Below are 46242 nucleotides of genomic sequence, written 5' to 3'. Positions count from 1 at the left end.
TTTACGGCGAGTGTCTCTGGCACGATCCTGCTTTGCCAACCGTGCCTTGAGAGTCTTGGCACGAGCTTCAAGCTGGGCAATCTGCTGTTCAATGGGTTTGCGAGCCATGGGTTTCCTCGGTTCTGTCGTGATCGGCGGCAGTGGCGTTCTGGCGTGCCTTGTCCTGCATCTCCCGTAGGCAATTCGGGCATAGGCAATGCGCTACGTCATCCGTTGGCAGCGGCGTAACGGTCGGCAGTTTGGTGCACCAGCAACTGTCATCATTCTGGCAGATCGTCTGCGCCTGGCAACGTGGACAAATCGATTGCATCGATCGGAATATCGCCGGTTCTTGCTGAAACTTCCATTATGGGTCTGAACGGGCCATCCATATCGAGCATAAAAGTGTAGAAGCCATCAAAGTGTTTGGCATAAAATATCCCGCCAATATGATGCTAGGCATCACGAAAAGCGAAACGAAGTGAAGCTTTAACTCCGCACTTACGAGTTGCTGCGCAACTCAGTGCGGGGTAGGGTTGGTGCAGAATGGCGATCTACCATATGAGCATGAAGCCTGTAGCTCGCGGCTCTGGTCGTAGTGCAGTGGCGGCTTCTGCGTACCGCGCGGCCGATCGTCTTGAGAATGTGCGCGATGGGATGGTGCATGACTTTAGCCGGCGCCATGGTGTTGAGCACGCAGAGATTATTCTCCCCAATGACACCGTAGCAGCGAATGGTGCCGTTGTGCATGACGCCGGTCCTGAATGGGCGCGTGACCGATCAGCGTTGTGGAATGCTGCGGAATTGGCGGAGAGACGCAAGGATGCGCGGGTCGCTCGCGAAATCGAGGTTGCGCTCCCGCACGAGCTGTCGGCGGAGCAGCGGCTGTCACTGACGCGGGATTTTGCTCAGGCTCTGGCCCGGCAGTACGGGGTTGCGGTGGATTTTGCGATCCATGTGCCCCACGGTCATACCGATGTCCGCAACCACCATGCCCATATCCTGCTGACCACGCGACGGGTGATGACCGGGCGTGACGAGGCGGGGCGCTGGATCGGGGCCATGCCGGCCGGTTCCCTGGGCGAGAAATCCGAACTCGAGCTTGAGAACAAGAAGTTGCAGGCGCTTGGCCTGCCGACCTCGCATGAGCAGCTTCGGGATCTCCGGATTGGCTGGGAGCAGCGGACGAACGAGCATCTGGCGCGTGCGGGGCTGGATGTGCGGATCGATCACCGTTCGCATCAGGAGCGGGGGCTGGAGATCGAACCGACGCAGCATATGGGCGTGCATGCCACGCAAATGGAGCGGCGTGGCAAGGCCGTATCGCGGGTTCGGATCGATGAGGAGGCCGCGAAGCGCAACGCCGCGCTGATCCGGGAGCGGCCGGATCAGGTGCTGACGCTCATCACGGGCGAGAAGAGCGTATTCGATCGTCACGATGTGGCGCGCGCGCTGCACCGCTATATCGGCGATGCCGATGCGTTCCAGGCGCGTTTGCAACAGTGATGGCGTCGCCTGCTCTGGTGGAATTGCGGGCTGAGCAACGTGATAAGCGCGGGCGGGGTGATCGAGCAGGCGCGCTACTCGACGCGGGAGATGGTCGGTATCGAGCGCGATATGGCGGTCAGTGCCGATCGCATGGCGGAGGGTCGGGGCGGTCTGCCGGTGCGCGGTTTTGGCGTTGCCGCCCGGCGTGTGGATGCGGCAGTCAGTGCGCGGCCGTTCCTGGCCGAAGAACAGCGGGCCGCCATCGAGCATGTATGCCGGCCGGAGCGCATCTCTGCGGTGGTGGGGTTGGCCGGGGCGGGGAAGAGCACGATGCTGGCGGCGGCTCGGGAGGCGTGGGTTGCGCAAGGCTACCACGTTCATGGGGCGGCGCTGGCGGGGAAGGCGGCCGAAGGGCTGGAGGAGTCGGCTGGCATTGCCTCGCGCACGCTGGCCTCATGGGAGCGGGGCTGGGAACGAGGGTTCGACCGGCTCGGGCCGCGCGATGTGCTGGTGATCGATGAGGCCGGCATGGTCGGCTCGAAGCAGCTTTCACGGTTCATCACCGAGGCCGACCGGGCAGGAGCCAAGATCGTGCTGGTGGGGGATCCCGAGCAGCTGCAGCCGATCGGGCCGGGGGCGGCGTTCCGTGCGGTGGCTGAACGGATCGGTTTTTTGACCTGGCGGAAATCCGCCGCCAGCGCGAGGGCTGGCAGCGGGCGGCTTCGGTGGCGTTCGGGCGGCACCAGACAGAGGAGGGTTTGCGCGCCTATGCCGAGCGCGATGCTGTCCGGTTCGAGGCAACCGCGGCGGATGCGCGGACGGCGATCGTGCGGGATGTGCTGGCCGATATGGATGTGCGGCCGGATGGCTCTCGCCTGGTTCTGGCGCACCGCAACGCGGACGTGCGGGAGCTCAACGAGGCGATCCGGGTGGTTCGGCGAGAGCGGGGCGAGCTGGCGGACGAGCGTGTTTATCGCACGACCGAGGGGGAGCGGGCATTTGCGCCGGGGGATCGGCTGCTGCTTCCGCGAGAACAACCGTGAGTTGGGCGTGAAGAACGGGATGCTGGGCACGGTGGAGCTGGCCGAGGACGACCGCCTTCTGGTGCGGCTGGATTCTCCCTCCGGGCCTGGGCGAGGTCGGGCCGTGTCGGTCTCGATGGCGGATTATGCTGCCGTGGATCACGGGTATGCCACCACCATTCACAAGGCGCAGGGGGCGACGGTGGACCGGGCCTATGTGCTGGCCTCGGGCACGATGGACCGACATCTGACCTACGTGGCGATGACGCGGCACGGGACGGGGTGACGCTCTACGCCGATCGGGAGGAATTCAGCACTGTGGCCGCCCTGTCGTCGTGGCTGTCCCGATCCCAGGCCAAGGAAACCACGCTGGATTACGACCAGGCTGCCTATGCCCAGCGGCGTGGAGTCGAGGTGCGGCCGCGGGAGGTGGTGGCGGCGCGCGAGATCGAGGCGGGGCGTGCCGGGTTCCGGGCACGGTTCGAGGCACATCGGCAACACCAGGCAGCCGAGGCGGCGCGCAACAAGGAAGCACACGGCCTGGTGCGGGAGTGGACGCGGCTATCGGAGACCTACAACAAGGCGCTGCCGGGGCTGGAAACTGATCCCACTCTGGCCGGGCAGGCGCGGGTGGCGTTGCTGGGTTTGCCCGGACACTGGATCGTCATTCCGAAGCAGCGCAGCGGCTGCGGGCACGTGGCCATGACTTCGGGTTGAAGGAGGGATCGGCGCTGGCGCAGGTGCTGGCGTCGCCAGACGCCGGGCAGGCCATTGAGCGGCTGATGGCGGGTGCGGAGGAGCGGATGCGCGGTCATCTGGCGCGTGAAGCCGAGCGGGCGGCCGTCCGGAAACAGCAGGAAAGATCCGTGTCGCGGGGTCGTGGGATGTCGATGTGAGTGGTGCGGAAGAACGGCTCTACGGCTGATGGAGATCGTCGAGCAGCAGCAGGCGGCGGTGCAGCGGGCGCTGAACGGCCTTGCCGAGGAGCGGGCGGCGCTGGCGCAGGAGCGGCAGAAGCTGGCGGAGGAAGCCTCGAGCCTTGAAGAGCGGGTGCGTGAGGCGGTCAGTGCCGGCGGTGACGACGGCGCTCGAGCAGGTGGGCAAGGAAGGTGTGGCGACGGTCCGGGAGGCGGCCAAGCCATTGCTGGAGGATGTCGCCGGGCTGGCGGGCGGCATGGCGGTTGCCGAGGAGGCGTTGCGCCGGATCGTGGCCTGGGCGAGCTGGCGGTTACTGGGGTGGATCGTGGCCCTGACCGTCGGGTTGATGCTGTTCGGCTGGCTGAGCAGTACGGCCGTTGTCTGGTGGGATCGCACCACGGTCAGTCAGCTGCGGGGCGAAATCACCGTGTTGCAGGCCAATCACAAAGCCTGGGTAAAAGGCGGGGAATGCTCGACAAGATCACCTATTGCGAACCGGGCAATCGCCCCTGTGTCGCTATCAACCAAAGCGCCGGGACATACGGGAATAGCCGCGATTACCGGCGTCCTCAAGGGGTATTAGGGGCGTTTGCAGGGAGGGGTAGGGCCATGCACCGCCCCGGGTGTGCTGGAGGCTCCAACCTCAAAATCAATATAGTAAAATAAAAATTATTGTATTCAAAAATATCAAGATAATATTATTTGAAATATAAAATAATAATTTATTAAAAAATATGGATAAAATAAAATATATAAATAAAAAAAATTATAAATAAATAATGTTTTGAATATAAATAAATCATGCACTTGATGGTGCTTTCATGATATTGCAAACTATAAAAATTAATTTAGAATAGAATTGGAAAAGCAAGTTTTAATATTTTAATTATCTTCAAAAAGGCAGACGAAATTGGCATTTCTTCTCAAGAAAGTTGTTTTAGGGCTTGTCCCCTTGTCGGGTCTTGCTCTGGTAAGTTGTGCCTCACAATCAGGGTTGCCCAAAATTCAGCCTCATGTGAAACAGCTGAGGCCAATTTCTTCAGTGGTTCAAAGCAAAATTTCGATGCCACTGGATAAATCAAATCCAGTATCAATCAATTCTTCTAATGTATCGGCAGCCAGCGCGCTTGGAGACGCATATTATAATGGCTCTGGCGTGCCTCAAGACTATTCAACGGCAGCCATATGGTACAGCCTGGCTGCATCACGTGGCGATATAGTTTCACAATATCATTTAGCTGTTATGTATTCTGCTGGATTAGGTGTACAAAAAAATAATTCAAAAGCTTTTTATTGGTTTCTTAAGAGCCCGAATCTGAATGGTAGTGCGGCTATCGGTTGCGTGCGATTTTCCGTGTGAGCAGGCGGATATGGGCAAGGAAGAGCCATGCGGTGGCGCTGGTAACGGTGGCCTCGAAATCCTTTGCAAGACGTCGGCATCTGCCGAGCCAGGCGAAGGTTCTCTCCACGACCCATCGTCGCGGCAGGAGTTCGAACCCGCTGGTGGCGTCGGAGCGCTTGACGATCTGTATGGTCCATTTGCCGATTTTGGCGAGGCGTCCATTGAGTTTGGGACCGGCATAGCCGCCGTCGGCGAACACGTGCCGCAACCAGGGATACAGGGATTTGACCGATTTGAGCACGTCGGGCGCCCCATCCCGATCCTGAATGCCGGCATGATGAACGACGGCGCCGACGAGGTGGCCAACTGTATCGGTGACGATGTGGCGCTTGCGGCCCTTGATCTTCTTTCCGGCATCGAACCCGCGCGGCCCGCCGGCTTCGGTGGTCTTGACCGACTGGCTGTCGATCACGCCGGCTGTGGGCGACGCCTCGCGTCCGGCTATCTCCCGCGCCTGCATGACCAGGACGTGATTGATACGATCGAACGTGCCGTCGCGACAGAAGCGGTAGAAATAGCCCTGAACAGTGGTGAACGGCGCGAATTCCTTCGGGATCTGCCGCCACTGGCAACCGGTCGACAGCATGTAGAAGATGGCCTCCACAATCCTTCGCAGCACCACCGTCCGGGGCCGGCCTCGATGCGGCGGCAAGGGCATGAATGGTTCGATCAAGGCCCATTCGGCGTCGGTGAGGTCGCTTGCGTAGCGCAATCCAGCCCGGCAATATCGTTGCCGAGCGGTTTCAGTCCAAGCCATTGCGAATCCGTCTGTTGTTGCAAACCGACAGAATCACAACCTACTGAAATCGCTCAACTATCTTTTGCGGTCAGGCTCTAAGGCCGCAAATAATGGAAATGTTGCAGCAGAATTGGCGATAGCGGAAGCTTATGCCAATGGGGAAGGGGTCACCCAAGACCAGCAAAAGGCAAGTTATTGGTATCAGAAAGCGGCAGATGCAGGAAACATAACTGCTCAAACAAATATTGCATTGCGTTATAATGAAGGTCTTGGTGTTAAGAAAAATTATTCCCGTTCAGAACAATATTTCTTCGAAGCGGCATCTAAAGGTGATCCCGTCGCTGAGCTGAATATGGGAAATTTTTATCAAAAAGGCATTGCTGTACCTGAGGATGCGGTAAAATCCGTTTTCTGGTGGATGCAATCAGCTAAGCAGGGCAACTCAGACGCTCAAAATGCTCTTGCTAATGCCTATAGCCGTGGGGCTGGAGTTCCGCGCAACGTCTTCATGGCTGTGAATTGGTGGGAAAAGGCGGCCATTCAAGGTAACCAGGCAGCGCAGATTAGTCTTGGTCATGCCTATTTGATGGGTGAAGGCGTTAAGCGGAACCTGCAAAAATCCGCTTACTGGATGATGCTTGGTACAAACCCGGAGAAGCAGCCGCAAAAATCGATTTCGCCACTGCCTTATGGCCTGTTGCATTCAAATAGAGTTTTGACTTCCCTCGCAGTGAAGGCTCCAGCTCACAGCCATAAAATTGAATCACACAAAATAGTTTATAAGCATAAAAAAACAAAAAAACCATATAATTTAAATAAAATTTTATACCATAAAAATCACAAGCTTGAGAACCATAGGATTTATAAGAAATCAAAATTGACCCATGTTAAAAAATTGAGGCAAATAAAAAATAAATTATTTAATTTTGAAGCAAAAATTACCACATATTGTCAGTTTTTATTGATCACAAGATTTATTGGATCTAATAGTACTAGGTTATAGCGCCACAGGGAAAGTTTGCGATTGCCTTGTGCCGCGCTGCCGCGCTGCCGCGCTGCCGCGCTGCCGCGCTGCCGCGGTGCCTTCTCGTTGAGGAACTCATCGAGAAGGCTGTCGCTGAAGTTCACGCTCTAGACGTTCTGCCGCAGCAGAACGCCGGGTTCGTTATAGTGCCACCCGACGCCGTTCTCATTGGTCCATTTCGTGATGGACATGATGGTGATCCTGCCATCCTTCTTGTTGTCCGATGCAATTGGGTTATCCAGGAATTCCGATGGGGGCGTCTCCCGAGGAAGCCGTGTACCGAATGCTGGTCTGGGCGACCAATGGGTGAATTCTCCGGAATCCGCATCGTCCACCGCCTGAATGTAAAACTTGTGGTAGGTCGCTGAAGGTATCCGGCAATAAGTACAGAGGCTAGCACAACTTTGGCGGAAGTTTGTTGTTATGTCCGATGAGGCTACATCCGCAATGAGGTCGATGCCGCGGCGGTGAGCGAGAAAGACGGTCAAGGATGGCTTGGCGCACTGCTGGCAGGGTGGGTTGGGGAGGCGGACCAGGGACTCTTTTTTTCCGTCCCGCCTGAGCGAGCCTTCGGGATTGCAAGAAGGCGTAGGCCATCATCGTCATCAGGGCATGGCGGTGGAGGCCAGTCCAGGATCGGCCCTCGAAGTGGTCCAAGCCGAGTTCCTCTTTGAGTTGCTGATGGGCCTGCTCGCAGATCCAGCGCGCCTTGATGGCGCCAGCCAGAGCTCTGATCGGGGTGTCGGCAGGCAGGTTCGAGAGATAGTATTTTCGTTCGCCATTCGAGCGATACTCACCCACCAGCCAGGCTTCCTCTCCCGGCATGTGCTGGGCACCGGCAGAACCGATTCGCTGGGGCGCGCCATCAGCAATGCGTACCCTCATGGCGGCAAAGCGGGTTGTCAGACACCCCTTTGTTCCCTTGCGCCAACCGAGCTGCCGCCACTTCGTGCCTTCGAGCATCGCTTGTGCCGCCATGGATTTGACGTCGGGCACATGACGCACCCGTGGGCGACCGCGGCCTGCGACCGGGAAGATCAGCTGCACATCCGCCGGATAGACATTCTGGTGCCGGTGGATGCCGACAGCCCAGCAAAGGCCGCGTGCACTCAGCCGGCTTCTGTCCTCTATCTATCTGTTTCTGTTGGAACAATCCGTTTTATTGGAATGCCCAACAAAAATACAATCGCATAGCAGGAATGCAAAATTATCATATATATCTGAAGAGTCATAAATATCAAAATTTAGACGATTTATCAGATAGTTTGGCTGATGTTCATGTATCGATCAATATAAAAAGATATTTTGAATTTATAGACATAAATAACAAATTTCATGACATTAATTTTATTGTTTCAATAACAATTTGAATTTTGGAAAAAAAAGAAAAGTAAACTATTAGATTATAGGTAATTAGTTTCAAATCCAAACAAAGCTTATGGATGATTCAATGGTATATGACGCACAGTCGATTAATGACGTAAAAAAGTATAACCGTAAGATAAAAAAAACTGTTACAGTATTTATGTCAGAAGATAATCATATAGATAATGTATTGAATGAAATTCATGATTTTGATATCGACATCATCTTCGAAGGCGATACTCAAAAAATGAATAAAATATCAAAAAATAATGCTTCAGACATATTTCTATTTTGCATGAAAAATTATAGTATAAGTCTAACCAAAAAAATTATTGAAATTAGAAACAAAACAAACTCGCCAATTGTTGTTCTGTCTGAAAATTATGATGAGGTTCTTGCTCTGACCGTATTCAAATTTGGTGCAGATGAATATTGGTATTCGATCAATGATAGTCAGAAGATAAAAAACAATATATTTATGACTTTTCTAAAACAAAGCATAGATATGTATGTTAGGAATGATGTTGGTCAAAATTTAAATGATAAGCAAGGTTTGGAAAATAATAAACAAATAAAGTATGTCGACGTATTTAATAATAGTACAAAATTTTTTGTCGCATTTACGCCTTATGAATATAAAACGTTATCAATTTTAGTTGAAAATGCTGGAATTGTGATTCCGCGAGGAAGTTTAGCCCTTATGGTTCGTGGTCGCGTTAGTAAAAACGTCGACCGCAGCGTTGATAACATAATATCTCGGATCAGAAGAAAATTAAAAATGTTTAAAATTTTAAATTATCCGATCAGAAGTTTTAATTCTATAGGATATATATTTGTTGGAGACAGAGATGAGTTTGTTAAAGATTTAGGTAATGCAATTGATGAACATATCTACAATAAAAAACTAGATCCCAATGAAATAGGAGAGTGAACGCGGTCTTCCAAAGACTGAAGAGGAAAGTCGGCGGCTACTTTCTTGTTGCCCGCCTAGAGCACTTTCCGATCATTTCGGATCGGATGTAGTGCTCTATCATATTGATAATTAGAGCATCTTTATCCGATCAGATGATTCCATCTGATCGGATGATGCTCTAGGCTATGTACCTATTGCCATGACTACGGGACGTCTGACTCAAGTCTGTTCGGAGGACTTGGAACATGGCGGAACTTTTCTGGCTGAACGACACTCAATGGGCTGCGATCGAACCATTGCTGCCGAAGCTTGGCGGCAAGCCTCGGGTTGATGACCGCCGGGTGCTGAGCGGCATCCTGCATCGCTTTCGCGAGGGCTTGCGATGGCGAGCGCTTCCTGAGGCCTATGGGCCACGAACCACTGTGTTCAACCGGTTCAACCGCTGGAGCCAGCGTGGCCTCTGGCAGGAGATCTTCGCGGCGCTTGTCGCCTGCGCGGATCCGCCGCGCATCGCCATGGTGGACAGCACCTCGGTTCGGGCACATCGCGCGGCCGCGGGCGGTAAAGGGGGGCGCAAAGCCAGGCCATCGGCCGGTCGAGGGGTGGACGGACGACCAAGATCCACGCCGTCGCAGATGAGCAGGGACGCATCGCCGCACTCCTCCTGACGCCGGGACAAGCCTCCGATATCAGCGGCGCGAGGGCGCTTCTGCCCACAATACCGCCACCAGAAGAGCTGATCGCCGACAAAGCCTACGACGCCGATGACCTGCGCATCTTCCTCACCCGCCAAGGCACCAGGCCCGTGATCTCGCCCATGCCCAACCGCCGCGCCATTCCGCCCTTCGACCCCGTCGCCTACAGAAAGCGCAATCTCATCGAACGCGCCTTCTGCAGGCTCAAGGACTGGCGCGCCATCGCCACACGCTACGACAAAACCGCACGAAATTTCCTCGCAGGGATATGCCTCGTCCTCGCCGTCACATCTTGGATCAGTTGAGTCCAGAGCCTAGCGGGTTTCTGAGCAGGGGGGGCTGATGGTAGCTGGATGGATAGAACTCACTTTTATCTAAATGTAATATAAATCGCGCCAAATTTTTATATTGATAAAATATATAAAATTGTCGCTTAATTTAACGAGAAATTTTTCTGACATAGAATAACGCAAAATATAGAATAATAAATCATGCAATCTGTCCGTGATTCGTCTATGGAATTTGGAGGATATTAGGGCATCAGTGATGTTGAAAAAAAAGCGGCGTCAACTCGCTGTAATGTTTGCTGTCATCGTGGGACTTACCGGTTCTGCGTATGCGAATGGGTTTGGTACCGATTCGCCATATCAACTCCCAACGCCTGCCGATCTCGCCAATCTGGGCGCGGTGGAAAGCATAATTTTGCAAAAACAGGCAGGAATGTATCATTCCCCTCTCTATAATTCCTACAGTACAACAAACATAGCAAAGCAAACCAACTGTAACGTTGCCCCAACCACTTATGGAAACTCGGGTACGACCGCCGCGACCGCCGGCTCCCCGAGTACTGTCGGGGCCACACCGAGTGCGATAGGCAATTCAAGTTCCACTCAGTCATCGCTGTCGGCATCAACCGCCGGAACGCCGCTCACCACGACGGGTCAAACGAATAGCGGTGCTGTGGGGACGGTCCTGAACGGCTCGACGAGCACGTCGATCAGCGGCACGTATTCTCAAGCACTCAACAATACCCAAACCAATGGGGGGACGCAGAGTGCGTCAGTCAGTAATAGTAATGCATGTTCTGTTGGAACTGGGTCGCTGAATTAGCCATGTCCCAGATAATTCCTCATCGTCTTGTCCCTCTGCAGCGTCGGGTCATGGATCTGATGCCTCAACCTCGCCCAGCCATCCGGCGTTCACCGCGCAGCTACATGCTGCGCAGCACGGCGTTGCTGGTGCTCGCCAGTCAGGTGCTGGCCGGTTGCGCGTCAATTGGCATGCAGCGCGTTGAGCCTGGTGAAGCACCGATCGTGCTGGGGCCAAAGGTCAGATACAATCTGACCCCGGTCGATCCTGCTTTCGCCTGTCTTGCTGACGAAATCGTCCGTGACAACAAACCGCGCCTGACCTTCGCTGTTGGTGACGTCAAAGATTATACAGGTCGATACAACATCAACGAAGGCAATGCCATCACGCAGGGTGGCTCGCTCATGGTTGAAACGGCCTTGGGTCATCTCGGCAACGCTATCATGCAGGTCGAACGGGTTGATCCGCACATCACCCAGATGGAGCTTGGCTATACCAACCAGCGCCAGCTGGGGGATGGCCGCCTGCACATATTGCAGCCGGGCCCGCACGCTGTGCCATGGATGCCGTACTATGGTGGAACGATCCTCCGGTCCCAGTATTATATCATCGGTGGCATTACCGAGCTGAATTACAACATCCAAAGCGGCGGGGTGCAGGTTATGCAGAACCTGTCCGGTCCTTCGGCCACCACCTTTACCGAGAATGTCGCGATCGATCTTGATCTGGTTGATACCCAGACAACGCAGATCGTCAAAACCATCAGCCTGGAGAAGCAGATTGTCGGCTATCAGGTGAGCGCCGGGATATTCAGGTTCTTCGGCAGCGATCTGTGGGATGTCAATATTGGCGCAAAAAATCAAGAGCCTTTGGAGCTGGGTGTTCGAACCACCTTGGAACAAGGTACGCTTGATCTGGTGGCGGCGGCCGAACATCTGAGCCCGCTTCCCTGTCTGAAGAAAGTCCGTGATGCAATCTCGGAGAAGACTGCCAGCCAGCTTCGCAAGACGCCCAATCATGTGAAGCTCATCCAGCCACCTGTCCCACCGGGCGTACAGCAACCGATTGCCAAGCCACTTCCAGGTAGTGCCGGTGCGCCCATGAAGCTGAGCTTCGATTTCGGTTCGGCGGCGATCCCCGCCGGGGATGGTGGCTTGCTGACCCGGATCGCCCAGATGGCGGCAAAAGCCCCTGTTACTGTCGAGCTGACTGCGCCGGCAAATGAGAATTGGTCGCCCTCTATGCGTTCTGATCTGATCAAAGCGAGGATTGCCTCGCTGCAGGACGGGCTTTCGACCCACGGTATGACTGCCCCGGTGATCACTGTCCAATGGGCGCCATCCGATACTGATAGTGCCATTTATCAGGATGGATCGGGTTCGCAAAAGGTCGCATTAGTTACTATTAAATAATACAAAATAAAGCTAATTAAAACTCTAAGTTTATTATAAATTCTATTAAGAATCAGTAAGTATTATGTTTCCTAAAACAGGCTTATTTTGGAACGGGAGCGAGCTTTGAAAAATGCAAGGCTGAGAAGAAGTCTTCTCGGATCGACTGCGGCGAGTGTTATATTGCTCGGTGTGGTGTATGGTGGTCCGGTCATGGCGCAGACTGCTACGACCACCGTTGCCCCTACAGTGACGACGAGTGGTGTCGTCGCAGGTCAGGGGTCGGCAACTGGCTATGTTGCTAACTATTTCCAGGCGCAAAATACGCCGTCTTCAGCCGCAACGTCGAACCTGGCAATTACGGCAAACGCAACCAACCTGACCGCAGGGCAGACCTTTACGGGGACAGGTGGCACCGGTACTGTTTCTAATTCCTCAACCACCACCGCCAACACGATTAGTGCCGTTGCCACCGGCAACACGCTGACCAATACAGTTGATTTGGCAGCGATCGGCGGCACGACTGCGGGGACGACGGGGAATGGGTTGTCGGTCCTGGTCCAGGAGGCCAATAACGCGACCACGCAAGCTCCTCCGGGGACGGGGACCAATTATGTCGCCGTAAATGCAACGGCCTCCAGCAATACGCTGCAAAACGTTTCTACCGATGTCGTAAGCGGCTCCAGCCTCACGCAGAGCGCAAACGCGATCTCCTCGTCGGCCACAGGAAACGCCAGCAATACCACGGTAAGCGGCGCCGTTCCCGTGACATATGTTGGACAGGGTGCGGCGGGTAGCTCTACTCTAAATCTCGGCACCCCGGCGACCAATGCCCTCGATGCATCTGCGAATATTGTACTGAGCAATGCGCAGGCCAATAATTCGATTGCCACGACAAGCGCGGCCTCGACGACCGGCAACACTGTCAACCTCGCAGTAAACTCATCTGCAGGAACAACTGCGCAGACTCCGTCCCTTACCGTGGCGCAGACCAATAATACGGTGTCGGCCGCGTATGTGGGCAATACAGCCACGAGCACCCTGTCCGTTGCGTCGGGCTCCGCCCCGAGCCTAGACGGCAGCGCATTGGTCAGCAATCTGCAGACCAACAGCCAGACCGCGGCGCCGGCAACAGTCACTCCCTTGAGTGATGCGTCGAGCAATACTATCAGTGCGACGGTTGCGTCTGGCGCTACAACCAACAATCCGATCACGCTGTCCAATGGGAGCCTGACTCAGTCCGGCAATGCCATTACGGGAAGCGCAACCGGAAACACCGCGACAAACGTTGCTGAACTCGCCGGTACCATGAACCTGGCTGGGGCAACGACCACGCAGGTCAACGCCTCCGTTGCGGCAACTGGACCGACAAACACGCTGCAGGCGGATTTCGGTATCGCTAACCTGCAGTCCCAGGTGAACTCGGTTGCCGGCCAGACTTCGGTGACGAGCAATACCATTGAGACGGTTGCCCAGAACGTCAGCGGATCGACGGTCAGCGGAACCTCCAACAGCATCAACGCGACGGCAACGAACAACAGCGTTTCCAATACCGTTACGGTTCCGAGCTCTGGTGCCAATGCCGCCACGATCGACGGCCTTCTGGGTATCAACAGCCTGCAGACCGCGACCGGATCGGCTGTGAATTCGAAAAATTCCGGCAACACGATCTCGCTGACCGCTGGCACCAACGGCACATCGGCGGCATCCTCGACGGCAACGGTGAGCAATTCGACGCTGGCGCTCACGGGCAACGGAACGAGCGCAACGGCAATTGGCAATAACGCCACGGGCGCGACCGGCGGTGCAGGCAATGCTCTGACAGTCAGTGGCACCAACGTGAATGCTTACCCCAATGGCGGCACTGCCGCGCTGGCCGGCCTCACGTATAATGGGACCACGCTGACTTCGGCGGCCGGTCTGTCTGTTGGCAACAACCAATATTCCAGCAGCTCTGCAGTTACGGCGACCAATCAGAGCAACGCGGTTACCCTGACGGCCAATGGCACGACGCTGAGCGGCGATACGCTATCCTTGTCGGGCGCTGCTGGAACCTACACGGCCCAGGCGATCGCACAGAGCAATAATGCGGCGAACGCACTGACCGTGAATGCAGACCAGCTGGCTGGATCCGCGGGCCTTGCGAGCGTTCAGACCGACATGAGCGGCGCAACGTCGACGCTGTCAAACCCGACGGTCGAAATTGCCGCCAACACCACGGCGAATACTGCAATCCAGAACTCCTCGATCACCCTTGGCGGGACGAACGGGAATGTTCTGCGGTCTCTGGCATATGGCAACGCCAACTCCAACACGCTGAATGCCACCTCGACCGGTCTCAACGTCTATACGGCGACCGCCCCCGCGACGGCCGTCTCTTTGGCGTCTGGCACCAATAGCGCTGATGCCGCGCTGGCATTGTTCAATAGCCAGGCCGAAACGGCGAATGTCTCGGCCGGCGCATCGACGACGACCCCGCTGAGCATCAGCCTTGGTTCGGGCAATGTCAGCAATTCGACCGTCAGCAACACGAATAATCAGTTCGTGGCAGCGGGCTATGGCAACCAGACCAGCAACGTTGCAAACGTGTCGGTGACCGATCTGGCGCAGCCGACCGCTGGCGCAACACCGGCGGCAACCTTCCTGCCCGTGGCGACGGTCGCCAATACCTCGTCGCTGAGCGGTACGGTCACCAGCACCGTCACCGGTGCCTCCGCGACCAATGGTCTGTTTGATCTCACGACCGCCTTAGGAGCGGGCACGGTCAGCGGATCGACCCTGAGCGTGAATGGTAACGCCTCGCTTGCCCAGGCCACAGGCAACATCGCCTCGGCCAATAATCTGACGGTCACCGGCACAAACCTGGTCGATGCAAGTCAGACCGCCGCGGCGCCGACCACTGCACCTGTTTCGTATAACGGAACCACGGCGTCGGTGAACACAGGCTTCAGCGTGGTCAACACGCAGACGGCCTCTGCAACCGTCTCGGCAACCCAGTCGCAGACTGGCGCGGACCTCAGCCTCGGTGGCTCGGGTGCGGTTTCGAACGCGACCCTGCAGGCGCAGGGCAACAACTTCAATGCCGCGGCGACAACCAACAGCGCGTCGAACAATCTGGTGGTCGGCACCGCCGCTACACCGGTTGCGGTTCTCACCAGCTCTGTTGGTGGGCTGAATGTCCAGAATATCACCAGTGGCGGTGGTACGTCGGCGACCATCGGCAATGCCGGTTCGCCTGCTGTTACGTCTACTACGGGTCTCACTGGATCATACACGGGAAGCACGATTTCAACTACAAGTAACACGCTTTCTGTTCCTGCTGGTCAGACTATCTCATTCAGCACTACAGGCACTGGCCTTACGCCGGCACAATTGGCTTCTGTAATTTCGGCGTCTGGTACCGGTACTGTCACCTATTCGGGCAGCACCGTGACGCTGACTTCAGGAACGTCTGCGTCCACGTTCTCATTCCCGACGGGAACAACGTTTACTATTTCTTCGGGGGCGAAGACTGTAGCGACGGCGGGAACCATTACTGTTCCGGCCCTGAACACGACGCCATTTGCGAATATTCAGACAGGTGGCAATCTGACCAACAGCACCCTGTCGGTGACAGGCAACAACTACGGTGCGGTCGCACAGGGTAACGTCGGCAACACCACGGTCGCGGTGACGGCGGATACCGTGAATGGTGGCGCCCTTGCGGGAACCCAGAGCAGCGCAACCGTTACTTCGACCTCTCAAACCGCAACGGCCGACCTGTCGGCGGTGAACGCGCAGACCAATGCTTCGGCCACAACGGCCAGCGCATACGGTGGAGCACAGATTACCAGCTCCGCGACCTTGCCGACGATTTCCGGGTCGACTCTCAGCGTGTCCAACAATGCGCTGAACGCTACGGCACAGGCGAATACCGCGACGACCGCGCTGACGGTGAATGGCACGATCTCGCAGAATTCACAGGGTACTTATGCGGCTTCGGGCGCATTGATCTCCAGCCAGAATGCAACCGGTGACGTGACTGCAACCGCGGGTACGGTGGCCACCAGCAGCACGACATCGTCGTCGGTTGGTCAGACCATCAGTGCGCCGGGTGCCATTGGCAGCAACTCCAGCCTGGCACTGAACGGCAACACGACCACTGCTACGGCAAATGCCAACAGCGCCAACAACACGCTGACGGCAAACGCGACGACTCTCGACAATGCCACCACTGCTGCGGCATCGATCACGACCAATCTCCAGACTGTGAATGCGGCGTATGCCTTGAATAATACGCAGACATCGTCCGGTGCGACCAATGGTGTGACCGCCCAGGCCAATAGCAATGTCTACAACAACGACACAGCCGGTAGCTCCGGTCTGCAGAGCAGCACTGCCGTCCTGAATGGCAACACGACGACGGCTAGCGCTATCGCCAATACCGCATCGAACACGCTCAATCTGGGCGGCTCGACGGTGAACGCACCTGCAGCCATCCTCAACAACCAGACGAACAGCGACTCGGTTGCTGCGGCAGGCACCTCGAACGTCCAGTTCAGCCTGACCGGCAGCTCTGCAACTACCGCTGCTGCGTCCGGATCGTCGATTGCGGTGACCAACAATGCACTGAATGTGCAGGCCGCAGGCAACTCCGCCGTGAATGCTCTGAACGCTCTGCCGACGGCCAACTTTGGTACACAGGCAGCCGGCGCTTCGGCTGGGGGCACAACTCCTGTGACGGCGCAATACGTGGCGCTGAACTCGCAGACCAATAGCGGGTCCGTCAGTGCAACCAGTGCTGCATTCGGTGCCACTGCGCCTACCAGCCAGTTCAGCGTGGCTCTGAACGGGTTTGCTGGCGGTACGACGCAAGTCCAGAACACCAGCGTGACCGTGACGGGTAATGCCGTCAACGTGAACGCCTTCGGTAACTCTGCACAAAACACGCTGACCCTTTCCGGGCTGAACAGCGGCAATGCCACCAATGCATTGCAGAATGCACAGACCAATACGGGTAACGTGACCGCGACCGCCTCCTACAACGCATTTGGCGCAACCACCGGCGCGCCTGGTGCGACCGGCAGCACCGTGAATGTTGGCAACAACAGCATCATTGCCCGCGCAACAGGCAATAGTGCGATCAACACGGTTGTTGCTCACTAATTGTCCCAGAGCTCTCTCGGAGGGGAAGCATTTGCTTCCCCTCTTTTTTACTCGTAAGGTCTTGGAGTTAATCGATGGATTGGCGTTCTTCTCGTCTCGTTAAGGCCACTACGATCGCGCTTGCCTGCGGCTGGCTGGCTTCGCACGCTGCCCAGGCAGCGGACGCCAAGGGCAATTTCGCGGTGAATGGTATCGGAGCGACGTCATGCGCAGAGACCGTTGGGGCCATTCAGCATGGCCACGCCGCTGTGCGCGCGGAATTATCGAGTTGGCTGATGGGATACATCACGGCTCTTAACCGCGTCGATCACAATACCTTTGACATTATGGCGATACAGTCACCCGTTGCAGTTACCAACCTTGTCTTGAATGTTTGTTCAAAAAACAGCAAAGACAATGTTGAAGGCGTGACAAACTCAATCTTAAAATTGTTTTCGTCGATCAAGCTGACCAAATCATCGTCTCTCATGACAGTCTCTTTTGATGGTAAATCGGTAAATATCAGAAAAAATACAATGAAAAAACTTCAGGAATTTCTGAAGAAACATAAATTTCTTAATGGTCCGGCTGATGGAAACTACGGAACAGAAACGCAGGCGGCCATTAAATCTTTCCAGGCCCATGAAAAGCTTTTGGTGAATTCGTTGCCGGATGCAGAAACAGTCATTCAGGCGCTGATTATTCCTGGAATAAAAAAATAAACCAAGATAAATAAGGTCATGCGGCGTGGTGTGATTCAAGGCTTCTGGTCTTCGAAGGTTCATCATGACCCGCCCTGTCCCTCTTCGTGCTGATTTTGACGCTGCCATCCTTCGCCGCCTGGCACGGCACAGCAAGGAGGCAGCTCAGGTCCGGCGCCTGCTGGCTCTTGCCGCCATCTAGTCGTCTGTGAACTATGTGATTTGGCGGTGGGCGAAGCCGAGGCTTGGTGAGCGGTTTGGGGCATAGAGCCATGCGACGAGGGCACAAAGAAGCCTGATCAGCCATCTGCGGAGGAGGCGGAGGTTGTGGCCGGCGCCGGCGAGGACGGCGTTGATGGCATCACCGTCGACGCCGAGCAGGAAGTTTCGCCCCAGATGGCCATCGGTCTTCATGTGGCCGATGACGGGTTCGATGGCTGTGCGTCGGCGCAACTCGCGGCGGATGGTGGGGGTGATGCCGCGTTTCTGGCGGGAGATGAAGATCTTTCTGCCCTCGGCTTCGACGCCGTGGCCGCGATAGCCGCGGTCGACATAGGCGCGGGCGACGGCAACCCCGGTGATCCGCTCGACCTGCTCGATCTGGCCGGCCAGAGTGTGGCCGTCATAGGGATTTCCCGGCCGGCTCTGCATGCCGAGAACGAACTGACCGCCGGGTGCAGCGGCGTTGGTGGTGGCGATGGAGACCTTCACGCCGAATTCGAAGCGCGTCCTGGCCTTGCCCTTGCCGATGCACTCCACCTCAGGCGCGTGCAGGGAATAGAGCTTGTCGGCACCGCGGTCGGAGCGCTTCTGGCGAAGCAGGCGATTGATCAGGCCCAGCGTTTCGGCGAACGTGGCCTTCGCTTCAGCGTTGCCTGCGATCTTGCGGGTGATGTCACGAGCCAGCCGGCCCAGCCAGGTTCGCAGCTTGCGCACGCGAGCCTCGGCCTCGCGGCGTTTGCCACCATGATGCAGGCGCGCCGCCTCCTGCCTGGCGTAGCGCGCGACCCGGCGATACGACTGGCGCAGCGTGATACCGTGCTTGCGCGCCATGCGGGCGAGCGTCTCGATGCCGCTGTGCAGCAGCTTGCTGTCGGTCGGATGCGTCACGGCCTTTGGCTGGACCGTGGTATCGATGGTGACCCGCTCGTAGTGCTTCTCCGCCACGGCACCACCCCGCTCGGCGGCCGCCAGCGTCTCGGCGAGCAGGGCCTCCATCCGCTCGGACCCGATCCGCTTGCGCCAGCGCGTCATCGAGGATCGATCAAGCGGCAGCGTGTGCTGGAAATGCGTCTCGCCGCAGAATGCCTGGACATACGGACTGTCGAGATAGCGCGCGCAGATCGCTTCGTCGGACAGACCATCCATGTGCTTGAGAAGATGCAGCGCCACCATCAGGCGGGTCGGCAGCGCCGGACGTCCCGCCGCCTCGGCGTAGAGCGTGCCGAAGCGTTCCTCGAAGACCCGCCAATCGATCAGCCGGGCCAGCCGCACCAGGGGATGCCGCTGGTCGATGATGTTCTCCAGCCGCGAGCGGAACAGTTCGAGATCATCCTGCGGTGCATTCAGCTTCGGCGGCATTCTTTCCTCCACGCCAAACACATGATGTTCGGCATCAAAGGGAGAGAATCACGATCGCGACCACCGCGCAACGCTCCAACGGTTTTTGCAAGGTTTTTCCACTCAGGTCTCCCACACCTTGCAAATCCCAATATTGCCCGCCGCTAAAAAGTCATGACTAGATCAGCAAAGTTCGATTTTTCACAGGTGACCATCTACGATGGTGGCACACGCTGCGGAGGCAGCGCGGTTGGGCCATGTTACGCCGCAGATCGTGAGGGCGTGGGTCCTCCGGTTCAATGCCGCAGGGCCGGACGGGCTGCGCAACGCAGAGCATCCGGCCCGACGCCGTAGTCAACCAGTATCGTTCTCCCGGTCGCTGACCATGCAGATGGATTGATCGACCCGGCCGAAAAGATCTGCTGGCATCACTTCGGATGCGGCTGGTGAGCTGCGTATCGATCAATGCGGTGAGCGTATTCTGGCTTTCCCAGCCTCACCTGGCCACAAAATCACCAGTGAAGCTTCAACCCCTGGATTCGAACTTGCGGCATCTGCAAAGACCGATCTCGTGTTCATCAGCCAGTATGGCATGACCGCACCAGATGACAGTGACCGTCGCACGGCGGGCGGACAGCTAGAGCGGTAGCTGAACCATCTGAATCGCTGGGGTACCGGAAGCGGTTGAAATCTGATTCAAGCTGGACACTTGCATTAGAGCGTCTACCGATCCGTCCGGATCGGATTCGTTCTCTATCTTTTTGATAAAACCAGCATCTTTATCCGATCAGATGACTCCATCTGATCGGAACGTGCTCTAACCCTGTGAAAGTTGTTGAATTCGTGATTCACTGAGACGGTCGTGAATTGGAGGCGTGGTCGCTATTCGGGCTTTCGGAGCCTCTTGAGCGTCTGAGCAAGACGGGAGACCCGCTGGAGGTTCTGGAAGCGACGGTCGCTTTCGAGCATTTCCGTGGCTGGCTGGTTGAAGGGCTGGGCTACGGGGACGGAGCCTGGGGTGTGAACCGCGCCGGGAATCCCGGCGCGGTTCACACCCCAGCAGCCAGTCGGCAAGGTCCGCCGCCACGCGCGGCCCCCATGGCCGCAAGCCAAGGCGATCCTGCAAAGCCGCCGAATGCCGGCGTCGGTTTTGATCCACCCTCGGATAAGCACCAAGGGAATCCGGCAAGACGTCGATCTGTGCAGCGACGAACGAGACCAGAGCAGGATCGGGTATCTCGCCGGCATGCAGCGGCCGGCCGGGATACCGCAGGCAACAGCGCATGAGAGCCAGACCGAGACGGTGATGATCGCCCCGTCCGCGCCGGATCATTGCAAGATCCGCAGCAGACAGCGTGTAGTAACGAATTATGCCGGGCCGATCAGTCGGCGGGTCGAACAACTGTGCGATCTGTTCCCCCGTCAATATCCGTCGATAGCCCACTGGTCCCTCCCTCCTGCCTGTTGAGGACAGGAGACCAGCCGATCCGTGCCAGAGAGTCGACCAGCGTACTCCGCGGAATGCCGAAAGTGCGGCAGACCGACGCTTTCGTGGCACCAGCGTCCAACGCCGCGATCACCGCCGCCAGCTTCTCGGCATCGATCACCACCGGTCGGCCGCCACGCCTGCCCCGCCGACGGGCAGCCGCCAGACCTGCCTGCACACGTTCCTGGATCAGCGAACGCTCGAACTGCGCCAGAGCGCCAAAGACATGAAACAGGAATTCCCCCTGCGGCGTCGTGGTGTCCATCTGCTCGGTCAGCGACCGGAAGCCGACGCCACGCGCCCTGAGGCTGTTCACCGTCTCCAGCAGATGCGGCAGCGACCGGCCAAGCCGGTCCAGCTTCCAGACCACAAGGCAATCGCCCGATTTCAGATAGGCCAGTGCCGCAGCGAGCCCCGGCCGATCGCGCCGGCTGCCCCCGGCGCGATCCTCGAACAGATGCCGCTCATCGACCCCGGCTCCGAGCAGGGCGTCGCGCTGCAGGTCGAGCACCTGTCGGTCATTGTCGGTCGAGACGCGCATGTAGCCGATCAGCATGTACGGAAATCCCATTCGAGACGGTTTCCGTATATCATATCATTCCGACTATGTTTTCCGTACATGATTCGGCACGAAATTCGGGATTTTTCGGCAGGTCTCTGACCACCGACGGAAAACATATGTTTTTCGTCATCGCACGGTTCCGGCCTCAGAACCGCGCTCTCCGCTCAAACCCGCAGAAAATTTCGATCCCAACCAGTCAACGTTCCCACTTTGTCCGCTTATGCTATAGCGCAGGGCGTTTCGTTACTTCAGGCCAGATCAGAACGCCCGAGATCGATACCCATTTCTCCTCCGCGGCCATTCCGCAAGCCACGGCGGGCTTCATGCGGCTTGCCACCTCTCCCGATGGCAACACCGTTTATGCCGCTTGGTTTTCCGGGCACATCCTGAAATTCTCAGCGCAGACGGCGAAATATCTCGGCGAGGTTGCCGTTCGCCCGGCGAAGGGATTGAACCAGCTCAGCGGCCTGGCTGTCCTCGATCACGGCAAGGACGCACTGGTTACCGTGGAAAACCGTCATGAAGCCGCTTTGGTCAGTGTGCGGGACGGCAAGGTAAGCCACCTCTTCAAGGGTGTGACCAGTAATCGCTGGATCGTCGCCGCCGGATACTGACGCGGCTTTCTGCAACTCCCGATCGTGTCGCCCGCCGGGGATCTGAGCCCCAGCGGGTTCACGCCGCCTGGCACCAGCGCGATCGCGCTCCCCTGCCCTACTCGAACAGCGTGGCGACCGTGGCTAGTACGTCATCCAGGATCGCCGCCGGCAGCGTGTCCACCTTGCGAGCATTGCGGGCGTTCAGATCGAGTGCGCGTGGCTGATCGCACCGCACGACGCCTGTTGTTTTGATGCCGCTGATTGGAACCGCGAAACCGACGCGCCTGGCGAAATCGCCGCCGTTGGTTATCGGCAGGATGACCGGGCATTGTGTCAGGCGGTTGAAGGCATCCGGGGACACGACCAGCACCGGCCGATTGCCGCGCTGCTCGTGTCCTGCCGTCGGCTCAAGATCGACCAGGTAGATATCGCCGCGATTCATCAAATCAGTTCTTTTCCGACTGCCGCGGCGTCGATCCATTCGCGTTCTTCCGGCGGCAGCGGATAGACGCCGGCTGCTTCGGCTTCCGCGAGCAGCTCGGCCATCGTGTAGCGCGGCTTGGCCTTCGGCTCGACCACCAGGCGGCCGTTATCGACGGTCAGGCCGACCTTGGCGCCGGGTGCCAGGTGCAGCACATCGAGCAGCGCGGGCGGCACGGCCAACATGATGGAGCCGCCGACCTTGCGCAGGTTTGTGGTGTGCATAGGAATCTCCTTTTTTATTATACTGAAATATAATATTGGCGACCGCCCTTGCAAGCCAAATTCTGCTTGGCTGTCCACAAACCCATAGGGCGTCCCGGGGGGGCTTCCATCCATCCCCAGGCCGGTTGGGGGAGATTGTGGGCAGGTATTTCCTACCCTTACGATTAGTATTGTTTTAATATCCAAATAGTACTATTATATAATTTATATAACAGCCAAAGGTAGCCCATATGATTTTAACCGTAGGCAATACCAAAGGAGGCGTCGGCAAAACCACGTTGGCCGTGCAGCTCGCCATCTCCCGCGCGATGGCTGGGCGTGACGTGTGGCTGATCGACGGCGACCGCCAGGGAACGGCGGCAGCGGCCATTGCCGCCCGCTCCGAAGCCGGCAGAAAGCCGGGCATCGCGTGCGCGCAGTATGCAGACGGCAAGGAGTTGCGCGGCCAGGTGCAGCAGCAGCGCGATAAATGGCAGGACATCATCATTGATGCCGGCGGCCGTGACTCGACGGCCTTGCGTGCGGCACTGATTCTGTCCGATGTGCTTCTGGTGCCCTTTGCTCCTCGCTCCTACGACGTGTGGGCACTGGATGACATGGCCTCACTGGTTGACGAAGCGAACAGCGTTCGCGACGGCTTGCGATGTTTTGCCGTGATGAACCAGGCCGATCCTGGCGAGCACTCGGCCGACAACGCCGAGGCAGCGGCAGCCGTCGCAGAGATTCCGCAGTTCGCCTACCTGCCGGTGCCGATCCGGCGCCGCAAGGCTTTCAGTAATGCCGGCGGTGCTGGCCTGGCCGTGGCTGAACTGGCCCCGCGCGATCCCAAAGCCTGCGCCGAACTAGAATCATTGATTTCATATCTTTTTAATATCCATACGCACTCCTAAAAGGAGCCTATAGCATGGTAATCCAACGTAAGCCCAAGACGACGCCAGCCGCGCAAGCGGCGGCCGTAGATGCTTTTGTATCCGGTGCACCGGACGCCGGCGCCTACAACAAGGGCGTGGCGAAAGGGAACAAACGGCAGATCAGCCTTACCATCACCCCCGATTTGCTGCGCCGCGTGGATGAGCTCGCCAAGCGCACCGGACAGGGCAGGGCAGGCATCATCAACATGGCCATTTATCGCGCCATAGAAGGAGATGTTTTCAAATGAAAAAGAATATTAAAAGAATATTCATATAGTCGGCCAAGTTGGAGGATGTATGGTAGAAAAGGGTAAAGGCACGAGACTGATAAAAGGCGGCGTTGGCAAACGCGCGACGCCACGTCCCCGGACCTACCTGACCATTGGCTACGGCGACAAGGATTGGGCCAAGCGGCATGGCGCACGATGGGATAAGGAGCGCAAGCGTTGGTATGTCCTAGGCGAAGTGTCCAAAATGCTGCTGCCCTACATAGACTCCTTGATGGGTGGTCAGTCCATCAAGGAAGTTCCTGAGGAAGAACGCCAGGAAGCGAGAGCGAGAGCCACTGCGGCACGGGCCAAACCGCTGTTGCGAACTCCCCCGCCTGACGATGCGCAGGCCGATTTTTTTGTACCGGGCGTGTGGGACGTGGCTGCCAAGGACAATCGCGGCATCATGGACGTGGCCGTGTTCCGGCTATCGAAAAAGTACCCGCGCGCCAACTCGGTGATGACACATAACCTGCCGGATGGCGGTCATGTGCGTGTGGCCAGCGGACCTGATGGTATGGCTTCCATATGGGATTACGACATCGTGCTGATGGGTGTTTCTCACCTCACGGAAGCCATGAACCGCTATCGTGCTGGTCTGGGCGAAAAGCCAGGCCGTTCGTTCCGGCCACACGTCTCGGAAATCCTAAAATTCTGCCGCCAGTCAGATGGAGGGCGGCAATACGAAGCGGTGGAAGCCGCCTTACGGCGGCTCAAGCAAACCACCGTGGAGATTGTGCGTCGGCAGCGGGGTAAGGATGGACGCCCGCTCCGGGTGACCGAAGGTGCTGGCCTCATCAACGATTACAAGGCCGTGTCGCATGAGGATTCGGGCCGCGTCACGTCCGTGGAAATAGAGCTGCCGAAATGGCTCTATGCCGCTGTCGTCGAGGCTGAACATCCCGAAGTGCTGACGATGCACCCGAACTACTTCCTGATGACGCCTGGTCTCGGCCGCTTTGTCTATCGCCTGGCCCGTGTGGCTGCCGGTAAGGGTGAGGCCCGGTGGTCCTTCCGATTGATCCATGAACGCAGCGGGAGCCCAGATGCTTTCAAGAAATCCAGTGCGGGCATACGCGAACTCATCAAGGCCAACGAACTGCCCGAATACGATCTTGCGGAGGAACCAGGCCAAGATGGCCCGATTCTTGTTATGCGGTTCCGAGGCAGTTTCCCAACGCCCTCCACCGATACAGCAGGTCCTTAAAAGACGGGCTTCGGGCTGAGCTGGTAGCCGAGTCGGGTGCATACATAGGCTGCATGCGCCGTAGGTGCCGCAGACCTGTGGATACGCCGTCTTTTAAGGACCTGAGGCCGTCTATTAAGGACTGAAGCTCCGTCCATTAAGGACCAAAGCCCGTCTTTTAAGGACCGAACGCTTTCGTAACGCATTGATTTAAAAAATAAAATCACCTTTTTTTTAGCCTAAAACCCTTAAAACTAATATATAAAACCCTTAAAACGCCTCGGGATGTGGATAACTACCGCCCATTACCCACCACAGAACGGACTTCAAAAGGTCTTCGCCGGCTCTTGGGGGCTACGCCCCCGCCGGCTCGCTCCATAGGCCGCTGCCCCTGCACCCCGTTCTCGCCGAAGGGCAGGGGTTGCCGCCCAGCGGGCTTTGCCCTTGTCCTGCACCCCACCCGATAGGCTACAGGCCGCTCCAAGGCGTCAAGAACCGGCTCCGCCTGCCGTCCTCGCCCGTTCGGTGCTCGCCCTGCAGGCTGCGCTCCGCTGCGGCCTCCGGGCGGCTCCTTGACCCCTCACCGCAGCCAGAAAAGCAAAATGGCATTGACAAAAGAAAGATTTTTGTATTAACGTTTATACTATTGCCGATTGACGCCGACAGCAGGAGTGCCGCACATGGCCATCACCACCATATCCAGCAGGGAGTTCAATCAGGACACCAGCCGGGCCAAGAAAGCCGCTTCAGAAGGTCCGGTCTTCATCACTGACCGCGGCAAACCCGCACACGTCCTGCTCAGCATCGAGGAATATCGCCGCATCACAGGCAAACGCCGCAGCATTGCCGATGCTCTGGCCATGCCGGGCCTTGCCGATATCGAATTTGATCCACCTCGCGTCAGCATTGGCCTGCGCCCAGTCGATTTCTCCTGATGTTCATCCTCGATACCAATGTCGTCTCCGAACTCCGCAAGGTGCGCCTGGGTAAGGCGCACCCACAGGTGGCCATCTGGGCCGACAGCGTAGACGCCAAAACCCTCTACATCTCGGCCATCACTATCCTCGAAATCGAGATCGGTATCCTGCAAATCGAGCGGAAAGACCCCGATCAAGGGCATTTGCTGCGCGCCTGGCTGGAAAAGCAGGTGTTGCCCGAGTTCGAAGGGCGCATTTTCCCAGTGGATACAGCCGTCGCCCGGCGCTGCGCGACCTTGCATGTCCCTGATCCTCACGCCGAACGGGATGCGCTCATTGCCGCAACTGCGTTGGCCCATGGCATGACCATCGTCACCCGCAACGTCGCGGACTTTCACACAACCGGCGTAACCCTCCTCAATCCATGGGAGGCTTCCCATGGGCAGGAACACTGAAATCCAAACCGACATCCCCCCGGATGAGGGTGACGAATTGGCGGAAGCAAGAAGAGATCTCCACTGAGTGATATTACGCCTCGGCCTTCCGGGGTTCTGGAATTGTTGCCGGTGCGCCGGCTTTGCCGTTCAGCAGATCGGCGAAGAGAGCCTTGTCGTCTTCACGGGTGAGGAAGCCTGGAAGCTCGCGTCGGAGCCAGTTGGCAAGGCGTTCGGAGAATTCGGCATCGGCGTTGTGTTCGAGACGGTCAAGCACCAGTGCGCCGATGAGGATTTTACGGCGAGTGTCTCTGGCACGATCCTGCTTTGCCAACCGTGCCTTGAGAGTCTTGGCACGAGCTTCAAGCTGGGCAATCTGCTGTTCAATGGGTTTGCGAGCCATGGGTTTCCTCGGTTCTGTCGTGATCGGCGGCAGTGGCGTTCTGGCGTGCCTTGTCCTGCATCTCCCGTAGGCAATTCGGGCATAGGCAATGCGCTACGTCATCCGTTGGCAGCGGCGTAACGGTCGGCAGTTTGGTGCACCAGCAACTGTCATCATTCTGGCAGATCGTCTGCGCCTGGCAACGTGGACAAATCGATTGCATCGATCGGAATATCGCCGGTTCTTGCTGAAACTTCCATTATGGGTCTGAACGGGCCATCCATATCGAGCATAAAAGTGTAGAAGCCATCAAAGTGTTTGGCATAAAATATCCCGCCAATATGATGCTAGGCATCACGAAAAGCGAAACGAAGTGAAGCTTTAACTCCGCACTTACGAGTTGCTGCGCAACTCAGTGCGGGGTAGGGTTGGTGCAGAATGGCGATCTACCATATGAGCATGAAGCCTGTAGCTCGCGGCTCTGGTCGTAGTGCAGTGGCGGCTTCTGCGTACCGCGCGGCCGATCGTCTTGAGAATGTGCGCGATGGGATGGTGCATGACTTTAGCCGGCGCCATGGTGTTGAGCACGCAGAGATTATTCTCCCCAATGACACCGTAGCAGCGAATGGTGCCGTTGTGCATGACGCCGGTCCTGAATGGGCGCGTGACCGATCAGCGTTGTGGAATGCTGCGGAATTGGCGGAGAGACGCAAGGATGCGCGGGTCGCTCGCGAAATCGAGGTTGCGCTCCCGCACGAGCTGTCGGCGGAGCAGCGGCTGTCACTGACGCGGGATTTTGCTCAGGCTCTGGCCCGGCAGTACGGGGTTGCGGTGGATTTTGCGATCCATGTGCCCCACGGTCATACCGATGTCCGCAACCACCATGCCCATATCCTGCTGACCACGCGACGGGTGATGACCGGGCGTGACGAGGCGGGGCGCTGGATCGGGGCCATGCCGGCCGGTTCCCTGGGCGAGAAATCCGAACTCGAGCTTGAGAACAAGAAGTTGCAGGCGCTTGGCCTGCCGACCTCGCATGAGCAGCTTCGGGATCTCCGGATTGGCTGGGAGCAGCGGACGAACGAGCATCTGGCGCGTGCGGGGCTGGATGTGCGGATCGATCACCGTTCGCATCAGGAGCGGGGGCTGGAGATCGAACCGACGCAGCATATGGGCGTGCATGCCACGCAAATGGAGCGGCGTGGCAAGGCCGTATCGCGGGTTCGGATCGATGAGGAGGCCGCGAAGCGCAACGCCGCGCTGATCCGGGAGCGGCCGGATCAGGTGCTGACGCTCATCACGGGCGAGAAGAGCGTATTCGATCGTCACGATGTGGCGCGCGCGCTGCACCGCTATATCGGCGATGCCGATGCGTTCCAGGCGGCGTTTGCAACAGTGATGGCGTCGCCTGCTCTGGTGGAATTGCGGGCTGAGCAACGTGATAAGCGCGGGCGGGTGATCGAGCAGGCGCGCTACTCGACGCGGGAGATGGTCGGTATCGAGCGCGATATGGCGGTCAGTGCCGATCGCATGGCGGAGGGTCGGGGCGGTCTGCCGGTGCGCGGTTTTGGCGTTGCCGCCCGGCGTGTGGATGCGGCAGTCAGTGCGCGGCCGTTCCTGGCCGAAGAACAGCGGGCCGCCATCGAGCATGTATGCCGGCCGGAGCGCATCTCTGCGGTGGTGGGGTTGGCCGGGGCGGGGAAGAGCACGATGCTGGCGGCGGCTCGGGAGGCGTGGGTTGCGCAAGGCTACCACGTTCATGGGGCGGCGCTGGCGGGGAAGGCGGCCGAAGGGCTGGAGGAGTCGGCTGGCATTGCCTCGCGCACGCTGGCCTCATGGGAGCGGGGCTGGGAACGAGGGTTCGACCGGCTCGGGCCGCGCGATGTGCTGGTGATCGATGAGGCCGGCATGGTCGGCTCGAAGCAGCTTTCACGGTTCATCACCGAGGCCGACCGGGCAGGAGCCAAGATCGTGCTGGTGGGGGATCCCGAGCAGCTGCAGCCGATCGGGCCGGGGGCGGCGTTCCGTGCGGTGGCTGAACGGATCGGTTTTGTTGACCTGGCGGAAATCCGCCGCCAGCGCGAGGGCTGGCAGCGGGCGGCTTCGGTGGCGTTCGGGCGGCACCAGACAGAGGAGGGTTTGCGCGCCTATGCCGAGCGCGATGCTGTCCGGTTCGAGGCAACCGCGGCGGATGCGCGGACGGCGATCGTGCGGGATGTGCTGGCCGATATGGATGTGCGGCCGGATGGCTCTCGCCTGGTTCTGGCGCACCGCAACGCGGACGTGCGGGAGCTCAACGAGGCGATCCGGGTGGTTCGGCGAGAGCGGGGCGAGCTGGCGGACGAGCGTGTTTATCGCACGACCGAGGGGGAGCGGGCATTTGCGCCGGGGGATCGGCTGCTGTTCCGCGAGAACAACCGTGAGTTGGGCGTGAAGAACGGGATGCTGGGCACGGTGGAGCTGGCCGAGGACGACCGCCTTCTGGTGCGGCTGGATTCTCCCTCCGGGCCTGGGCGAGGTCGGGCCGTGTCGGTCTCGATGGCGGATTATGCTGCCGTGGATCACGGGTATGCCACCACCATTCACAAGGCGCAGGGGGCGACGGTGGACCGGGCCTATGTGCTGGCCTCGGGCACGATGGACCGACATCTGACCTACGTGGCGATGACGCGGCACCGGGACGGGGTGACGCTCTACGCCGATCGGGAGGAATTCAGCACTGTGGCCGCCCTGTCGTCGTGGCTGTCCCGATCCCAGGCCAAGGAAACCACGCTGGATTACGACCAGGCTGCCTATGCCCAGCGGCGTGGAGTCGAGGTGCGGCCGCGGGAGGTGGTGGCGGCGCGCGAGATCGAGGCGGGGCGTGCCGGGTTCCGGGCACGGTTCGAGGCACATCGGCAACACCAGGCAGCCGAGGCGGCGCGCAACAAGGAAGCACACGGCCTGGTGCGGGAGTGGACGCGGCTATCGGAGACCTACAACAAGGCGCTGCCGGGGCTGGAAACTGATCCCACTCTGGCCGGGCAGGCGCGGGTGGCGTTGCTGGGGTTTGCCCGGACACTGGATCGTCATTCCGAAGCAGCGCAGCGGCTGCGGGCACGTGGCCATGACTTCGGGTTGAAGGAGGGATCGGCGCTGGCGCAGGTGCTGGCGTCGCCAGACGCCGGGCAGGCCATTGAGCGGCTGATGGCGGGTGCGGAGGAGCGGATGCGCGGTCATCTGGCGCGTGAAGCCGAGCGGGCGGCCGTCCGGAAACAGCAGGAAAGATCCGTGTCGCGGGGTCGTGGGATGTCGATGTGAGTGGTGCGGAAGAACGGCTCTACGGGCTGATGGAGATCGTCGAGCAGCAGCAGGCGGCGGTGCAGCGGGCGCTGAACGGCCTTGCCGAGGAGCGGGCGGCGCTGGCGCAGGAGCGGCAGAAGCTGGCGGAGGAAGCCTCGAGCCTTGAAGAGCGGGTGCGTGAGGCGGTCAGTGCCGCGGTGACGACGGCGCTCGAGCAGGTGGGCAAGGAAGGTGTGGCGACGGTCCGGGAGGCGGCCAAGCCATTGCTGGAGGATGTCGCCGGGCTGGCGGGCGGCATGGCGGTTGCCGAGGAGGCGTTGCGCCGGATCGTGGCCTGGGCGAGCTGGCGGTTACTGGGGTGGATCGTGGCCCTGACCGTCGGGTTGATGCTGTTCGGCTGGCTGAGCAGTACGGCCGTTGTCTGGTGGGATCGCACCACGGTCAGTCAGCTGCGGGGCGAAATCACCGTGTTGCAGGCCAATCACAAAGCCTGGGTAAAGGCGGGAATGCTCGACAAGATCACCTATTGCGAACCGGGCAATCGCCCCTGTGTCGCTATCAACCAAAGCGCCGGGACATACGGGAATAGCCGCGATTACCGCGTCCTCAAGGGGTATTAGGGGCGTTTGCAGGGAGGGGTAGGGCCATGCACCGCCCCGGGTGTGCTGGAGGCTCCAACCTCAAAATCAATATAGTAAAATAAAAATTATTGTATTCAAAAATATCAAGATAATATTATTTGAAATATAAAATAATAATTTATTAAAAAATATGGATAAAATAAAATATATAATAAAAAAAATTATAAATAAATAATGTTTTGAATATAAATAAATCATGCACTTGATGGTGCTTTCATGATATTGCAAACTATAAAAATTAATTTAGAATAGAATTGGAAAAGCAAGTTTTAATATTTTAATTATCTTCAAAAAGGCAGACGAAATTGGCATTTCTTCTCAAGAAAGTTGTTTTAGGGCTTGTCCCCTTGTCGGGTCTTGCTCTGGTAAGTTGTGCCTCACAATCAGGGTTGCCCAAAATTCAGCCTCATGTGAAACAGCTGAGGCCAATTTCTTCAGTGGTTCAAAGCAAAATTTCGATGCCACTGGATAAATCAAATCCAGTATCAATCAATTCTTCTAATGTATCGGCAGCCAGCGCGCTTGGAGACGCATATTATAATGGCTCTGGCGTGCCTCAAGACTATTCAACGGCAGCCATATGGTACAGCCTGGCTGCATCACGTGGCGATATAGTTTCACAATATCATTTAGCTGTTATGTATTCTGCTGGATTAGGTGTACAAAAAAATAATTCAAAAGCTTTTTATTGGTTTCTTAAGAGCCCGAATCTGAATGGTAGTGCGGCTATCGGTTGCGTGCGATTTTCCGTGTGAGCAGGCGGATATGGGCAAGGAAGAGCCATGCGGTGGCGCTGGTAACGGTGGCCTCGAAATCCTTTGCAAGACGTCGGCATCTGCCGAGCCAGGCGAAGGTTCTCTCCACGACCCATCGTCGCGGCAGGAGTTCGAACCCGCTGGTGGCGTCGGAGCGCTTGACGATCTGTATGGTCCATTTGCCGATTTTGGCGAGGCGTCCATTGAGTTTGGGACCGGCATAGCCGCCGTCGGCGAACACGTGCCGCAACCAGGGATACAGGGATTTGACCGATTTGAGCACGTCGGGCGCCCCATCCCGATCCTGAATGCCGGCATGATGAACGACGGCGCCGACGAGGTGGCCAACTGTATCGGTGACGATGTGGCGCTTGCGGCCCTTGATCTTCTTTCCGGCATCGAACCCGCGCGGCCCGCCGGCTTCGGTGGTCTTGACCGACTGGCTGTCGATCACGCCGGCTGTGGGCGACGCCTCGCGTCCGGCTATCTCCCGCGCCTGCATGACCAGGACGTGATTGATACGATCGAACGTGCCGTCGCGACAGAAGCGGTAGAAATAGCCCTGAACAGTGGTGAACGGCGCGAATTCCTTCGGGATCTGCCGCCACTGGCAACCGGTCGACAGCATGTAGAAGATGGCCTCCACAATCCTTCGCAGCACCACCGTCCGGGGCCGGCCTCGATGCGGCGGCAAGGGCATGAATGGTTCGATCAAGGCCCATTCGGCGTCGGTGAGGTCGCTTGCGTAGCGCAATCCAGCCCGGCAATATCGTTGCCGAGCGGTTTCAGTCCAAGCCATTGCGAATCCGTCTGTTGTTGCAAACCGACAGAATCACAACCTACTGAAATCGCTCAACTATCTTTTGCGGTCAGGCTCTAAGGCCGCAAATAATGGAAATGTTGCAGCAGAATTGGCGATAGCGGAAGCTTATGCCAATGGGGAAGGGGTCACCCAAGACCAGCAAAAGGCAAGTTATTGGTATCAGAAAGCGGCAGATGCAGGAAACATAACTGCTCAAACAAATATTGCATTGCGTTATAATGAAGGTCTTGGTGTTAAGAAAAATTATTCCCGTTCAGAACAATATTTCTTCGAAGCGGCATCTAAAGGTGATCCCGTCGCTGAGCTGAATATGGGAAATTTTTATCAAAAAGGCATTGCTGTACCTGAGGATGCGGTAAAATCCGTTTTCTGGTGGATGCAATCAGCTAAGCAGGGCAACTCAGACGCTCAAAATGCTCTTGCTAATGCCTATAGCCGTGGGGCTGGAGTTCCGCGCAACGTCTTCATGGCTGTGAATTGGTGGGAAAAGGCGGCCATTCAAGGTAACCAGGCAGCGCAGATTAGTCTTGGTCATGCCTATTTGATGGGTGAAGGCGTTAAGCGGAACCTGCAAAAATCCGCTTACTGGATGATGCTTGGTACAAACCCGGAGAAGCAGCCGCAAAAATCGATTTCGCCACTGCCTTATGGCCTGTTGCATTCAAATAGAGTTTTGACTTCCCTCGCAGTGAAGGCTCCAGCTCACAGCCATAAAATTGAATCACACAAAATAGTTTATAAGCATAAAAAAACAAAAAAACCATATAATTTAAATAAAATTTTATACCATAAAAATCACAAGCTTGAGAACCATAGGATTTATAAGAAATCAAAATTGACCCATGTTAAAAAATTGAGGCAAATAAAAAATAAATTATTTAATTTTGAAGCAAAAATTACCACATATTGTCAGTTTTTATTGATCACAAGATTTATTGGATCTAATAGTACTAGGTTATAGCGCCACAGGGAAAGTTTGCGATTGCCTTGTGCCGCGCTGCCGCGCTGCCGCGCTGCCGCGCTGCCGCGCTGCCGCGGTGCCTTCTCGTTGAGGAACTCATCGAGAAGGCTGTCGCTGAAGTTCACGCTCTAGACGTTCTGCCGCAGCAGAACGCCGGGTTCGTTATAGTGCCACCCGACGCCGTTCTCATTGGTCCATTTCGTGATGGACATGATGGTGATCCTGCCATCCTTCTTGTTGTCCGATGCAATTGGGTTATCCAGGAATTCCGATGGGGGCGTCTCCCGAGGAAGCCGTGTACCCGAATGCTGGTCTGGGCGACCAATGGGTGAATTCTCCGGAATCCGCATCGTCCACCGCCTGAATGTAAAACTTGTGGTAGGTCGCTGAAGGTATCCGGCAATAAGTACAGAGGCTAGCACAACTTTGGCGGAAGTTTGTTGTTATGTCCGATGAGGCTACATCCGCAATGAGGTCGATGCCGCGGCGGTGAGCGAGAAAGACGGTCAAGGATGGCTTGGCGCACTGCTGGCAGGGTGGGTTGGGGAGGCGGACCAGGGACTCTTTTTTTCCGTCCCGCCTGAGCGAGCCTTCGGGATTGCAAGAAGGCGTAGGCCATCATCGTCATCAGGGCATGGCGGTGGAGGCCAGTCCAGGATCGGCCCTCGAAGTGGTCCAAGCCGAGTTCCTCTTTGAGTTGCTGATGGGCCTGCTCGCAGATCCAGCGCGCCTTGATGGCGCCAGCCAGAGCTCTGATCGGGGTGTCGGCAGGCAGGTTCGAGAGATAGTATTTTCGTTCGCCATTCGAGCGATACTCACCCACCAGCCAGGCTTCCTCTCCCGGCATGTGCTGGGCACCGGCAGAACCGATTCGCTGGGGCGCGCCATCAGCAATGCGTACCCTCATGGCGGCAAAGCGGGTTGTCAGACACCCCTTTGTTCCCTTGCGCCAACCGAGCTGCCGCCACTTCGTGCCTTCGAGCATCGCTTGTGCCGGGTAGTGTCCGGGGTCGTGGTGGACTTTTGGGCCCTGTAACGGTGTAGTTTGAGGTGGCCATCGGATCAGTCGGCTATGGTGGAGTTGCGAGACTTCATCCTGAAGCCTGGAGAACCCGATGACCGAAGATAGATTACCACTGGCTGAGCTACTGGCCAAAGCCGGGGACGGCGATTTTCTGCGCAGCGTCGCGGAGGCGGTGGTTCAACTGCTGATGGAGACGGATGTGGATGGGCTGATCGGCGCCAGCCGCTACGAGCGCAGCGGCGAGCGCGCGACCTATCGCAACGGCTACCGGGAACGCGCATTGGACACGCGGCTTGGCAGCTTGCAGCTTCGGATCCCGAAGCTGCGGCAGGGGAGCTACTTCCCGCCGTTCCTGGAAGCTCGCCGGACCTCGGAGAAGGCGCTGGCCGCGGTCATCCAGGAAGCCTGGATTGGCGGCGTCTCGACCCGGCGGGTAGACGAGCTGGTGCAGGCCATGGGGCTGACGGGGATCAGCAAGAGCACGGTCTCGAAACTGTGCAAGGACATCGATGAGAGGGTGAACGCCTTCCTCGACCGGCCACTCGCCGGCGAGTGGCCGTATCTGTGGTTGGATGCGACCTATCTCAAGCAGCGCGAAGGTGGGCGGATCGTCTCAGTTGCAGCGATAATCGCAGTGGCGGTGAACACCGACGGTCGGCGCGAGATCGTCGGCCTGCACATCGGCCCGTCCGAGGCGGAGACCTTCTGGTCGACCTTTCTCAAGAGCTTGGTCCGCCGTGGGTTGCGTGAGGTGAAACTGGTGATCTCCGATGCTCATGAAGGATTGAAGGCGGCGATCCGCCGGGTGATGGGGGCATCCTGGCAAAGATGCCGCGTTCACTGGATGCGCAACGCCTTGTCCTATGTGCCGAAGGGGCAGCAGAGCATGGTGTCTGCAGCGTTGCGTCAGGCGTTTATCCAGCCGGATCGCGTCAGTGCCAGCCAGACCCTGCGCCATGTGGCCGACCAGCTCCGGGGCAAATGGCCAAAACTTGGCGCGTTCATCGACGACAGTGAAACCGACGTGCTGGCGCACATGGACTTTCCCGCCCAGCACCGAACCAAAATTCACTCGACGAATCCGCTCGAACGCCTGAACAAGGAGGTCAAGCGCCGCGCCGATGTCGTCGGCATCTTTCCCAATGAAGGTTCGATCATCCGCCTGATCGGAGCCGTGCTGCTCGAGGCCAACGACGAATGGCAGACACAGAACCGCTATATGCAGATCGAGGGAATGGTCGAACTCATGGCACCCGCCATCGATGCCGATACACCACGAATTTCCACCGTCGCCGCGTGACCATTGGCCGCTTCAGCTACACCAGAATTTCCACCACATTGACGGACGCTATCCTTGTGCCGCCATGGATTTGACGTCGGGCACATGACGCACCCGTGGGCGACCGCGGCCTGCGACCGGGAAGATCAGCTGCACATCCGCCGGATAGACATTCTGGTGCCGGTGGATGCCGACAGCCCAGCAAAGGCCGCGTGCACTCAGCCGGCTTCTGTCCTCTATCTATCTGTTTCTGTTGGAACAATCCGTTTTATTGGAATGCCCAACAAAAATACAATCGCATAGCAGGAATGCAAAATTATCATATATATCTGAAGAGTCATAAATATCAAAATTTAGACGATTTATCAGATAGTTTGGCTGATGTTCATGTATCGATCAATATAAAAAGATATTTTGAATTTATAGACATAAATAACAAATTTCATGACATTAATTTTATTGTTTCAATAACAATTTGAATTTTGGAAAAAAAAGAAAAGTAAACTATTAGATTATAGGTAATTAGTTTCAAATCCAAACAAAGCTTATGGATGATTCAATGGTATATGACGCACAGTCGATTAATGACGTAAAAAAGTATAACCGTAAGATAAAAAAAACTGTTACAGTATTTATGTCAGAAGATAATCATATAGATAATGTATTGAATGAAATTCATGATTTTGATATCGACATCATCTTCGAAGGCGATACTCAAAAAATGAATAAAATATCAAAAAATAATGCTTCAGACATATTTCTATTTTGCATGAAAAATTATAGTATAAGTCTAACCAAAAAAATTATTGAAATTAGAAACAAAACAAACTCGCCAATTGTTGTTCTGTCTGAAAATTATGATGAGGTTCTTGCTCTGACCGTATTCAAATTTGGTGCAGATGAATATTGGTATTCGATCAATGATAGTCAGAAGATAAAAAACAATATATTTATGACTTTTCTAAAACAAAGCATAGATATGTATGTTAGGAATGATGTTGGTCAAAATTTAAATGATAAGCAAGGTTTGGAAAATAATAAACAAATAAAGTATGTCGACGTATTTAATAATAGTACAAAATTTTTTGTCGCATTTACGCCTTATGAATATAAAACGTTATCAATTTTAGTTGAAAATGCTGGAATTGTGATTCCGCGAGGAAGTTTAGCCCTTATGGTTCGTGGTCGCGTTAGTAAAAACGTCGACCGCAGCGTTGATAACATAATATCTCGGATCAGAAGAAAATTAAAAATGTTTAAAATTTTAAATTATCCGATCAGAAGTTTTAATTCTATAGGATATATATTTGTTGGAGACAGAGATGAGTTTGTTAAAGATTTAGGTAATGCAATTGATGAACATATCTACAATAAAAAACTAGATCCCAATGAAATAGGAGAGTGAACGCGGTCTTCCAAAGACTGAAGAGGAAAGTCGGCGGCTACTTTCTTGTTGCCCGCCTAGAGCACTTTCCGATCATTTCGGATCGGATGTAGTGCTCTATCATATTGATAATTAGAGCATCTTTATCCGATCAGATGATTCCATCTGATCGGATGATGCTCTAGGCTATGTACCTATTGCCATGACTACGGGACGTCTGACTCAAGTCTGTTCGGAGGACTTGGAACATGGCGGAACTTTTCTGGCTGAACGACACTCAATGGGCTGCGATCGAACCATTGCTGCCGAAGCTTGGCGGCAAGCCTCGGGTTGATGACCGCCGGGTGCTGAGCGGCATCCTGCATCGCTTTCGCGAGGGCTTGCGATGGCGAGCGCTTCCTGAGGCCTATGGGCCACGAACCACTGTGTTCAACCGGTTCAACCGCTGGAGCCAGCGTGGCCTCTGGCAGGAGATCTTCGCGGCGCTTGTCGCCTGCGCGGATCCGCCGCGCATCGCCATGGTGGACAGCACCTCGGTTCGGGCACATCGCGCGGCCGCGGGCGGTAAAGGGGGGCGCAAAGCCAGGCCATCGGCCGGTCGAGGGGTGGACGGACGACCAAGATCCACGCCGTCGCAGATGAGCAGGGACGCATCGCCGCACTCCTCCTGACGCCGGGACAAGCCTCCGATATCAGCGGCGCGAGGGCGCTTCTGCCCACAATACCGCCACCAGAAGAGCTGATCGCCGACAAAGCCTACGACGCCGATGACCTGCGCATCTTCCTCACCCGCCAAGGCACCAGGCCCGTGATCTCGCCCATGCCCAACCGCCGCGCCATTCCGCCCTTCGACCCCGTCGCCTACAGAAAGCGCAATCTCATCGAACGCGCCTTCTGCAGGCTCAAGGACTGGCGCGCCATCGCCACACGCTACGACAAAACCGCACGAAATTTCCTCGCAGGGATATGCCTCGTCCTCGCCGTCACATCTTGGATCAGTTGAGTCCAGAGCCTAGCGGGTTTCTGAGCAGGGGGGGCTGATGGTAGCTGGATGGATAGAACTCACTTTTATCTAAATGTAATATAAATCGCGCCAAATTTTTATATTGATAAAATATATAAAATTGTCGCTTAATTTAACGAGAAATTTTTCTGACATAGAATAACGCAAAATATAGAATAATAAATCATGCAATCTGTCCGTGATTCGTCTATGGAATTTGGAGGATATTAGGGCATCAGTGATGTTGAAAAAAAAGCGGCGTCAACTCGCTGTAATGTTTGCTGTCATCGTGGGACTTACCGGTTCTGCGTATGCGAATGGGTTTGGTACCGATTCGCCATATCAACTCCCAACGCCTGCCGATCTCGCCAATCTGGGCGCGGTGGAAAGCATAATTTTGCAAAAACAGGCAGGAATGTATCATTCCCCTCTCTATAATTCCTACAGTACAACAAACATAGCAAAGCAAACCAACTGTAACGTTGCCCCAACCACTTATGGAAACTCGGGTACGACCGCCGCGACCGCCGGCTCCCCGAGTACTGTCGGGGCCACACCGAGTGCGATAGGCAATTCAAGTTCCACTCAGTCATCGCTGTCGGCATCAACCGCCGGAACGCCGCTCACCACGACGGGTCAAACGAATAGCGGTGCTGTGGGGACGGTCCTGAACGGCTCGACGAGCACGTCGATCAGCGGCACGTATTCTCAAGCACTCAACAATACCCAAACCAATGGGGGGACGCAGAGTGCGTCAGTCAGTAATAGTAATGCATGTTCTGTTGGAACTGGGTCGCTGAATTAGCCATGTCCCAGATAATTCCTCATCGTCTTGTCCCTCTGCAGCGTCGGGTCATGGATCTGATGCCTCAACCTCGCCCAGCCATCCGGCGTTCACCGCGCAGCTACATGCTGCGCAGCACGGCGTTGCTGGTGCTCGCCAGTCAGGTGCTGGCCGGTTGCGCGTCAATTGGCATGCAGCGCGTTGAGCCTGGTGAAGCACCGATCGTGCTGGGGCCAAAGGTCAGATACAATCTGACCCCGGTCGATCCTGCTTTCGCCTGTCTTGCTGACGAAATCGTCCGTGACAACAAACCGCGCCTGACCTTCGCTGTTGGTGACGTCAAAGATTATACAGGTCGATACAACATCAACGAAGGCAATGCCATCACGCAGGGTGGCTCGCTCATGGTTGAAACGGCCTTGGGTCATCTCGGCAACGCTATCATGCAGGTCGAACGGGTTGATCCGCACATCACCCAGATGGAGCTTGGCTATACCAACCAGCGCCAGCTGGGGGATGGCCGCCTGCACATATTGCAGCCGGGCCCGCACGCTGTGCCATGGATGCCGTACTATGGTGGAACGATCCTCCGGTCCCAGTATTATATCATCGGTGGCATTACCGAGCTGAATTACAACATCCAAAGCGGCGGGGTGCAGGTTATGCAGAACCTGTCCGGTCCTTCGGCCACCACCTTTACCGAGAATGTCGCGATCGATCTTGATCTGGTTGATACCCAGACAACGCAGATCGTCAAAACCATCAGCCTGGAGAAGCAGATTGTCGGCTATCAGGTGAGCGCCGGGATATTCAGGTTCTTCGGCAGCGATCTGTGGGATGTCAATATTGGCGCAAAAAATCAAGAGCCTTTGGAGCTGGGTGTTCGAACCACCTTGGAACAAGGTACGCTTGATCTGGTGGCGGCGGCCGAACATCTGAGCCCGCTTCCCTGTCTGAAGAAAGTCCGTGATGCAATCTCGGAGAAGACTGCCAGCCAGCTTCGCAAGACGCCCAATCATGTGAAGCTCATCCAGCCACCTGTCCCACCGGGCGTACAGCAACCGATTGCCAAGCCACTTCCAGGTAGTGCCGGTGCGCCCATGAAGCTGAGCTTCGATTTCGGTTCGGCGGCGATCCCCGCCGGGGATGGTGGCTTGCTGACCCGGATCGCCCAGATGGCGGCAAAAGCCCCTGTTACTGTCGAGCTGACTGCGCCGGCAAATGAGAATTGGTCGCCCTCTATGCGTTCTGATCTGATCAAAGCGAGGATTGCCTCGCTGCAGGACGGGCTTTCGACCCACGGTATGACTGCCCCGGTGATCACTGTCCAATGGGCGCCATCCGATACTGATAGTGCCATTTATCAGGATGGATCGGGTTCGCAAAAGGTCGCATTAGTTACTATTAAATAATACAAAATAAAGCTAATTAAAACTCTAAGTTTATTATAAATTCTATTAAGAATCAGTAAGTATTATGTTTCCTAAAACAGGCTTATTTTGGAACGGGAGCGAGCTTTGAAAAATGCAAGGCTGAGAAGAAGTCTTCTCGGATCGACTGCGGCGAGTGTTATATTGCTCGGTGTGGTGTATGGTGGTCCGGTCATGGCGCAGACTGCTACGACCACCGTTGCCCCTACAGTGACGACGAGTGGTGTCGTCGCAGGTCAGGGGTCGGCAACTGGCTATGTTGCTAACTATTTCCAGGCGCAAAATACGCCGTCTTCAGCCGCAACGTCGAACCTGGCAATTACGGCAAACGCAACCAACCTGACCGCAGGGCAGACCTTTACGGGGACAGGTGGCACCGGTACTGTTTCTAATTCCTCAACCACCACCGCCAACACGATTAGTGCCGTTGCCACCGGCAACACGCTGACCAATACAGTTGATTTGGCAGCGATCGGCGGCACGACTGCGGGGACGACGGGGAATGGGTTGTCGGTCCTGGTCCAGGAGGCCAATAACGCGACCACGCAAGCTCCTCCGGGGACGGGGACCAATTATGTCGCCGTAAATGCAACGGCCTCCAGCAATACGCTGCAAAACGTTTCTACCGATGTCGTAAGCGGCTCCAGCCTCACGCAGAGCGCAAACGCGATCTCCTCGTCGGCCACAGGAAACGCCAGCAATACCACGGTAAGCGGCGCCGTTCCCGTGACATATGTTGGACAGGGTGCGGCGGGTAGCTCTACTCTAAATCTCGGCACCCCGGCGACCAATGCCCTCGATGCATCTGCGAATATTGTACTGAGCAATGCGCAGGCCAATAATTCGATTGCCACGACAAGCGCGGCCTCGACGACCGGCAACACTGGTCAACCTCGCAGTAAACTCATCTGCAGGAACAACTGCGCAGACTCCGTCCCTTACCGTGGCGCAGACCAATAATACGGTGTCGGCCGCGTATGTGGGCAATACAGCCACGAGCACCCTGTCCGTTGCGTCGGGCTCCGCCCCGAGCCTAGACGGCAGCGCATTGGTCAGCAATCTGCAGACCAACAGCCAGACCGCGGCGCCGGCAACAGTCACTCCCTTGAGTGATGCGTCGAGCAATACTATCAGTGCGACGGTTGCGTCTGGCGCTACAAACCAACAATCCGATCACGCTGTCCAATGGGAGCCTGACTCAGTCCGGCAATGCCATTACGGGAAGCGCAACCGGAAACACCGCGACAAACGTTGCTGAACTCGCCGGTACCATGAACCTGGCTGGGGCAACGACCACGCAGGTCAACGCCTCCGTTGCGGCAACTGGACCGACAAACACGCTGCAGGCGGATTTCGGTATCGCTAACCTGCAGTCCCAGGTGAACTCGGTTGCCGGCCAGACTTCGGTGACGAGCAATACCATTGAGACGGTTGCCAGAACGTCAGCGGATCGACGGTCAGCGGAACCTCCAACAGCATCAACGCGACGGCAACGAACAACAGCGTTTCCAATACCGTTACGGTTCCGAGCTCTGGTGCCAATGCCGCCACGATCGACGGCCTTCTGGGTATCAACAGCCTGCAGACCGCGACCGGATCGGCTGTGAATTCGAAAAATTCCGGCAACACGATCTCGCTGACCGCTGGCACCAACGGCACATCGGCGGCATCCTCGACGGCAACGGTGAGCAATTCGACGCTGGCGCTCACGGGCAACGGAACGAGCGCAACGGCAATTGGCAATAACGCCACGGGCGCGACCGGCGGTGCAGGCAATGCTCTGACAGTCAGTGGCACCAACGTGAATGCTTACCCCAATGGCGGCACTGCCGCGCCTGGCCGGCCTCACGTATAATGGGACCACGCTGACTTCGGCGGCCGGTCTGTCTGTTGGCAACAACCAATATTCCAGCAGCTCTGCAGTTACGGCGACCAATCAGAGCAACGCGGTTACCCTGACGGCCAATGGCACGACGCTGAGCGGCGATACGCTATCCTTGTCGGGCGCTGCTGGAACCTACACGGCCCAGGCGATCGCACAGAGCAATAATGCGGCGAACGCACTGACCGTGAATGCAGACCAGCTGGCTGGATCCGCGGGCCTTGCGAGCGTTCAGACCGACATGAGCGGCGCAACGTCGACGCTGTCAAACCCGACGGTCGAAATTGCCGCCAACACCACGGCGAATACTGCAATCCAGAACTCCTCGATCACCCTTGGCGGGACGAACGGGAATGTTCTGCGGTCTCTGGCATATGGCAACGCCAACTCCAACACGCTGAATGCCACCTCGACCGGTCTCAACGTCTATACGGCGACCGCCCCCGCGACGGCCGTCTCTTTGCGTCTGGCACCAATAGCGCTGATGCCGCGCTGGCATTGTTCAATAGCCAGGCCGAAACGGCGAATGTCTCGGCCGGCGCATCGACGACGACCCCGCTGAGCATCAGCCTTGGTTCGGGCAATGTCAGCAATTCGACCGTCAGCAACACGAATAATCAGTTCGTGGCAGCGGGCTATGGCAACCAGACCAGCACGTTGCAAACGTGTCGGTGACCGATCTGGCGCAGCCGACCGCTGGCGCAACACCGGCGGCAACCTTCCTGCCGTGGCGACGGTCGCCAATACCTCGTCGCTGAGCGGTACGGTCACCAGCACCGTCACCGGTGCCGCGACCAATGGTGTTTGATCTCACGACCGCCTTAGGAGCGGGCACGGTCAGCGGATCGACCCTGAGCGTGAATGGTAACGCCTCGCTTGCCCAGGCCACAGGCAACATCGCCTCGGCCAATAATCTGACGGTCACCGGCACAAACCTGGTCGATGCAAGTCAGACCGCCGCGGCGCCGACCACTGCACCTGTTTCGTATAACGGAACCACGGCGTCGGTGAACACAGGCTTCAGCGTGGTCAACACGCAGACGGCCTCTGCAACCGTCTCGGCAACCCAGTCGCAGACTGGCGCGGACCTCAGCCTCGGTGGCTCGGGTGCGGTTTCGAACGCGACCCTGCAGGCGCAGGGCAACAACTTCAATGCCGCGGCGACAACCAACAGCGCGTCGAACAATCTGGTGGTCGGCACCGCCGCTACACCGGTTGCGGTTCTCACCAGCTCTGTTGGTGGGCTGAATGTCCAGAATATCACCAGTGGCGGTGGTACGTCGGCGACCATCGGCAATGCCGGTTCGCCTGCTGTTACGTCTACTACGGGTCTCACTGGATCATACACGGGAAGCACGATTTCAACTACAAGTAACACGCTTTCTGTTCCTGCTGGTCAGACTATCTCATTCAGCACTACAGGCACTGGCCTTACGCCGGCACAATTGGCTTCTAATTTCGGCGTCTGGTACCGGTACTGTCACTATTCGGCAGCACCGTGACGCTGACTTCAGGAACGTCTGCGTCCACGTTCTCATTCCCGACGGGAACAACGTTTACTATTTCTTCGGGGGCGAAGACTGTAGCGACGGCGGGAACCATTACTGTTCCGGCCCTGAACACGACGCCATTTGCGAATATTCAGACAGGTGGCAATCTGACCAACAGCACCCTGTCGGTGACAGGCAACAACTACGGTGCGGTCGCACAGGGTAACGTCGGCAACACCACGGTCGCGGTGACGGCGGATACCGTGAATGGTGGCGCCCTTGCGGGAACCCAGAGCAGCGCAACCGTTACTTCGACCTCTCAAACCGCAACGGCCGACCTGTCGGCGGTGAACGCGCAGACCAATGCTTCGGCCACAACGGCCAGCGCATACGGTGGAGCACAGATTACCAGCTCCGCGACCTTGCCGACGATTTCCGGGTCGACTCTCAGCGTGTCCAACAATGCGCTGAACGCTACGGCACAGGCGAATACCGCGACGACCGCGCTGACGGTGAATGGCACGATCTCGCAGAATTCACAGGGTACTTATGCGGCTTCGGGCGCATTGATCTCCAGCCAGAATGCAACCGGTGACGTGACTGCAACCGCGGGTACGGTGGCCACCAGCAGCACGACATCGTCGTCGGTTGGTCAGACCATCAGTGCGCCGGGTGCCATTGGCAGCAACTCCAGCCTGGCACTGAACGGCAACACGACCACTGCTACGGCAAATGCCAACAGCGCCAACAACACGCTGACGGCAAACGCGACGACTCTCGACAATGCCACCACTGCTGCGGCATCGATCACGACCAATCTCCAGACTGTGAATGCGGCGTATGCCTTGAATAATACGCAGACATCGTCCGGTGCGACCAATGGTGTGACCGCCCAGGCCAATAGCAATGTCTACAACAACGACGACACAGCCGGTAGCTCCGGTCTGCAGAGCAGCACTGCCGTCCTGAATGGCAACACGACGACGGCTAGCGCTATCGCCAATACCGCATCGAACACGCTCAATCTGGGCGGCTCGACGGTGAACGCACCTGCAGCCATCCTCAACAACCAGACGAACAGCGACTCGGTTGCTGCGGCAGGCACCTCGAACGTCCAGTTCAGCCTGACCGGCAGCTCTGCAACTACCGCTGCTGCGTCCGGATCGTCGATTGCGGTGACCAACAATGCACTGAATGTGCAGGCCGCAGGCAACTCCGCCGTGAATGCTCTGAACGCTCTGCCGACGGCCAACTTTGGTACACAGGCAGCCGGCGCTTCGGCTGGGGGCACAACTCCTGTGACGGCGCAATACGTGGCGCTGAACTCGCAGACCAATAGCGGGTCCGTCAGTGCAACCAGTGCTGCATTTCGGTGCCACTGCGCCTACCAGCCAGTTCAGCGTGGCTCTGAACGGGTTTGCTGGCGTACGACGCAAGTCCAGAACACCAGCGTGACCGTGACGGGTAATGCCGTCAACGTGAACGCCTTCGGTAACTCTGCACAAAACACGCTGACCCTTTCCGGGCTGAACAGCGGCAATGCCACCAATGCATTGCAGAATGCACAGACCAATACGGGTAACGTGACCGCGACCGCCTCCTACAACGCATTTGGCGCAACCACCGGCGCGCCTGGTGCGACCGGCAGCACCGTGAATGTTGGCAACAACAGCATCATTGCCGCGCAACAGGCAATAGTGCGATCAACACGGTTGTTGCTCACTAATTGTCCCAGAGCTCTCTCGGAGGGGAAGCATTTGCTTCCCCTCTTTTTTACTCGTAAGGTCTTGGAGTTAATCGATGGATTGGCGTTCTTCTCGTCTCGTTAAGGCCACTACGATCGCGCTTGCCTGCGGCTGGCTGGCTTCGCACGCTGCCCAGGCAGCGGACGCCAAGGGCAATTTCGCGGTGAATGGTATCGGAGCGACGTCATGCGCAGAGACCGTTGGGGCCATTCAGCATGGCCACGCCGCTGTGCGCGCGGAATTATCGAGTTGGCTGATGGGATACATCACGGCTCTTAACCGCGTCGATCACAATACCTTTGACATTATGGCGATACAGTCACCCGTTGCAGTTACCAACCTTGTCTTGAATGTTTGTTCAAAAAACAGCAAAGACAATGTTGAAGGCGTGACAAACTCAATCTTAAAATTGTTTTCGTCGATCAAGCTGACCAAATCATCGTCTCTCATGACAGTCTTTTGATGGTAAATCGGTAAATATCAGAAAATACAATGAAAAAACTTCAGGAATTTCTGAAGAAACATAAATTTCTTAATGGTCCGGCTGATGGAAACTACGGAACAGAAACGCAGGCGGCCATTAAATCTTTCCAGGCCCATGAAAAGCTTTTGGTGAATTCGTTGCCGGATGCAGAAACAGTCATTCAGGCGCTGATTATTCCTGGAATAAAAAAATAAACCAAGATAAATAAGGTCATGCGGCGTGGTGTGATTCAAGGCTTCTGGTCTTCGAAGGTTCATCATGACCCGCCCTGTCCCTCTTCGTGCTGATTTTGACGCTGCCATCCTTCGCCGCCTGGCACGGCACAGCAAGGAGGCAGCTCAGGTCCGGCGCCTGCTGGCTCTTGCCGCCATCTAGTCGTCTGTGAACTATGTGATTTGGCGGTGGGCGAAGCCGAGG

General features: G+C 56.7%; 41 protein-coding genes and 8 pseudogenes. 36 read left to right on the top strand and 13 right to left on the bottom strand.

The window, feature by feature from the left end; all coding sequences use genetic code 11:
* Nucleotides 1-525: 525 nt before the first annotated feature.
* The 4 genes from mobQ to HUW10_RS18165 are packed head-to-tail and all read left to right on the top strand — an operon-like array spanning nt 526 to nt 3385.
* On the top strand, nt 526-1485 hold the full coding sequence (mobQ, locus tag HUW10_RS18180; RefSeq protein ID WP_236656125.1) for a MobQ family relaxase: 960 nt from the start codon (nt 526-528) through the stop codon (nt 1483-1485).
* A 39-nt stretch (nt 1486-1524) separates the two neighbouring features.
* Entirely contained in the window at nt 1525-2775 is a 1251-nt protein-coding gene (locus HUW10_RS18175; protein ID WP_236656123.1) for an AAA family ATPase, read from the top strand.
* On the top strand, nt 2772-3206 hold the full coding sequence (locus HUW10_RS18170; RefSeq protein WP_236656121.1) for a hypothetical protein: 435 nt from the start codon (nt 2772-2774) through the stop codon (nt 3204-3206). The genes HUW10_RS18175 and HUW10_RS18170 overlap by 4 nt, the downstream gene beginning before the upstream one ends.
* Nucleotides 3203-3385, top strand: a complete 183-nt coding sequence (locus tag HUW10_RS18165; protein ID WP_236656119.1) for a hypothetical protein — start codon at nt 3203-3205, stop codon at nt 3383-3385. The genes HUW10_RS18170 and HUW10_RS18165 overlap by 4 nt, the downstream gene beginning before the upstream one ends.
* 19 nt (nt 3386-3404) lie before the next feature.
* Here HUW10_RS18165 and HUW10_RS18160 read toward each other — a convergent pair whose 3' ends face one another.
* The gene (locus HUW10_RS18160; protein WP_236656117.1) at nt 3405-3593 is read right to left on the bottom strand and encodes a hypothetical protein; all 189 of its coding nucleotides are present in this window, start codon (nt 3591-3593) and stop codon (nt 3405-3407) included.
* Here HUW10_RS18160 and HUW10_RS00205 point away from each other — a divergent pair.
* Nucleotides 3586-3990, top strand: a complete 405-nt coding sequence (locus tag HUW10_RS00205; RefSeq protein WP_236656115.1) for a hypothetical protein — start codon at nt 3586-3588, stop codon at nt 3988-3990. The two genes, HUW10_RS18160 and HUW10_RS00205, sit on opposite strands and share 8 nt — an antisense overlap.
* Nucleotides 3991-4317: 327 nt before the next feature.
* A complete protein-coding gene (locus HUW10_RS00200; RefSeq protein WP_174501792.1) occupies nt 4318-4767 on the top strand; it encodes a tetratricopeptide repeat protein in 450 nt (149 codons plus the stop codon).
* Here HUW10_RS00200 and HUW10_RS00195 read toward each other — a convergent pair.
* Nucleotides 4739-5566, bottom strand: a complete 828-nt coding sequence (locus HUW10_RS00195; protein WP_174501791.1) for an IS5 family transposase — start codon at nt 5564-5566, stop codon at nt 4739-4741. The genes HUW10_RS00200 and HUW10_RS00195 overlap by 29 nt on opposite strands.
* 112 nt (nt 5567-5678) lie before the next feature.
* Between HUW10_RS00195 and HUW10_RS00190 the strand changes: the two genes are divergently transcribed.
* Entirely contained in the window at nt 5679-6551 is an 873-nt protein-coding gene (locus HUW10_RS00190) for a tetratricopeptide repeat protein (RefSeq protein ID WP_174501790.1), read from the top strand.
* Between the two features lie 561 nt (nt 6552-7112).
* On the opposite strand, the pseudogene HUW10_RS00185 reads toward HUW10_RS00190, so the two are convergent.
* Nucleotides 7113-7694: pseudogene (locus HUW10_RS00185) on the bottom strand (transposase); the annotation flags it as partial.
* Between the two features lie 328 nt (nt 7695-8022).
* On the opposite strand from HUW10_RS00185, the gene HUW10_RS00180 reads away from it, so the two are divergent.
* From HUW10_RS00180 to HUW10_RS18150, 6 genes and pseudogenes are all read left to right on the top strand, one after another.
* Nucleotides 8023-8868, top strand: a complete 846-nt coding sequence (locus HUW10_RS00180) for a winged helix-turn-helix domain-containing protein (RefSeq protein WP_174501788.1) — start codon at nt 8023-8025, stop codon at nt 8866-8868.
* Between the two features lie 227 nt (nt 8869-9095).
* A pseudogene (locus tag HUW10_RS00175) lies at nt 9096-9850 on the top strand (IS5 family transposase).
* A 909-nt stretch (nt 9851-10759) separates the two neighbouring features.
* Nucleotides 10760-12046, top strand: coding sequence for a CsgG/HfaB family protein (locus tag HUW10_RS00170; RefSeq protein WP_174501786.1), 1287 nt, complete (start codon nt 10760-10762; stop codon nt 12044-12046).
* A 192-nt stretch (nt 12047-12238) separates the two neighbouring features.
* A complete protein-coding gene (locus HUW10_RS00165; RefSeq protein ID WP_174501806.1) occupies nt 12239-17170 on the top strand; it encodes an S-layer family protein in 4932 nt (1643 codons plus the stop codon).
* A gap of 74 nt (nt 17171-17244) precedes the next feature.
* Nucleotides 17245-17871, top strand: coding sequence for a peptidoglycan-binding protein (locus HUW10_RS00160; protein ID WP_174501805.1), 627 nt, complete (start codon nt 17245-17247; stop codon nt 17869-17871).
* A 64-nt stretch (nt 17872-17935) separates the two neighbouring features.
* Nucleotides 17936-18049: pseudogene (locus tag HUW10_RS18150) on the top strand (IS630 family transposase); the annotation flags it as partial.
* Between the two features lie 14 nt (nt 18050-18063).
* On the opposite strand, the gene HUW10_RS00155 reads toward HUW10_RS18150, so the two are convergent.
* Entirely contained in the window at nt 18064-19431 is a 1368-nt protein-coding gene (locus HUW10_RS00155) for an IS5 family transposase (RefSeq protein WP_174501804.1), read from the bottom strand.
* Between the two features lie 199 nt (nt 19432-19630).
* Here HUW10_RS00155 and HUW10_RS18595 point away from each other — a divergent pair, with 199 nt between their 5' ends.
* Nucleotides 19631-19810 carry a helix-turn-helix domain-containing protein gene (locus tag HUW10_RS18595; RefSeq protein ID WP_371808600.1) on the top strand — a complete coding sequence of 60 codons (180 nt, stop codon included), beginning with the start codon at nt 19631-19633 and terminating at the stop codon, nt 19808-19810.
* A 657-nt stretch (nt 19811-20467) separates the two neighbouring features.
* Here HUW10_RS18595 and HUW10_RS18590 read toward each other — a convergent pair.
* Together HUW10_RS18590 and HUW10_RS00145 are read right to left on the bottom strand one after the other, a co-directional pair.
* A pseudogene (locus tag HUW10_RS18590) lies at nt 20468-20854 on the bottom strand (DUF4158 domain-containing protein); the annotation flags it as partial.
* Nucleotides 20793-21452 carry a recombinase family protein gene (locus tag HUW10_RS00145; protein ID WP_174501807.1) on the bottom strand — a complete coding sequence of 220 codons (660 nt, stop codon included), beginning with the start codon at nt 21450-21452 and terminating at the stop codon, nt 20793-20795. The pseudogene HUW10_RS18590 and the gene HUW10_RS00145, both read right to left, overlap by 62 nt.
* A gap of 122 nt (nt 21453-21574) precedes the next feature.
* Between HUW10_RS00145 and HUW10_RS00140 the strand changes: the two genes are divergently transcribed.
* The gene (locus HUW10_RS00140; RefSeq protein ID WP_174501803.1) at nt 21575-22072 is read left to right on the top strand and encodes a hypothetical protein; all 498 of its coding nucleotides are present in this window, start codon (nt 21575-21577) and stop codon (nt 22070-22072) included.
* A gap of 97 nt (nt 22073-22169) precedes the next feature.
* On the opposite strand, the gene HUW10_RS00135 is transcribed toward HUW10_RS00140, so the two are convergent.
* Entirely contained in the window at nt 22170-22496 is a 327-nt protein-coding gene (locus HUW10_RS00135) for a type II toxin-antitoxin system PemK/MazF family toxin (protein WP_174501802.1), read from the bottom strand.
* Nucleotides 22496-22759: an AbrB/MazE/SpoVT family DNA-binding domain-containing protein gene (locus HUW10_RS00130; protein WP_174501801.1), complete on the bottom strand. Its 264-nt coding sequence runs from the start codon at nt 22757-22759 to the stop codon at nt 22496-22498. The genes HUW10_RS00135 and HUW10_RS00130 overlap by 1 nt, the downstream gene beginning before the upstream one ends.
* A 230-nt stretch (nt 22760-22989) precedes the next feature.
* On the opposite strand from HUW10_RS00130, the gene HUW10_RS00125 reads away from it, so the two are divergent.
* The 5 genes from HUW10_RS00125 to HUW10_RS00105 all read left to right on the top strand — a co-directional run bounded on the left by HUW10_RS00125 (nt 22990) and on the right by HUW10_RS00105 (nt 26497).
* On the top strand, nt 22990-23649 hold the full coding sequence (locus tag HUW10_RS00125) for an AAA family ATPase (protein WP_174501800.1): 660 nt from the start codon (nt 22990-22992) through the stop codon (nt 23647-23649).
* 14 nt (nt 23650-23663) lie between these two features.
* Nucleotides 23664-23918, top strand: coding sequence for a ribbon-helix-helix domain-containing protein (locus HUW10_RS00120; protein WP_174501799.1), 255 nt, complete (start codon nt 23664-23666; stop codon nt 23916-23918).
* Between the two features lie 49 nt (nt 23919-23967).
* A complete protein-coding gene (locus HUW10_RS00115) occupies nt 23968-25146 on the top strand; it encodes a replication initiator protein A (protein WP_174501798.1) in 1179 nt (392 codons plus the stop codon).
* Between the two features lie 659 nt (nt 25147-25805).
* The gene (locus tag HUW10_RS00110) at nt 25806-26060 is read left to right on the top strand and encodes a type II toxin-antitoxin system Phd/YefM family antitoxin (RefSeq protein WP_174501797.1); all 255 of its coding nucleotides are present in this window, start codon (nt 25806-25808) and stop codon (nt 26058-26060) included.
* Nucleotides 26060-26497 carry a type II toxin-antitoxin system VapC family toxin gene (locus HUW10_RS00105; RefSeq protein ID WP_174501796.1) on the top strand — a complete coding sequence of 146 codons (438 nt, stop codon included), beginning with the start codon at nt 26060-26062 and terminating at the stop codon, nt 26495-26497. The genes HUW10_RS00110 and HUW10_RS00105 overlap by 1 nt, the downstream gene beginning before the upstream one ends.
* Before the next feature lie 73 nt (nt 26498-26570).
* Here HUW10_RS00105 and HUW10_RS00100 read toward each other — a convergent pair whose 3' ends face one another.
* Nucleotides 26571-26879 (bottom strand): mobilization protein, encoded by a 309-nt coding sequence (locus tag HUW10_RS00100; protein WP_174501795.1) that lies wholly within the window; start codon nt 26877-26879, stop codon nt 26571-26573.
* Between the two features lie 417 nt (nt 26880-27296).
* On the opposite strand from HUW10_RS00100, the gene traA reads away from it, so the two are divergent.
* From traA to HUW10_RS00085, 3 genes are all read left to right on the top strand, one after another.
* The gene (gene traA, locus HUW10_RS00095; protein ID WP_174501794.1) at nt 27297-30158 is read left to right on the top strand and encodes a Ti-type conjugative transfer relaxase TraA; all 2862 of its coding nucleotides are present in this window, start codon (nt 27297-27299) and stop codon (nt 30156-30158) included.
* Entirely contained in the window at nt 30155-30760 is a 606-nt protein-coding gene (locus tag HUW10_RS00090; protein WP_174501793.1) for a hypothetical protein, read from the top strand. The genes traA and HUW10_RS00090 overlap by 4 nt, the downstream gene beginning before the upstream one ends.
* A 326-nt stretch (nt 30761-31086) precedes the next feature.
* The gene (locus HUW10_RS00085; protein WP_174501792.1) at nt 31087-31536 is read left to right on the top strand and encodes a tetratricopeptide repeat protein; all 450 of its coding nucleotides are present in this window, start codon (nt 31087-31089) and stop codon (nt 31534-31536) included.
* Here HUW10_RS00085 and HUW10_RS00080 read toward each other — a convergent pair.
* Nucleotides 31508-32335, bottom strand: a complete 828-nt coding sequence (locus HUW10_RS00080; RefSeq protein ID WP_174501791.1) for an IS5 family transposase — start codon at nt 32333-32335, stop codon at nt 31508-31510. The genes HUW10_RS00085 and HUW10_RS00080 overlap by 29 nt on opposite strands.
* Before the next feature lie 112 nt (nt 32336-32447).
* Between HUW10_RS00080 and HUW10_RS00075 the strand changes: the two genes are divergently transcribed.
* Nucleotides 32448-33320: a tetratricopeptide repeat protein gene (locus HUW10_RS00075; protein WP_174501790.1), complete on the top strand. Its 873-nt coding sequence runs from the start codon at nt 32448-32450 to the stop codon at nt 33318-33320.
* 562 nt (nt 33321-33882) lie between these two features.
* Here the strand turns inward: HUW10_RS00075 and HUW10_RS00070 are convergent.
* A pseudogene (locus HUW10_RS00070) lies at nt 33883-34347 on the bottom strand (IS701 family transposase); the annotation flags it as partial.
* A gap of 88 nt (nt 34348-34435) precedes the next feature.
* Between HUW10_RS00070 and HUW10_RS00065 the strand changes: the two are divergent.
* Nucleotides 34436-35644: an IS256 family transposase gene (locus HUW10_RS00065; protein WP_011930484.1), complete on the top strand. Its 1209-nt coding sequence runs from the start codon at nt 34436-34438 to the stop codon at nt 35642-35644.
* 54 nt (nt 35645-35698) lie between these two features.
* Here HUW10_RS00065 and HUW10_RS18135 read toward each other — a convergent pair.
* Nucleotides 35699-35854 (bottom strand): annotated as a pseudogene (locus tag HUW10_RS18135) (IS701 family transposase); the annotation flags it as partial.
* A gap of 328 nt (nt 35855-36182) precedes the next feature.
* Here HUW10_RS18135 and HUW10_RS00055 point away from each other — a divergent pair.
* The 4 genes and pseudogenes from HUW10_RS00055 to HUW10_RS00040 all read left to right on the top strand — a co-directional run bounded on the left by HUW10_RS00055 (nt 36183) and on the right by HUW10_RS00040 (nt 41184).
* Entirely contained in the window at nt 36183-37028 is an 846-nt protein-coding gene (locus tag HUW10_RS00055; RefSeq protein ID WP_174501788.1) for a winged helix-turn-helix domain-containing protein, read from the top strand.
* Between the two features lie 227 nt (nt 37029-37255).
* A pseudogene (locus HUW10_RS00050) lies at nt 37256-38010 on the top strand (IS5 family transposase).
* Between the two features lie 909 nt (nt 38011-38919).
* On the top strand, nt 38920-40206 hold the full coding sequence (locus HUW10_RS00045; protein WP_174501786.1) for a CsgG/HfaB family protein: 1287 nt from the start codon (nt 38920-38922) through the stop codon (nt 40204-40206).
* Between the two features lie 192 nt (nt 40207-40398).
* Nucleotides 40399-41184, top strand: a complete 786-nt coding sequence (locus tag HUW10_RS00040; protein ID WP_174501785.1) for a hypothetical protein — start codon at nt 40399-40401, stop codon at nt 41182-41184.
* A gap of 402 nt (nt 41185-41586) precedes the next feature.
* Here HUW10_RS00040 and HUW10_RS00035 read toward each other — a convergent pair whose 3' ends face one another.
* Complete coding sequence (locus tag HUW10_RS00035) at nt 41587-42021, bottom strand: hypothetical protein (RefSeq protein WP_174501784.1); 435 nt, start codon at nt 42019-42021, stop codon at nt 41587-41589.
* 20 nt (nt 42022-42041) lie between these two features.
* Here HUW10_RS00035 and HUW10_RS00030 point away from each other — a divergent pair, with 20 nt between their 5' ends.
* The 7 genes and pseudogenes from HUW10_RS00030 to HUW10_RS18130 all read left to right on the top strand — a co-directional run.
* Nucleotides 42042-42668, top strand: coding sequence for a hypothetical protein (locus HUW10_RS00030; protein WP_174501783.1), 627 nt, complete (start codon nt 42042-42044; stop codon nt 42666-42668).
* Between the two features lie 75 nt (nt 42669-42743).
* Nucleotides 42744-42914 carry a hypothetical protein gene (locus tag HUW10_RS00025; protein WP_174501782.1) on the top strand — a complete coding sequence of 57 codons (171 nt, stop codon included), beginning with the start codon at nt 42744-42746 and terminating at the stop codon, nt 42912-42914.
* Nucleotides 42904-43608 (top strand): hypothetical protein, encoded by a 705-nt coding sequence (locus HUW10_RS00020; protein ID WP_174501781.1) that lies wholly within the window; start codon nt 42904-42906, stop codon nt 43606-43608. Before HUW10_RS00025 ends, HUW10_RS00020 begins: the two co-directional genes overlap by 11 nt.
* Nucleotides 43605-45425, top strand: a complete 1821-nt coding sequence (locus tag HUW10_RS00015; protein WP_174501780.1) for a hypothetical protein — start codon at nt 43605-43607, stop codon at nt 45423-45425. The genes HUW10_RS00020 and HUW10_RS00015 overlap by 4 nt, the downstream gene beginning before the upstream one ends.
* On the top strand, nt 45397-45804 hold the full coding sequence (locus HUW10_RS00010; RefSeq protein WP_174501779.1) for a hypothetical protein: 408 nt from the start codon (nt 45397-45399) through the stop codon (nt 45802-45804). The genes HUW10_RS00015 and HUW10_RS00010 overlap by 29 nt, the downstream gene beginning before the upstream one ends.
* Before the next feature lie 29 nt (nt 45805-45833).
* A complete protein-coding gene (locus tag HUW10_RS00005; RefSeq protein WP_174501778.1) occupies nt 45834-46019 on the top strand; it encodes a peptidoglycan-binding protein in 186 nt (61 codons plus the stop codon).
* 64 nt (nt 46020-46083) lie between these two features.
* Nucleotides 46084-46197, top strand: a pseudogene (locus HUW10_RS18130) (IS630 family transposase); the annotation flags it as partial.
* Nucleotides 46198-46242 lie beyond the last annotated feature (45 nt).

Origin of the sequence: Acidiphilium sp. C61 (assembly GCF_905116885.1) — a bacterium.
Lineage (GTDB): Bacteria > Pseudomonadota > Alphaproteobacteria > Acetobacterales > Acetobacteraceae > Acidiphilium.
This window is presented reverse-complemented; position numbering and strand designations above follow the sequence as displayed.

What these genes read in the sequence shown, in the direction of transcription:
- HUW10_RS00195 (WP_174501791.1), bottom strand. Translation starts at nt 5,566, where the DNA reads ATGGCTTGGACTGAAACCGCTCGGCAACGATATTGCCGGGCTGGATTG.
- HUW10_RS00120 (WP_174501799.1), top strand. Translation starts at nt 23,664, where the DNA reads ATGGTAATCCAACGTAAGCCCAAGACGACGCCAGCCGCGCAAGCGGCG.
- HUW10_RS00180 (WP_174501788.1), top strand. Translation starts at nt 8,023, where the DNA reads ATGGTATATGACGCACAGTCGATTAATGACGTAAAAAAGTATAACCGT.
- HUW10_RS00135 (WP_174501802.1), bottom strand. Translation starts at nt 22,496, where the DNA reads ATGAATCGCGGCGATATCTACCTGGTCGATCTTGAGCCGACGGCAGGA.
- HUW10_RS00140 (WP_174501803.1), top strand. Translation starts at nt 21,575, where the DNA reads ATGTTTTTCGTCATCGCACGGTTCCGGCCTCAGAACCGCGCTCTCCGC.
- HUW10_RS00065 (WP_011930484.1), top strand. Translation starts at nt 34,436, where the DNA reads ATGACCGAAGATAGATTACCACTGGCTGAGCTACTGGCCAAAGCCGGG.
- HUW10_RS18595 (WP_371808600.1), top strand. Translation starts at nt 19,631, where the DNA reads ATGGTGGCACACGCTGCGGAGGCAGCGCGGTTGGGCCATGTTACGCCG.
- HUW10_RS00170 (WP_174501786.1), top strand. Translation starts at nt 10,760, where the DNA reads ATGCTGCGCAGCACGGCGTTGCTGGTGCTCGCCAGTCAGGTGCTGGCC.
- HUW10_RS00145 (WP_174501807.1), bottom strand. Translation starts at nt 21,452, where the DNA reads ATGCTGATCGGCTACATGCGCGTCTCGACCGACAATGACCGACAGGTG.
- HUW10_RS00040 (WP_174501785.1), top strand. Translation starts at nt 40,399, where the DNA reads ATGGCGCAGACTGCTACGACCACCGTTGCCCCTACAGTGACGACGAGT.
- HUW10_RS00130 (WP_174501801.1), bottom strand. Translation starts at nt 22,759, where the DNA reads ATGCACACCACAAACCTGCGCAAGGTCGGCGGCTCCATCATGTTGGCC.
- HUW10_RS00115 (WP_174501798.1), top strand. Translation starts at nt 23,968, where the DNA reads ATGGTAGAAAAGGGTAAAGGCACGAGACTGATAAAAGGCGGCGTTGGC.
- HUW10_RS00155 (WP_174501804.1), bottom strand. Translation starts at nt 19,431, where the DNA reads ATGCCGCCGAAGCTGAATGCACCGCAGGATGATCTCGAACTGTTCCGC.
- HUW10_RS00045 (WP_174501786.1), top strand. Translation starts at nt 38,920, where the DNA reads ATGCTGCGCAGCACGGCGTTGCTGGTGCTCGCCAGTCAGGTGCTGGCC.
- HUW10_RS00080 (WP_174501791.1), bottom strand. Translation starts at nt 32,335, where the DNA reads ATGGCTTGGACTGAAACCGCTCGGCAACGATATTGCCGGGCTGGATTG.
- HUW10_RS00005 (WP_174501778.1), top strand. Translation starts at nt 45,834, where the DNA reads ATGAAAAAACTTCAGGAATTTCTGAAGAAACATAAATTTCTTAATGGT.
- HUW10_RS00110 (WP_174501797.1), top strand. Translation starts at nt 25,806, where the DNA reads ATGGCCATCACCACCATATCCAGCAGGGAGTTCAATCAGGACACCAGC.
- HUW10_RS00165 (WP_174501806.1), top strand. Translation starts at nt 12,239, where the DNA reads ATGGCGCAGACTGCTACGACCACCGTTGCCCCTACAGTGACGACGAGT.
- HUW10_RS00105 (WP_174501796.1), top strand. Translation starts at nt 26,060, where the DNA reads ATGTTCATCCTCGATACCAATGTCGTCTCCGAACTCCGCAAGGTGCGC.
- HUW10_RS00025 (WP_174501782.1), top strand. Translation starts at nt 42,744, where the DNA reads ATGGCAACCAGACCAGCACGTTGCAAACGTGTCGGTGACCGATCTGGC.
- HUW10_RS00020 (WP_174501781.1), top strand. Translation starts at nt 42,904, where the DNA reads ATGGTGTTTGATCTCACGACCGCCTTAGGAGCGGGCACGGTCAGCGGA.
- mobQ (WP_236656125.1), top strand. Translation starts at nt 526, where the DNA reads ATGGCGATCTACCATATGAGCATGAAGCCTGTAGCTCGCGGCTCTGGT.
- HUW10_RS00160 (WP_174501805.1), top strand. Translation starts at nt 17,245, where the DNA reads ATGGATTGGCGTTCTTCTCGTCTCGTTAAGGCCACTACGATCGCGCTT.
- traA (WP_174501794.1), top strand. Translation starts at nt 27,297, where the DNA reads ATGGCGATCTACCATATGAGCATGAAGCCTGTAGCTCGCGGCTCTGGT.
- HUW10_RS00010 (WP_174501779.1), top strand. Translation starts at nt 45,397, where the DNA reads ATGGATTGGCGTTCTTCTCGTCTCGTTAAGGCCACTACGATCGCGCTT.
- HUW10_RS00100 (WP_174501795.1), bottom strand. Translation starts at nt 26,879, where the DNA reads ATGGCTCGCAAACCCATTGAACAGCAGATTGCCCAGCTTGAAGCTCGT.
- HUW10_RS00125 (WP_174501800.1), top strand. Translation starts at nt 22,990, where the DNA reads ATGATTTTAACCGTAGGCAATACCAAAGGAGGCGTCGGCAAAACCACG.
- HUW10_RS00030 (WP_174501783.1), top strand. Translation starts at nt 42,042, where the DNA reads ATGGCGGCACTGCCGCGCCTGGCCGGCCTCACGTATAATGGGACCACG.
- HUW10_RS00055 (WP_174501788.1), top strand. Translation starts at nt 36,183, where the DNA reads ATGGTATATGACGCACAGTCGATTAATGACGTAAAAAAGTATAACCGT.